At 55.3% G+C, this 57,671-nt stretch carries 51 protein-coding genes, 3 tRNA genes and 1 pseudogene (1 of these 55 cut by a window edge); 36 read left to right on the plus strand and 19 right to left on the minus strand.

Features of this window, described 5'->3' with window-relative positions:
• The 12 genes and pseudogenes from V5S80_RS04740 to dapC all read left to right on the plus strand — a co-directional run.
• Positions 1–13 carry the final stretch of a helix-turn-helix domain-containing protein gene (locus V5S80_RS04740; RefSeq protein WP_395169617.1) on the plus strand. It extends 302 nt beyond the left edge of the window, so the window shows 13 of its 315 coding nt (coding positions 303–315); its start codon lies beyond the left edge, outside the window; it ends in the stop codon at positions 11–13.
• A 27-nt stretch (positions 14–40) separates the two neighbouring features.
• Positions 41–772 carry a helix-turn-helix domain-containing protein gene (locus V5S80_RS04745; RefSeq protein ID WP_395169691.1) on the plus strand — a complete coding sequence of 244 codons (732 nt, stop codon included), beginning with the start codon at positions 41–43 and terminating at the stop codon, positions 770–772.
• 11 nt (positions 773–783) lie between these two features.
• Positions 784–1,113 carry a hypothetical protein gene (locus tag V5S80_RS04750; RefSeq protein ID WP_395169618.1) on the plus strand — a complete coding sequence of 110 codons (330 nt, stop codon included), beginning with the start codon at positions 784–786 and terminating at the stop codon, positions 1,111–1,113.
• Between the two features lie 113 nt (positions 1,114–1,226).
• A complete protein-coding gene (ssb, locus tag V5S80_RS04755; protein ID WP_395169619.1) occupies positions 1,227–1,658 on the plus strand; it encodes a single-stranded DNA-binding protein in 432 nt (143 codons plus the stop codon).
• A 43-nt stretch (positions 1,659–1,701) separates the two neighbouring features.
• Entirely contained in the window at positions 1,702–2,142 is a 441-nt protein-coding gene (locus V5S80_RS04760; protein ID WP_395169620.1) for a hypothetical protein, read from the plus strand.
• A 123-nt stretch (positions 2,143–2,265) separates the two neighbouring features.
• Positions 2,266–4,032 (plus strand): formate--tetrahydrofolate ligase, encoded by a 1,767-nt coding sequence (locus V5S80_RS04765; RefSeq protein ID WP_395169621.1) that lies wholly within the window; start codon positions 2,266–2,268, stop codon positions 4,030–4,032.
• A 245-nt stretch (positions 4,033–4,277) separates the two neighbouring features.
• The gene (gene typA / locus V5S80_RS04770; RefSeq protein ID WP_395169622.1) at positions 4,278–6,200 is read left to right on the plus strand and encodes a translational GTPase TypA; all 1,923 of its coding nucleotides are present in this window, start codon (positions 4,278–4,280) and stop codon (positions 6,198–6,200) included.
• Between the two features lie 56 nt (positions 6,201–6,256).
• On the plus strand, positions 6,257–8,263 hold the full coding sequence (locus tag V5S80_RS04775; protein WP_395169623.1) for an ABC transporter family substrate-binding protein: 2,007 nt from the start codon (positions 6,257–6,259) through the stop codon (positions 8,261–8,263).
• Positions 8,260–8,763, plus strand: a pseudogene (locus tag V5S80_RS04780) (PIG-L family deacetylase); the annotation flags it as partial. The gene V5S80_RS04775 and the pseudogene V5S80_RS04780, both read left to right, overlap by 4 nt.
• A 688-nt stretch (positions 8,764–9,451) precedes the next feature.
• On the plus strand, positions 9,452–9,949 hold the full coding sequence (locus V5S80_RS04785) for a hypothetical protein (protein WP_395169624.1): 498 nt from the start codon (positions 9,452–9,454) through the stop codon (positions 9,947–9,949).
• 213 nt (positions 9,950–10,162) lie between these two features.
• Positions 10,163–10,480: a ferredoxin gene (fdxA, locus tag V5S80_RS04790; RefSeq protein ID WP_395169625.1), complete on the plus strand. Its 318-nt coding sequence runs from the start codon at positions 10,163–10,165 to the stop codon at positions 10,478–10,480.
• A gap of 103 nt (positions 10,481–10,583) precedes the next feature.
• Positions 10,584–11,732, plus strand: coding sequence for a succinyldiaminopimelate transaminase (gene dapC / locus V5S80_RS04795; RefSeq protein ID WP_395169626.1), 1,149 nt, complete (start codon positions 10,584–10,586; stop codon positions 11,730–11,732).
• A gap of 40 nt (positions 11,733–11,772) precedes the next feature.
• On the opposite strand, the gene V5S80_RS04800 is transcribed toward dapC, so the two are convergent.
• From V5S80_RS04800 to V5S80_RS04810, 3 genes are all read right to left on the minus strand, one after another.
• Complete coding sequence (locus V5S80_RS04800) at positions 11,773–11,982, minus strand: hypothetical protein (protein WP_395169627.1); 210 nt, start codon at positions 11,980–11,982, stop codon at positions 11,773–11,775.
• A gap of 96 nt (positions 11,983–12,078) precedes the next feature.
• Positions 12,079–13,068, minus strand: coding sequence for a 2,3,4,5-tetrahydropyridine-2,6-dicarboxylate N-succinyltransferase (gene dapD, locus V5S80_RS04805; RefSeq protein WP_395169628.1), 990 nt, complete (start codon positions 13,066–13,068; stop codon positions 12,079–12,081).
• Between the two features lie 103 nt (positions 13,069–13,171).
• Complete coding sequence (locus V5S80_RS04810; protein WP_395169629.1) at positions 13,172–14,575, minus strand: amino acid permease; 1,404 nt, start codon at positions 14,573–14,575, stop codon at positions 13,172–13,174.
• Between the two features lie 177 nt (positions 14,576–14,752).
• Between V5S80_RS04810 and dapE the strand changes: the two genes are divergently transcribed.
• From dapE to V5S80_RS04835, 5 genes are all read left to right on the plus strand, one after another.
• The gene (gene dapE / locus V5S80_RS04815) at positions 14,753–15,886 is read left to right on the plus strand and encodes a succinyl-diaminopimelate desuccinylase (protein WP_395169630.1); all 1,134 of its coding nucleotides are present in this window, start codon (positions 14,753–14,755) and stop codon (positions 15,884–15,886) included.
• A gap of 55 nt (positions 15,887–15,941) precedes the next feature.
• Positions 15,942–16,325, plus strand: coding sequence for a DivIVA domain-containing protein (locus tag V5S80_RS04820; RefSeq protein WP_395169631.1), 384 nt, complete (start codon positions 15,942–15,944; stop codon positions 16,323–16,325).
• 99 nt (positions 16,326–16,424) lie between these two features.
• Positions 16,425–16,592: a DUF3117 domain-containing protein gene (locus V5S80_RS04825; RefSeq protein ID WP_395169632.1), complete on the plus strand. Its 168-nt coding sequence runs from the start codon at positions 16,425–16,427 to the stop codon at positions 16,590–16,592.
• 110 nt (positions 16,593–16,702) lie between these two features.
• Positions 16,703–17,575 (plus strand): methyltransferase domain-containing protein, encoded by an 873-nt coding sequence (locus tag V5S80_RS04830; RefSeq protein ID WP_395169633.1) that lies wholly within the window; start codon positions 16,703–16,705, stop codon positions 17,573–17,575.
• 364 nt (positions 17,576–17,939) lie between these two features.
• Entirely contained in the window at positions 17,940–18,668 is a 729-nt protein-coding gene (locus V5S80_RS04835; RefSeq protein ID WP_395169634.1) for a MarR family winged helix-turn-helix transcriptional regulator, read from the plus strand.
• A gap of 48 nt (positions 18,669–18,716) precedes the next feature.
• Here the strand turns inward: V5S80_RS04835 and V5S80_RS04840 are convergent, their stop codons facing one another.
• The gene (locus V5S80_RS04840; RefSeq protein WP_395169635.1) at positions 18,717–19,331 is read right to left on the minus strand and encodes an O-methyltransferase; all 615 of its coding nucleotides are present in this window, start codon (positions 19,329–19,331) and stop codon (positions 18,717–18,719) included.
• Positions 19,332–19,560: 229 nt separating this feature from the next.
• Here V5S80_RS04840 and sigE point away from each other — a divergent pair, with 229 nt between their 5' ends.
• The 3 genes from sigE (at position 19,561) to V5S80_RS04855 (ending at position 21,502) form a co-directional block, all read left to right on the plus strand.
• Positions 19,561–20,145 carry an RNA polymerase sigma factor SigE gene (gene sigE, locus V5S80_RS04845; protein ID WP_395169636.1) on the plus strand — a complete coding sequence of 195 codons (585 nt, stop codon included), beginning with the start codon at positions 19,561–19,563 and terminating at the stop codon, positions 20,143–20,145.
• A 143-nt stretch (positions 20,146–20,288) separates the two neighbouring features.
• Positions 20,289–20,843: an anti-sigma factor family protein gene (locus V5S80_RS04850; protein WP_395169637.1), complete on the plus strand. Its 555-nt coding sequence runs from the start codon at positions 20,289–20,291 to the stop codon at positions 20,841–20,843.
• An 86-nt stretch (positions 20,844–20,929) separates the two neighbouring features.
• Positions 20,930–21,502, plus strand: coding sequence for a twin-arginine translocase TatA/TatE family subunit (locus V5S80_RS04855; protein WP_395169638.1), 573 nt, complete (start codon positions 20,930–20,932; stop codon positions 21,500–21,502).
• Positions 21,503–21,557: 55 nt separating this feature from the next.
• Here the strand turns inward: V5S80_RS04855 and V5S80_RS04860 are convergent, their stop codons facing one another.
• From V5S80_RS04860 to V5S80_RS04870, 3 genes are read right to left on the minus strand one after another with little or no spacing between them, the layout of a single operon-like run.
• Complete coding sequence (locus V5S80_RS04860) at positions 21,558–22,694, minus strand: Mrp/NBP35 family ATP-binding protein (RefSeq protein WP_395169639.1); 1,137 nt, start codon at positions 22,692–22,694, stop codon at positions 21,558–21,560.
• Between the two features lie 12 nt (positions 22,695–22,706).
• Positions 22,707–23,294, minus strand: coding sequence for a DUF1003 domain-containing protein (locus tag V5S80_RS04865; RefSeq protein WP_395169640.1), 588 nt, complete (start codon positions 23,292–23,294; stop codon positions 22,707–22,709).
• A 21-nt stretch (positions 23,295–23,315) separates the two neighbouring features.
• Positions 23,316–24,743 (minus strand): magnesium transporter MgtE N-terminal domain-containing protein, encoded by a 1,428-nt coding sequence (locus V5S80_RS04870; protein WP_395169641.1) that lies wholly within the window; start codon positions 24,741–24,743, stop codon positions 23,316–23,318.
• 55 nt (positions 24,744–24,798) lie between these two features.
• Between V5S80_RS04870 and V5S80_RS04875 the strand changes: the two genes are divergently transcribed.
• Positions 24,799–25,320: a general stress protein gene (locus V5S80_RS04875; RefSeq protein ID WP_395169642.1), complete on the plus strand. Its 522-nt coding sequence runs from the start codon at positions 24,799–24,801 to the stop codon at positions 25,318–25,320.
• A 7-nt stretch (positions 25,321–25,327) separates the two neighbouring features.
• On the opposite strand, the gene V5S80_RS04880 is transcribed toward V5S80_RS04875, so the two are convergent.
• Positions 25,328–26,566 (minus strand): magnesium and cobalt transport protein CorA, encoded by a 1,239-nt coding sequence (locus V5S80_RS04880; protein ID WP_395169643.1) that lies wholly within the window; start codon positions 26,564–26,566, stop codon positions 25,328–25,330.
• 82 nt (positions 26,567–26,648) lie between these two features.
• Between V5S80_RS04880 and V5S80_RS04885 the strand changes: the two genes are divergently transcribed.
• Both V5S80_RS04885 and V5S80_RS04890 read left to right on the plus strand, forming a co-directional pair.
• Positions 26,649–26,978, plus strand: a complete 330-nt coding sequence (locus tag V5S80_RS04885; protein ID WP_395169644.1) for a hypothetical protein — start codon at positions 26,649–26,651, stop codon at positions 26,976–26,978.
• Between the two features lie 19 nt (positions 26,979–26,997).
• A complete protein-coding gene (locus V5S80_RS04890; RefSeq protein WP_395169645.1) occupies positions 26,998–27,777 on the plus strand; it encodes a hypothetical protein in 780 nt (259 codons plus the stop codon).
• 112 nt (positions 27,778–27,889) lie between these two features.
• Here the strand turns inward: V5S80_RS04890 and V5S80_RS04895 are convergent, their stop codons facing one another.
• The 3 genes from V5S80_RS04895 to V5S80_RS04905 form a co-directional block, all read right to left on the minus strand.
• The gene (locus tag V5S80_RS04895; protein ID WP_395169692.1) at positions 27,890–31,792 is read right to left on the minus strand and encodes a multifunctional oxoglutarate decarboxylase/oxoglutarate dehydrogenase thiamine pyrophosphate-binding subunit/dihydrolipoyllysine-residue succinyltransferase subunit; all 3,903 of its coding nucleotides are present in this window, start codon (positions 31,790–31,792) and stop codon (positions 27,890–27,892) included.
• A 148-nt stretch (positions 31,793–31,940) separates the two neighbouring features.
• Positions 31,941–35,759 carry an ABC transporter ATP-binding protein gene (locus tag V5S80_RS04900; RefSeq protein ID WP_395169693.1) on the minus strand — a complete coding sequence of 1,273 codons (3,819 nt, stop codon included), beginning with the start codon at positions 35,757–35,759 and terminating at the stop codon, positions 31,941–31,943.
• Positions 35,760–35,817: 58 nt separating this feature from the next.
• A complete protein-coding gene (locus tag V5S80_RS04905) occupies positions 35,818–36,711 on the minus strand; it encodes a hypothetical protein (RefSeq protein ID WP_395169646.1) in 894 nt (297 codons plus the stop codon).
• Between the two features lie 149 nt (positions 36,712–36,860).
• On the opposite strand from V5S80_RS04905, the gene V5S80_RS04910 reads away from it, so the two are divergent.
• The gene (locus tag V5S80_RS04910; protein ID WP_395169647.1) at positions 36,861–38,243 is read left to right on the plus strand and encodes a glycine--tRNA ligase; all 1,383 of its coding nucleotides are present in this window, start codon (positions 36,861–36,863) and stop codon (positions 38,241–38,243) included.
• The gene (locus V5S80_RS04915; protein ID WP_395169648.1) at positions 38,244–38,891 is read left to right on the plus strand and encodes a hypothetical protein; all 648 of its coding nucleotides are present in this window, start codon (positions 38,244–38,246) and stop codon (positions 38,889–38,891) included. It abuts the gene before it with no gap.
• A 53-nt stretch (positions 38,892–38,944) separates the two neighbouring features.
• Here the strand turns inward: V5S80_RS04915 and V5S80_RS04920 are convergent, their stop codons facing one another.
• Positions 38,945–41,164, minus strand: coding sequence for a TPM domain-containing protein (locus tag V5S80_RS04920; RefSeq protein WP_395169649.1), 2,220 nt, complete (start codon positions 41,162–41,164; stop codon positions 38,945–38,947).
• Positions 41,165–41,246: 82 nt separating this feature from the next.
• On the opposite strand from V5S80_RS04920, the gene V5S80_RS04925 reads away from it, so the two are divergent.
• Positions 41,247–41,912, plus strand: coding sequence for a YdcF family protein (locus tag V5S80_RS04925; protein ID WP_395169650.1), 666 nt, complete (start codon positions 41,247–41,249; stop codon positions 41,910–41,912).
• Positions 41,913–41,973: 61 nt separating this feature from the next.
• On the plus strand, positions 41,974–43,284 hold the full coding sequence (locus V5S80_RS04930) for a deoxyguanosinetriphosphate triphosphohydrolase (protein WP_395169694.1): 1,311 nt from the start codon (positions 41,974–41,976) through the stop codon (positions 43,282–43,284).
• A gap of 15 nt (positions 43,285–43,299) precedes the next feature.
• On the opposite strand, the gene V5S80_RS04935 is transcribed toward V5S80_RS04930, so the two are convergent.
• Complete coding sequence (locus tag V5S80_RS04935) at positions 43,300–43,794, minus strand: ribonuclease domain-containing protein (RefSeq protein WP_395169651.1); 495 nt, start codon at positions 43,792–43,794, stop codon at positions 43,300–43,302.
• Between the two features lie 19 nt (positions 43,795–43,813).
• Here V5S80_RS04935 and dnaG point away from each other — a divergent pair, with 19 nt between their 5' ends.
• Positions 43,814–45,745 (plus strand): DNA primase, encoded by a 1,932-nt coding sequence (gene dnaG / locus V5S80_RS04940; protein ID WP_395169652.1) that lies wholly within the window; start codon positions 43,814–43,816, stop codon positions 45,743–45,745.
• A 147-nt stretch (positions 45,746–45,892) separates the two neighbouring features.
• On the opposite strand, the gene V5S80_RS04945 is transcribed toward dnaG, so the two are convergent.
• Positions 45,893–46,150, minus strand: coding sequence for a hypothetical protein (locus V5S80_RS04945; RefSeq protein WP_395169695.1), 258 nt, complete (start codon positions 46,148–46,150; stop codon positions 45,893–45,895).
• 43 nt (positions 46,151–46,193) lie between these two features.
• Positions 46,194–47,054 carry an aldo/keto reductase gene (locus V5S80_RS04950; RefSeq protein WP_395169653.1) on the minus strand — a complete coding sequence of 287 codons (861 nt, stop codon included), beginning with the start codon at positions 47,052–47,054 and terminating at the stop codon, positions 46,194–46,196.
• A 260-nt stretch (positions 47,055–47,314) separates the two neighbouring features.
• Here V5S80_RS04950 and V5S80_RS04955 point away from each other — a divergent pair, with 260 nt between their 5' ends.
• From V5S80_RS04955 to V5S80_RS04980, 6 genes are all read left to right on the plus strand, one after another.
• Positions 47,315–49,612: an MFS transporter gene (locus tag V5S80_RS04955; RefSeq protein ID WP_395169654.1), complete on the plus strand. Its 2,298-nt coding sequence runs from the start codon at positions 47,315–47,317 to the stop codon at positions 49,610–49,612.
• A 146-nt stretch (positions 49,613–49,758) separates the two neighbouring features.
• Positions 49,759–49,831: transfer RNA gene (locus V5S80_RS04960), tRNA-Asn, on the plus strand.
• A gap of 142 nt (positions 49,832–49,973) precedes the next feature.
• A tRNA-Ile gene (locus V5S80_RS04965) sits at positions 49,974–50,047 on the plus strand.
• 69 nt (positions 50,048–50,116) lie between these two features.
• Positions 50,117–50,863 carry a trimeric intracellular cation channel family protein gene (locus tag V5S80_RS04970; protein ID WP_395169655.1) on the plus strand — a complete coding sequence of 249 codons (747 nt, stop codon included), beginning with the start codon at positions 50,117–50,119 and terminating at the stop codon, positions 50,861–50,863.
• Positions 50,799–51,608 carry a serine hydrolase domain-containing protein gene (locus tag V5S80_RS04975; protein ID WP_395169656.1) on the plus strand — a complete coding sequence of 270 codons (810 nt, stop codon included), beginning with the start codon at positions 50,799–50,801 and terminating at the stop codon, positions 51,606–51,608. Before V5S80_RS04970 ends, V5S80_RS04975 begins: the two co-directional genes overlap by 65 nt.
• Positions 51,609–51,784: 176 nt before the next feature.
• On the plus strand, positions 51,785–52,114 hold the full coding sequence (locus tag V5S80_RS04980; protein ID WP_395169657.1) for a DUF3145 family protein: 330 nt from the start codon (positions 51,785–51,787) through the stop codon (positions 52,112–52,114).
• Here the strand turns inward: V5S80_RS04980 and V5S80_RS04985 are convergent.
• Both V5S80_RS04985 and aceE read right to left on the minus strand, forming a co-directional pair.
• The gene (locus V5S80_RS04985) at positions 52,078–52,305 is read right to left on the minus strand and encodes an acyl carrier protein (RefSeq protein WP_395169658.1); all 228 of its coding nucleotides are present in this window, start codon (positions 52,303–52,305) and stop codon (positions 52,078–52,080) included. The two genes, V5S80_RS04980 and V5S80_RS04985, sit on opposite strands and share 37 nt — an antisense overlap.
• Positions 52,306–52,387: 82 nt before the next feature.
• Entirely contained in the window at positions 52,388–55,108 is a 2,721-nt protein-coding gene (gene aceE, locus V5S80_RS04990; RefSeq protein ID WP_395169659.1) for a pyruvate dehydrogenase (acetyl-transferring), homodimeric type, read from the minus strand.
• A gap of 273 nt (positions 55,109–55,381) precedes the next feature.
• Between aceE and V5S80_RS04995 the strand changes: the two genes are divergently transcribed.
• The gene (locus V5S80_RS04995; RefSeq protein WP_395169696.1) at positions 55,382–55,762 is read left to right on the plus strand and encodes a DUF3052 domain-containing protein; all 381 of its coding nucleotides are present in this window, start codon (positions 55,382–55,384) and stop codon (positions 55,760–55,762) included.
• Positions 55,763–55,874: 112 nt separating this feature from the next.
• Positions 55,875–55,947: transfer RNA gene (locus tag V5S80_RS05000), tRNA-Val, on the plus strand.
• A gap of 9 nt (positions 55,948–55,956) precedes the next feature.
• On the opposite strand, the gene V5S80_RS05005 is transcribed toward V5S80_RS05000, so the two are convergent.
• Together V5S80_RS05005 and V5S80_RS05010 are read right to left on the minus strand one after the other, a co-directional pair.
• Positions 55,957–57,003 carry an SURF1 family protein gene (locus V5S80_RS05005; protein WP_395169660.1) on the minus strand — a complete coding sequence of 349 codons (1,047 nt, stop codon included), beginning with the start codon at positions 57,001–57,003 and terminating at the stop codon, positions 55,957–55,959.
• Positions 57,004–57,005: 2 nt separating this feature from the next.
• On the minus strand, positions 57,006–57,503 hold the full coding sequence (locus V5S80_RS05010) for a low molecular weight protein-tyrosine-phosphatase (RefSeq protein WP_395169661.1): 498 nt from the start codon (positions 57,501–57,503) through the stop codon (positions 57,006–57,008).
• Positions 57,504–57,671 lie beyond the last annotated feature (168 nt).

Consider the following 57,671-nt stretch of genomic DNA (forward strand, 5'->3'; position numbering starts at 1 on the left):
TAATGGAGAATAGCAAGATTGAGGTGATATAGCTTTGGCAGTGATTAGGCAAGGCGCTATCCCGGAAAATCACTACTCTTTGATCCCCAATGATCTATCGAGAAGAAGTGATCTATCCCTGCAGGCTAAGGGCTTGTATGTCTACTTACGCTCTCACAGGGATGGCTGGGAAATGAGCACGCAGCGAATTGGTGACGCTTTGGGTATCGGTAGAAATACTGTCTCTAAGTACGTGAGAGAACTTGAGGATGTTGGGTACCTCATCAGAGAAAGTGACCATGATGAAGAAGGGAAGTTTAGTGGGGTTGTCTACATAGTCAATACTGACCCGTTGCACAAAAATATCAACAACGGTAAAAGCGAGTTGCACAAATCTAGTGCAGACCATTGCACTGATTCAGTGCATACCCCTGCACAAAAACACCGCTGCCCTAAAACAGTGCAACATAAGAAGACTAACTCTTTAAAGAAGACTAGTGAGAAGACTAATGAGAAGATGGGCGCGCGCAAGCGCGCTACGCCCGCTGAGATTGAAAGCGACTGGAGACCAACAGATTCGCAATGGCAACGACACGTAGAGAATCATCCCCTTATTGACCATGAAGCGGAGCTACGTAAGTTTCGGATCTGGAATGAGAACAACCGCAAGAAGCGCGTTGATTGGAACCGGGCTTTCGGGAATTGGTTGATTAGGGCAAAACCTGAACGCGAATCATGGTCACAACTGTTGGGTGTGGATTATTCAGAAACCGAGGAAGTGAAACCATTTTAAGCGATGAGGATGTGAAGCGGATCGTCACTGATCTGAAGCTGGGGTGCCCTAGGTTTTCTATCCCCAAAGAGACTGGGGAGTTGACTCGGTTCATTCAGTTGTGGAAGAGCGTGTTGAATACGGGCGCTTACCCGGATTTCGTTTTCAAGGAAGCTGTTCCTGTTCTGATCCGTGATTTGTCTGGTTCGGATAATCCTCCGACTGCTGGGGATCTGTATAGGGCTGCTAGGAAGCGGATGGATGAGATTGAGCGTGATCCTGAGCGTCGTAGGAGGCTTTTGGAGTATAGGGAACGTAAACGTGATGAGTTGATCGCGGCGGATCGTCGTAGGCGTGGCTAAAACACGTCAAAACAGGCCTTAGAGGGTTTAACTAGCGTCCCATAGGTATTTGCCTATCGGGGATTTTTTATGCCCGCAAATCGCGGGTTTCGTACATTTTTGGAGGAAATCATATGGCACTGGCACAAATCACTATCAACAACGGCACTATCGTCGCTGATCCTGAACTGCGATACACGGCTAACGGTAAGGCTGCTTTGACTCTTCGAGTGGCAACTAATAAGCGCCGGAAGAACGAAAACACGGGGGAGTGGGAGAACAGTAAGTCTCACTTCGCCACGTTCAAGGCCTTTGATGGTCTCGCTGAGAACATTGCTGCCACGTTCAACAAGGGGGACAAAGTAAACGTTGTTGGGGAGTTGGAGCAACGGCAGTTTGAGACGAAGGAAGGGCAAAAGCGGAGCGTTGATGAGGCTTTGGTGCTGCATATTTCACGCCCTGTTTCGCGTTTTGCTGAGTCGAATAATCAACAGCCTGTGGGGGATTCGTGGAGCAGCCAGCCTCAGGGTGGTTTCGCTGGCGGGGATGATGAACCACCTTTCTGATAGCAGTTTTCGATAAATCGCACCACATAAGGAGACGTTAACCATGACCACCAAAACTCCCATGTCGGACTACAAGAACGTAGCTCTCGAAGATCTACCAACCGCCAACCGACCGACTAGCTTCAATGACTTGAAATGGGGGCAGGGGGACGAAGAGGCAGTGTTCACGCTGCGTGACAAATTCTCTGATAACCCCGCAGTTCTCGACCTGTGGAAAGCAATCGTTGCAGCAGCAAGCGACATCCCGAACCTGCGCGTTAAGGGCACCCGAATCCTCGAAAAGAACACGGCCGCGGTTGTTGAAAAGAAGATTGAGCAAGCACAAAAGGACTACGACCTAAAGCGCCAGCAGTTCTACCGGCTAATGAACGGAAAAGAGACCGGAAACATGTACAGCTTCTTCTACAGCGACTACATGAATCGGGAAAACATCGAGTGGGACGAAGAACTAGCTAAACAGCTCACCAACAAGGAAGAGGACTAACCATGCACGACTATCAAAAGATCACACAGATTTACGAGGGGACGAACCAGTTTCGCCGTATGGTGTGCCCCCTCATGAGGAAAACACCGCCCGCACGCCTCGGTGATGGTTATTCTTGGCGCTATGTCTGAAACACAACGCACCACCTCGCCACAGACCACCGCACCTGATCAGGGGGCATCACCCACATCACCAGGCGAACCTCTGTCGGACGTTGCCATCGCACACGCTCACCAACTCGAACCCATCGCTGATATTGCCCGGCGCGCCGGAATCCCCGATGATGCTCTCGAGCCATTCGGTACGACGAAGGCTAAGGTCACCGTCGGCAAGCTCAAGCCGACAGGCGCACAAGGCAAGGTGGTCCTGGTGACGGGGATGTCTCCGACTCCTGCGGGGGAAGGAAAATCCACCTGTCTCATTGGTCTTGCCGATGGGTTGACTAGGGCGGGGGTGACAGCGATGGCTGCGCTGCGTGAACCATCATTGGGGCCCGTCCTGGGTATGAAGGGTGGGGCTGCCGGTGGTGGGTATTCGCAGGTGGTGCCCATGGAGGATATTAACCTCCACTTCACAGGGGATATGCACGCGGTGACAGCAGCCAACAATGCGTTGGCTGCGTTGATTGATAATCACCTACATCAGGGCAATGTGTTGGACCTTGATCCCCGAAAGATTGTGTGGCGCCGGTGTCTAGATGTGAATGATCGTGTCCTTCGGAATGTTGTGGTGGGCCTGGGGGGGACCGGTGGTGGTGTGCCGCGTGAATCCGGGTTCGACATCACCGCGGCGAGTGAGGTAATGGCCGTATTGTGCTTGGCGCGGGACCTGGCGGACCTGCGGGAGCGATTGGGGCGCATGCTTGTTGGTTACACTCGGGATAATAAGCCGGTGGTTGTCCATGATCTCGGTGTGGAGGGTGCGCTGGTCGCACTATTGCGGGAGGCGATGTCACCGAACCTCGTGCAAACCTTGGGTGGGACGCCCGCGTTCATTCACGGTGGCCCATTCGCGAACATTGCGCACGGGTGTAACAGTGTTATTGCGACCAACGCTGCCCGCGAGCTTGCTGACGTTGTGGTAACCGAGGCTGGGTTTGGTGCAGACCTGGGTGCGGAGAAATTCACCAACATTGCATCTGTTGCTGGGGGTTTTGACGCTGACGTTGCTGTCATTGTTGTGACGGCGCGGTCCCTCAAATTCAATGGTGGTGTGGCGCGCAGTGACCTCAACGCGGAGAACGTTGAGGCTGTTCGCGCTGGTTTGGTCAATGTGGCGCATCACTGTGCGTCGCTTCGACGGTTGGGTATGCAGCCGGTGGTATCGGTGAATAAGTTCACGACGGATACTGCCGATGAACTGGCAGCTATCACGCGGTGGGCGGGCGATAAGGGTATTCGTGTGGCCATTGCGAATGTGTGGAGTGAGGGTGGTGCCGGCGCCGCTGACTTGGCGGCGCAGGTTCTTGAGGCGCTGGAGGATGTGCCCGTTCGCTCTGGTGCTGTATCTGAGGATGCGCCCACTCGTATGTATGATCCATCTCTTGGTGTGGAGAAGAGTATTTCGACCATTGCCACTGACATTTATGGTGCTGCCCGTGTGGACTATTCTCCGCAGGCAATGAAAGATCTCTCCCAGTTGACGACACATGGGTGGGATACGCTACCGGTGTGTATGTCGAAAACCCCGTATTCGTTGTCTGATGATCCATCAGCTTTGGGGGCTCCGAAGGGTCATACTCTGCACGTTGAGCGCCTGATTCCTCGTTTGGGGCCAGGGTTTGTTGTGGCGCTGACGGGTACTGTTTTTACTATGCCGGGTTTGCCCAAGAAACCAGCTGCTATGGAGATTGACGTTGCTGACGAGGGATCCATTACTGGACTGTTTTAGGCCAGTATGATGCGTGGTGAATCTGTTCACGGCTACTCCTCAGGTGGGTCTTGTATCGGGACATTCACCAGTCAGATCACCGCCTAGCATAAGTAAAGATGAATAGGGATGGGGGGAGGTGGTAGCCTGAGCACGATTTGCACGTTCGAGTGCCCCGTATGCGTGACCGGTGGAGGTGCTGCGTCGCGCTGTCCCGCCTACCATGACCTACGGTGGGCTTTTTCTACCCCAGGAGATTTTGCTCAGTGAGCCATCCAGAGTTTCGCAATGTTGCCATTGTTGCCCACGTTGACCATGGCAAAACCACACTTGTTGATGCCATGCTTCAGCAGTCAGGCGTGTTCGGTGATCATGATGAGGTCGTTGATCGTGTCATGGATTCGGGGGATTTGGAAAAAGAAAAGGGGATTACCATCCTCGCCAAGAACACTGCGATTCATCGCAAGGGAATGGGAAAAGATGGCACTGATCTGATTATCAATGTCATTGACACACCTGGTCACGCAGACTTCGGTGGGGAAGTTGAGCGTGGTCTGTCCATGGTGGACGGTGTTGTCCTCCTTATTGATGCCTCGGAAGGCCCCCTTCCGCAGACTCGCTTCGTGCTGGGTAAGGCGCTTGAGGCGAAAATGCCCGTGATTATTGTGGTGAATAAGACGGACCGTCCCGATGCCCGCATTGACGACGTTGTTGAGGAGGCCCAAGATCTCCTGCTGGAGCTGGCCGCCTCACTTGATGACCCGGACGCGCAGGAAGCTGCGGAAAAGAACCTTGAACTGCCGGTTCTCTATGCGTCTGGTCGCGCTGGAAAGGCGTCCACCGAGAATCCCGGCAACGGGAACATCCCTGAGGCAGAGGATCTCCACGACCTTTTCACTGTGCTCTACGACGTTCTGCCGGAGCCGTCTGCCGAAATTGATGCGCCATTGCAGGCGCACGTCACTAACTTGGATTCGTCGTCATTCCTGGGGCGCATCGGGTTGGTGCGTGTGTTCCGTGGAATCCTGAAGAAAGGCCAGCAGGTTGCCTGGATTCACCATGACAGTGACGGAAACCCACATACCAAGACCGCGAAAATCTCTGAGCTGCTGCGCCAGGATGGTGTGAAGCGTGTGCCGACCGACGAAGTCATCGCCGGGGATATCGGGGCCGTTGCTGGCATTGAAGAAATCATGATTGGTGACACTCTTGCCGATCAGGAACGCCCGGAAGCTCTACCACCGATCACTGTTGACGAGCCTGCGATTTCCATGACGATCGGTGTGAACACGTCGCCACTCGCGGGTCGTGGTGGTGGCGACAAACTCACCGCCCGAGTTGTCAAGGCTCGCCTTGAACAAGAACTTATCGGTAACGTGTCTCTGAAAGTTCTTCCCACCGAGCGGCCTGATGCATGGGAGGTTCAAGGACGTGGCGAGATGGCACTCTCGGTGTTGGTGGAAACCATGCGCCGTGAGGGCTTCGAACTGACTGTCGGCAAACCGCAGGTCGTCACCCGGACCATCGACGGTGCTATCCATGAGCCGTTCGAACACGTTGTCATTGACGTCCCCTCCGAACACCAGGGTGCAGTCACACAGCTCATGGCCGTCCGTAAGGGAACCATGCTCTCTATGGATAACGGAGCTGGTGGATGGATTCGCATGGAATACTCCGTCCCCGCCCGTGGCCTTATTGGTTTCCGCACCACATTTATGACTGAGACCCGGGGAACAGGTATCGCCAACTCCTACGGTGATGGTTATAAACCATGGGCTGGTGAGATCAAAGACCGCGCCTCGGGGTCATTGGTTGCCGACCGTGCCGGACAGATCACTGCCTACGCCCTTCAACAATTGGCTGATCGAGGACAATTCTTTGTTGAACCCGGCGTCGAGGCATATGAAGGTATGGTCGTCGGTGCAAACAACCGTGAAGAAGATATGGATGTCAACATCACTAAAGAAAAGAAGTTGACGAACATGCGCTCGGCTACCGCAGAAACCACTGTCACTTTGGCGAAAGCACGGTCACTTTCCCTGGATGAGGCTATGGAGTTCTGTGGGACTGATGAATGTGTCGAAGTCACCCCGAAGACCATCCGGGTGCGTAAAGTTATCTTGAATGCGAAGGATCGTGGCCGGGCGGCAGCCCAAGCCAAGCAGAAGGCGAAGCAAGGGAAGAAGTAACGAGGATCACGGGCTCTCGTCGCGGCGGGAACCCCCGATGGCGGCGATGGACACCAATGAAGACAACGCAGATACCACATCGAGCCTCCACCAGGTGGCGGAGCGAAGCCCACGGTGGCGGAGCTCCAACAGCCACGATGAAAGCAGTACTCGCGGCTAGCGTGGCTATTGGCGTTGCCGTGACGTCCCTCATGGCAGGTTGTAGTGCCCGCCCAGGACGAGCCCCCATCGTGAACTCTGGTGACGGAGGTAAAAACGGGAGCAAGAAAGTTATCCCGCAGTCTAAGAAAGTCACCTTCGCTGTTGGTGATGTGAGGCCGGGGTTTAACCCACACCTGGTTTCTGACGACTCGCCACTGGTCAATCACATTGCATCATTGGTGCTGCCTAGTCCTTTCGTTGAACAAGATAACGGAGAATGGCAGCTGAATACAGACCTGCTTACCTCTGCCGAGCCCATCACACGTGGTGAATCGGGATCGTCGCCATCATCAGGGCCCGTCTCCCCGTCTGGTTCGGGAGCGCAACAACCCTTCACTATTCGCTACACTATTGCTTCCGATGCGCAGTGGTCGGATGGCACACCTATCACTGGATCTGATTTTGAATACCTCTGGAAACAGATGACAACGCAGCCAGGAGTAGAGGAACCTGCGGGATACGAGGCAATCAATACCATCACATCAACCGATAGTGGACATCAGGTTGATGTCGAGTTCAAGCATCCGTATGTGGAGTGGCAATCACTCTTTAGCAACCTGCTACCCAGCCATGTGTATCGGACATCCAGTAATTTCCAAACAATCTTGCAGGATTCAATCCCTGTGTCGGGTAACCGGTTTTCTGTCGAATCGATCGATAGTAGCCGGGGCATGGTCACGCTCATGCGTAATGACCGGTACTGGGGAAGTAAATTGGCTAAAACAGACAAAATTGTGCTTCAGACCCAGGATAACGCGGCGGACGCCGGCGAAATGTTACGCAGAGGGCAAATACAAGGGACTGCGCTTCGCCCTAAGGCAACAACCCAGTTGTCACTGGATTCCGTTCCGCAGTCAGTAGTTCAGGTCTCCCCGCAGAACCGGTACCTCATGCTGTCGCTCAATGTGGCGTCCCCCCATGTCGATCGTGTGGAGCAGCGAGCTCAGATCCTCAACAGTGTGGATCGCGATACTGTGGCCCGCATTACAGGAGAGCGAATGGACCTTAGTGCGCCGCATGATGACTCCATGATTGCAGGCACGCGTGTACCAGACTCGGATGGAGAATTACCTGCACTCACGAGGCCATTCCGTATTGCTGTTGATCAATCTGATGAAGCTGCGGTGACCGCGGCGCGTATCGTTGCAGACCAGCTCACACAGGCTGGACTTCCTGCACAAGCGCTCGTCCTTCCCGCGCAAAACATCGTTGAATCTGTCCTTCCTCAAGGTCTTGCCGATGCCACTGTTGCCTGGCAGTCGGGGGATACGACGGCATCTGCCTTGGCCAGCCACTATGGGTGTACCTCGAGTGCCCGTCCGTCAAAAGATATGGACTCAGAACGCAGCTCTGAACTCATGGAACCCGAGAAGTCATCTAGCCCGACGACGTCCCATGCCTCATCGTCGACATCCCAGAGCACCAATTCCGGCTCGTCTGACCACAACGGACGTGGTTCGAAGCGAGGAGGGCAATCGTATGCCCGTGCAGCTAATACGTCTGGCTTATGTGACGCTGACATTGATATGTGGGTGGGTGAGGCTGCGACTGGATCCGCAGATGTTAATGACACCAAGCAGAAGGTCATCGACAAAGTGAACTCGCAGGCTGTCACTCTTGCCTTATTACAAGACATGGAGGTGTATGCCACGACGCCAGCGTTGGAGGCGCCTCGTCTGGGCGGAGAGAAGTCGGGAGAATTGCCGACGACAGAGCGTGGAGGAATTTTCGCGACGGCACCGCAATGGACTCGAAATGAGGCCTATTCAACTCTTCAACGCCGTGGTAAAGATCAGAGCACCCAGAGTGACGACTCCAACAAAGGCGGCCGCACCACCGCCACAGGGGATGCTGGCGCATGACTAATCTGCATGGTCTCCGCGTGATGGCCGTTCACGCTCACCCAGATGACGAAGCACTATGGACGGGCGGCATGTTAGCGCACCTGTCCCGTCGTGGAGCCGATGTTCATGTGGTGACGTGCACACTGGGTGAGCATGGCGAAGTCATCGGCGATCCCTTGCAGGGATTCGTTGCTGAGGCTGCTGATATGCTCGGCGGGTTTCGTTATCGGGAACTTGAGGATTCGCTCCGACTGTTAGGTGTAAATGGCCCACATCATCGCCCCTGCCTTTTGGGTGGTGCGGGACGCTGGCGAGACTCCGGCATGGTTGGGACGCCGGCAGCGGATCATCCTCGAGCGTTCATTCGATCAGGGGCGGCGGCGGTCGATGCTTTGGCATCGTTGATGACTCATTATCGTCCTGACATTGTGGTGACGTATGGGCCTGACGGTGGATACGGTCATCCGGACCATATCCGCGCGCATGAGGTTACTCACGCCGCAATTGAACACCTGTCGCCGATGCCATTCTCCGGTGTGTTGAATGGTGGGTCTGACTTATTCGCTGCTGTGTTAGCACGTCGACAGCAGGAAGGTCGGCTGATCGGGGAACATGGTTACCATATGCCTGTTGTGCTGTGGTCGGTTCGTGGGGAAACCGCTCTAAAGCAGGGGATTGACGCACTCTCTCATATTCCTGATGGATGGGTGGCGCCGCAACGGATGGAGTGGACTTTTCTTCATGAGACTACTGCTGATCCCACGTGTGGGACCAGCAGTGGGGAGATGGAACCGGATTTGGCTTTTGTTCCTGATGATGTCGTGAATCTCGTTGTCCGGTTAACTGATGCGGATATTAAGGCGCAGGTTGACGCCATGGCAGCTCATGCTACGCAGCTGTGGATTGCCGATGGTCGGCAGAGTTGGACGAATCCACAATCTGCCTGGGCAACTAGTGATCCCACGATGGCCCCGAAGGTATTTGCGTTGTCTAATCGTATTGCTCAACCGCTTCTCCGGGAGGAACACTACGTGGTGGCGTACGGTGGACATGGTTCATGCTGCACGGTATCGGCGGCCCGCGAATCCTATGACTCGACGGTCATTCGGGCCCGCGGTCGACATCACTTTGGTCGTGACCGGTTATCTGAGAAGCCTGGTCACGTCGCTGGGCTCCGGTCTAGGCGTTGGAACACGGAGGAGAGTCATGGAAAAGCATTGGGGTGATCCTCATCATTCTCAGCCGCGCGAAGACATTAGTAATGGGGAGCGTATTGCCGGACTAGTCTGGTTGACCGTTGGCGCAGCCCTATCTTTTTTGTTGGAAATGGTGTATCTGGGAAGCCGCATTACGATCGCAGGGCACACCTACATTTTTCCTATCACGATTTTCATTGCCGCCGGTTTCAACTATGTTTTGGTTACCACCGCGTTGTTGTGGACAAAGACAATGATATGGGCGTCCATGCCGGCAGTGGTGTGGACTGTGCTCTACTTTGTGGCTGTCGTATGGCCATCATTGCCGGGAACGCACGGAACAACCTGGATTGTCCCCAATCTCCCTGGGGTGTTGTTCCTGATTGCGGGTGTAGCAGGTGCGGGGTGGCCGTTGATGGGGTCTGTGGTGTCATCCATGGATGATGCCAATGCGGCTATTCGCGGAAGTGTGGCGAGTGACCAGGACTCCACCAAGAAGGCTAAATAGGTTGTTTACCAGTGTGAATGAGGTCGTTGGAGAGATGAAGTAGACAGATAGGTTCATTTTTTGTGATGGGCGTGGCATCATGGAGCTGCGCGAGCTCATTGGACACTGTGAGGCCAGTGCGGATGATGAGATGAGAAAAATCCACGGTCGCGTTGACGATGACCACGTCACCGGGTCGGGGCAATGGGAAAAACGGCGAAAGAAGAGGAGACTATGGCTTACACCATCGCTCAACCATGTGTTGATGTGAAGGATAAAGCATGCGTTGAGGAATGCCCTGTGGATTGTATCTACGAGGGGGTGCGCAGTTTGTATATTCATCCGGATGAATGTGTTGACTGTGGCGCTTGTGAACCTGTGTGCCCCGTCGAAGCGATTTTTTATGAAGATGACGTTCCCGATGAGTGGATCGACTACAACGATGCCAATGCGGCTTTTTTTGATGATCTTGGATCGCCGGGTGGGGCAGCGCGTTTAGGGGCACAGGATTTTGATGCTCCCATGATCGCAGGGCTTCCTCCGCAAGCCTAGGGTAGGGTCTCCGCCTCATTCACGCTATTGTTGGGTTAGTGCTGGCGGGTCCAGCTTGCTGTTTTTCTTGTCCACCCGCATTCGTTTTGCTGTGAGGCTTTGTATGGTGCATCCGCCGCGTGTTCTCCGATCGTCTGTGCTTCCGGATTTTCCGTGGGATTCTCTCGCGGACGTTCGAGCGAAAGCTGAATCTCATCCGGACGGGTTCATTAACTTGTCTGTGGGAACACCGGTGGATCCTGTGTCTCCGGCGGCGCAGTTAGGGTTGGCACAGAATTCGGGGTCGCCGGGTTACCCACAGACCGTGGGGACACAGGAGTTGAGAGAATCCATTGTCGGCGCAATGTCTCGTCGTTACGGAATTATTCCTCTCGACCCCGACCGCCAAGTATTGCCGGTGATAGGGACGAAAGAAGCGATCGCCTGGCTGCCATCGTTGTTGGGTGTGGGGACTGGGCACACGGTCGTCATCCCGGAGCTCGCGTACCCGACGTATGAGGTGGGTGCTGTGTTGGCGGGAGCGTCGGTTGTTCGTGCTGATTCGATTGCTCAGGCAGAGCCGCATACGCCGACATTGATGTATATCAATTCGCCGGCGAACCCGACGGGTGCGGTCCTTGGGGTCGACGACTTGCGGACTGTTGTGGAGTGGGCGCGTGATCGTGATGTTATCGTCGTGTCTGATGAGTGTTACCTCGGGCTAGGGTGGGACACGAATGTTAATGCCAACTCCAGTGGAACCCCGACAGCACCGGTGTCGCTTCTCCATCCGGATGTGTGCGATGGGGATACGACCAATGTGATTGTGGTTCATTCGTTGTCGAAAACCTCCAATATGGCGTCGTATCGCTCTGGGTGGTTAGCGGGAGATCAATCCCTGATTGGGGAATTGTTGGCGGTACGGAAGCATGCTGGTTTTATGGTTCCTCTTCCCGTCCAAGCGGCGACGGTGGCGGCGTTGAATGATGATGGGTTTGAGCAGTTGCAGCGCGAAATCTACCGGTATCGCCGTGAGGTCCTTGCTTCTGCTCTTCACAGTGCTGGCTTCACTATTGACGGTTCAGAAGCTGGTTTGTATTTATGGATAACGCGTGGTGAACCCTGTCGGGCAACCGTGGATTGGTTTGCGGAGCGTGGCATCTTGGTCGCTCCTGGTGAGTTCTATGGCCCGAAGGGGGGCAATCATGTCCGCGTTGGGTTGACGGGGACGGACGAACAGATTGTTGCGGCCGCCGAGCGAATGACACGTTAAGTGGTGTGTCCACACCAGGTAGCGCTATCGATCTTTCCTCTCAGCGCCCTGTGCGGTCCCTCCACACCCGGTGGGTCAGCCCTGCAATAAGGCTGACCAGCACAATGAGGGCGATAATTTTGACGGCGAGGTGTGGGATAAACGTTGCCGCTACGCATCCGACGAGGACGATGAGCAGGCTGGCGGTTTGTGTCCGATCTAGCTCAGTGGGTCGTGGTGGTTTCCGGTGCTCTGAGTCTCTTGGCGCCATGTGTTGTCGTATCCTGGGGTCAGAAGAGTAGGTGTACACGTCGAACAGTGCGTGGTGAACGGGGTGTACGCAGGTGGACGCCCGTGGGGGGCGTGGTTAGTTCGCGTGAAGATCCTCGTTCAGTGTGACTGTGGATGACTGCCATACGACGGCCTCCACCGCGCCGGACAGGGAGTTGCGGCGGAATAAGATATTGTCTGCGCCGGACAGCTGAACAGCTTTCACTGGTGTGTTGTCATCTACGCCGAGGGCGTCGGCGACGGTACCGCGGGTGATGACCTTGGTGCCGTAGGTGATGTATAAACCGGCTTCAACGACGCAATCGTTGCCCAGCGAAATTCCGACGCCCGAGTTGGCGCCGAGGAGGCAGCGTTGGCCAATGGAGATGACTTCTTTTCCACCACCTGACAGAGTGCCCATGATTGATGCTCCGCCGCCGATGTCAGAGCCGTCATCGACGACGACACCTCCGGAAATGCGACCTTCTACCATGGAGTTGCCCAGTGTGCCGGCATTGAAGTTGACGAATCCCTCGTGCATGACGGTGGTGCCGGGGGCTAGGTATGCGCCGAGGCGGACGCGGTCGGCGTCGCCGATACGGACGCCGGTGGGCACGACGTAGTCCACCATGCGGGGAAATTTGTCGATGGAGAACACCGTGACGGGGCCTCGGGCTGAGAGTCGGCCGCGTGTTGCCTCGAAGTTGTCGGTGGAGCAGGGGCCGTGGTTGGTCCACACAACGTTGGTGAGGATGCCGAAGATGCCGTTGAGGTTGACAGTGTGGGGGCGTGCGAGGCGGTGGGAAAGGAGGTGGAGGCGTAGGTAGGCGTCATATGCGTCTGTCGGGGGTGTGGAGAGGTCTTTAATCTGGGTTCGGATGGCGACGCGGTGCACGGCACGGTCGTCGTCGTGGCCTTCCGCTGCGGCGAGGTCGGTGGGGGCATCATTGCCGAGTGTCGTGGTGGTGGAGTCGTGAACCTCGTCGGTGAGGGTGGGGGATGGGAACCATGCGTCTAACACGGTTCCGTCGTGGGTGATGGTGGCGAGTCCCGTAGCAATGGCGCCGGTGGTCAGTAATGAAGTCATGGACGCCACAATACTAAAGCTGACATTGTCGGCTGCTGGGCGCTGGTAGTCCCGATTGCTTCGGGTGCGGTGTCCTCGACAGGTTGTGCCCCCGTGCTGGTGGCTAGGTGGTGGTCGTCACTGATGAACGCTGACGCTTGAGGATGAAGGATAATGCGATCAAGGAGACGAAGAACACTCCCACTGTGATGACTTGTGGGCGAGATGAGTCGTCGACAAGCATGAGGAGGGTAAGCCCGAGGAGTCCTGCGAGGGTGATGTAACTCATGTAGGGGAATCCCCACATTGTGACATGGAGACTCCCTTCTGCTTCTAGTTGCGGGCGCAATTTGATTTCAGAGGCTGTGACCATAAGCCACAGCACCAAGAGTGAGCCGCCGACGACATTGAAGAACAGCTCGATGAGGTTGGCTGGGCCCCATATTTGAAACGCAACGGATAGGTAAGCCAGCGCCATGGACAGGCAGACAGCACGCGTTGGTACGCCTTCTTTGTTGGTGGCGGTGAAGAATCGTAGACCGTCGCCTTCTGTAGACATGGAGTAGATCACACGGGAGGTAGCGTAGATCTGTGCATTGAATGCTGAGAGCAGCGCTAATGTGATGACGACTTCCATGAAACCGACGACGCCGGGAACGTGTGCTTGGTCCAGGACGCGGGTGAAGGGAGAATCTGCTGCCGCTTTGGCGTTGCCTAATGTTTTGTAGGGGAGGAGAAAAATAATGACGAGTACGGCGCCCAGGTAGAACACCGAAATGCGGAGAATGACGGAGCGCACAGCAGTGGCGATCGCGTGGCTGGGGTTGTCTGATTCTGCTGCTGCGATGGTGACGATTTCTATTCCACCGAACGCAAATGCGACCGCGAGTAGTCCAGCTGCGACACCACCGATTCCGTTGGGGGCGAATCCTGATTGGCGGACATGGTCGAGCCCAACCATCGAGTGTCCTGGGAGAAGTCCGAAAATGAGGAGAACACCAACGATGAGGAAGAAGATGATAACAGCGACTTTGATGAAGGAGAACCAGTATTCGAATTCACCGAAACCGCGGACGTCGGCCATATTGACAAAGGTAAAGATGATGACACAAACGAGGGCGGGGATCCACCCGTCGATACCGAACCAACGGCCGATGAACTCGCCGGCGGCAGTGATTTCCGCACCCATGACCATGACGAGCATGAACCAATAGAGCCACCCAGTCGAAAAACCAGCCCACTGTCCAAAAGCTTGGCGGGAATACGCTGAAAAAGTGCCGGAGTTGGGGCGTGCTGCGCCGAGTTCGCCGAGCATACGCATAACTAGGACAACGAGGAGTCCGGCGATAATGTAGGAGATCAGCACTGCGGGGCCAGCAGCTTTAATGCCAACGCCGGTGCCTAAGAACAGTCCTGCGCCGATGGAAGAACCGAGACCCATCATTGTGAGGTGCCGAACTTTCAACCCCTGTCCCAGTTGCGAGGTGGAATCGGATGATTCGTCACCTTGTGAAGCATTGTTCGTCATGAAGTGCCCTTTTGGTACGGAGGGAGCAATGAGCGCCGTGCTCATGCTTGTGTCAATCGATTCGATCAGGTGTCGTGTCGATTTGTCCAGAATACCGGGTGCGGTCCATCTGGACTGTCGGGGGCACGTGTGCACGATCTCTATGCAGGGGTGTGCGGCTGTGGTTAGTCTGGTGGCGTGATTGACCTGACCCAACACCCTATTGATGTGACCAGAGCGCTCGTCGATATTGAGAGTGTCTCGAAAAATGAAAAGAATATTGCCGATGTGATCGAGGCTGCGTTGCGGAATGTGGCGACGTTATCTTCTGGTGCGTGCCCCATCACAGTGGAGCGATTCCACAATACGGTGATGGCGAAAACTGACCGTGGATTGCCATCCCGTGTGGTGTTGGCGGGGCACGTGGATACTGTGCCGATTGCTGATAACCTCCCGTGCACCCGGGGTACGGATCTTGAGGGGAGGGATACGCTCTTTGGGTGTGGAACAGTGGATATGAAGTCTGGTGATGCGGTTTTCCTTCATGCATTTGCGTGTCTTGCGGCATCGCCGGATTTGGCTCGCGATATGACGTTAATCATGTATGAGGCCGAAGAGATTGCTGCCTCGGAGAACGGTTTGCGTAAACTCGCCGAGCATTCTCCGGAATGGCTGCAGGGTGATGTTGCCATCCTTGGTGAGCCATCAGGTGCTGTGATTGAGGCCGGTTGTCAAGGCAGTGTGCGAGTGAAGGTGACGGCGGTGGGGGAACGTGCCCATTCGGCGCGGTCGTGGTTGGGAGATAATGCGATGCATAAGTTAGCACCGGTGATGACCCGCGTTGCGGATTACGATGGAGATAAGGTCGTCGAGGTTGACGGCTTGGAATACCGCGAAGGCTTCAACATCGTGATGTGCGAATCTGGCGTTGCTACCAACACCATTCCTGATGAGGCCTGGATGTTTGTCAATTATCGTTTCGCGCCGGGGAAGTCCACGACGGAGGCTGTCGAGGAGACTTTCGCGATTTTGGGTGTCGGGACTCCTGATCATCCTGTCCCAGGTTTCCGCATTGAGATTGACGATGAATCACCGGCGGCGTTGCCGGGTTTGCATCAGGCTGCGGCCGCTGAGCTTGTGGATGTTATGGGTGGGCATGTTCGGCCGAAGTATGGCTGGACGGATGTTGCTCGGTTTGCTGCGATGGGGATTCCGGCGGTGAATTTTGGGCCGGGGGATCCGTCTTTTGCGCATAAGAAGGATGAACAGTGTCCGGTGGATATGATTTCCGAGGTCTCTGAGCGCATCCTGGCCTATCTTAGGAATGAGTGATGCGGCGACGGTGAGGATCGGGGCGGTACCTGCTGGTGGGAAGTAGACTGTGCTCGTGGTGTATTGGATTGTGACCATCGTTGTCCTCGTTGTTGTTTCTACTGGATTGTGGTGGGTGTTTGCTTTGTTGTTTGGGAGGGGCGAGGGGTTGGGGCCCGCGGACTGTGTGGATCGGCGGGAGGATCTGCAGCCGGGCGCTGACATGGGCCCTGACCAGTTGTTGACGATGCGGTTTTCTCTGTCGTTTCGTGGGTATTCGCCGCGTGAGGTCGATATGGCGTTGGAGAGGGCGAGGGAATACATGATGGTGGTGCAGGAGGATCGAGACCGTCAGAGGCGTCGTGCGGATAGGGCAGAAGAGCGGTTGGCCTCGGGGATCGGTGGGGTGGGGGATGTTGATAGGTGTGGGGGAAACACCTCAGCTGGTGATGGAGGTTGAGTTGGCACGGATGGGGTGGATTGGTAGGTATCTCAACGTTGTGGGGGAAACAGGGCTAATCTGGAGGTGTCAAGCGTATATAGTGAAGGGATTTCGTCCATGGCAGCAATGAAGCCCCGGACCGGTGATGGCCCAATGGAAGCAGTTGATGAGGGGCGCAAAATTGTGATGCGTATCCCGACTGATGGTGGTGGCCGTTTGGTGGTTGAACTCGGTCATGAGGAAGCTCGTGAGCTTGCCGCAGTGCTGGCTGACGCTGTGGAGTAGTTTTCTGGGCGTATGTCCATTTTTGGGTAATTCCCCTGATAATCGCCCCGCTGAGATGAGCGCTGGCTAGAGTAGAGTCCACATGTTATCGATTGAAGATGAGGTAGATTGTGCTCTCCGACGTTCTTGATGTGTTAGCAGATCCCGTCGATGGTTCGTCGCTCCACGATGGTGGTGGTTATTCCACGCTCGTGTCGGATACGGGCCATAGTTATGATGTTGCCCGTCAAGGGTATGTGTCGTTGGTTGGTGGACGGGGTTTGCGGTATACCGGTGATGATGCGTCGATGATTCAGGCCCGAGAGAGGTTTCTTGCTAGTGGCCATTTTGCCCCGTTTGTGGAGGCCGTGACGGGAAATGTTCAGGATGTCCTCGATGACGCTGGGGTCGGTGACGATGAGCATCCGGTAGTGGTGGAAGTGGGGGCAGGAACCGGCTACTACTTGGCTCATACTCTTGATGGTGTTCCGGGTTCACGGGGTATTGGTATTGATGTCTCTGTTCCTGCTGCGAAGCGTATCGCCGGGTGTCATCCTCGTGTTGGTTCTATCATCGCTGATGCGTGGTCGCGGTTGCCTATCAAAGATAAGTCTATCGACGCGATTACTGTTGTTTTTGCGCCGCGGAATGCGGAAGAGTTTGCGAGAGTGCTCACTGATGAGGGGCAGGTTGTTGTCCTGACAGCATCGTCTGGCCACTTGGCTGAGCTACGGGAGCCGTTGGGGATTATCGACGTTGAGAAGAACAAGGTTCATCGGATGATTGAGCAGGCGTCGGGTCATCTGACGCCTGTGGGGGCCCCTGAAGAAGTTGAGTTTGTGATGCAACTGGATCGTGTTTCTGTCGAGGAACAAGTGGGGATGAGCCCGTCTGCGCGGCATATTCGGCCAGAAGATTTAAAGAAGAGAATCGAGTTGTTACCTGAGGTGATGTCAGTGACGGCGCGGGCTTCGGTGACAAGGTTAAAAAAGAATCATAGATAGCTCCCCTTAGTGGTGAATAGTGTGCTATGGTTTGTTTTATTCAGGGGGAAACTCCAAAAGTAGTGCCGGCGACTGACACGTACTCGTGGAGTTCTTGGCTTTACAACAGGGCTCGCGCCAGCGCTTTGTGAGATTGTGTCGGGGGGAGTCCAATCTTGGCCACAAAAATTGGTAGCTAGGTGTTTACAAAATAGCTTTGAAAGCGAAATAATAAGTGATGTTCCTCTAACTAAGGAACATGTACTGTCGCACCTTCGCTGATTCGAGTGGTTGTCACGGGCGTATGCATAATCGCGTCACCGTGACTGGCTGGGAGTCTCACTGAACCCACTGACCATCTCGAAGCATGGAGGAAAATACTGGTATGAACTCTGCCACCGTTACCGCGCCACAACGCAGCACTCACGCTCCTCAGATCACCGACAATCAATCAGCTGATGCTACTGATGCTGGTTTTTCGCTGATGGATTCCCGTGGCGTGGATGACGGGAAGTCCCTGAGTAACGGTGTGATCAGTACCGCGTTAAGCAATAGCGTTATGAACACAACCGTGGAGAGTGCAACCCTAACGATGAATCCAGACCACCACAATCCTCCAACCACATGTGCCGTCGACAATGATGGGCGGTCGAACTCCCACACCAGTGCTGTAGCCCCTTCAGGTTCCTTGGGAACCCCAGCGTTTGCCGCTGAAGTCGCCATGATGTGCTCCCGTGTGATCCGCACTGCGCTCTACCGTGCTGGCATGGCACCGTCATCTGCCACCTGGCGCGTCGTTCGTTTCATTCAAAGTAGCGGTCCGGTTCGCATTTCCGATGTTGCTCGGCGTGAACGGTCGACGATGGCGACTGTGTCTACTCTTGTCAATCGCCTGGTCAAACAAGGGTTGGTAGACAAGGAGAAGGACCCATCTGACGCCCGGCAGTCCCTTCTGACGGTGACAGAAAAAGGACGCCACCTGTGCAACGAATGGCAAGACCGCTTGGGCGAGGCTGTGGCGGATGATTTCACCGCACTCTCACTCGAAGAGCTCACCATTTTGGCTGATGCGCTTCCTGTCATGCGCAAGTTGGTCAGTGAAGGTGATCACTAGTCAGGTCTCTGTATCCCCTCGTGTCGTGCACACCACCGTCGGCGAGGGCTAGCACCTGGAGATAATGACCATTCCGGCACCTAGTGGGAGCCGGGACAGGCGGAGATCATCGCGGTTGCGCAGTGATTCATCAAGTTGCCGTGCTGAGGCGGTGTCACGGTCTTTTCGTGCCGGGTTAGCGATGGTGCCGTCGAGAAGCATGTCCGCGAGGACGATGAGCCCACCGGGTTCCAGTAAATCTAGAGCTTGGTCAACCAGAGTTGAGGCGTCGACGGGGGGCACTTCAGCATAAATAAGGCTGTAGGAGTGGGCTGCTAGCCTGGTCATCACTTCGAGAGGCCGCGACGGGAGGAATCGATACTGGTTAGACGGTATATTTGCGGTATTGAATGCTTGGCGAGCGACACGTTGATGAACGGCTTCTGTATCGATACAAGTGACGTGTCCCTGCGGTCCCATACCAGCAAGAATGGCTAAACCTGATACGCATGCAGCGGGGGAGATCACCACTGCTGACTTATCCTGACAACAGGTCGCACTCAATGTCGTGAGGAATGAGGACGTTAACTGGTCTGGGGTTGGCAAACCGAGTTCGTCGGCAGCATCGCGAGCGAAGTCCATCGCATCAGTTTCCAGCGTTGTGGCATTAATAAAATCAGTCATCAGGTCTAGGGCAGAATCGATCACGACTGCTTATGCTAGTGGTCTTAACGCCGTAACGGGTACGGCATGCCCATAATTGGTGTAGTCATTGGAATACGTGGCCACTGTTAACCAGGGAAACCACCGGATAATGTGATCTGCTACCTGGGGCTCGTTGAGCGTATACCCTCACAGGAAGCTTTCAGGTGATGTTCACGCTTCGGGCACGAATGTATGTGACAGTAAGGTCATGACACTGGCGTCGGAAGGAACCAACCAACTTGTCGGGACTGCAGCATTTGATGCTGGATCTGGCGCCATGCCCAGTTGGAGCGCGCTCGTTTCCGAACATGCTGACGGGGTGTATCGTTTAGCCCTTCGCCTTAGCGGCAACGTCCATGATGCTGAAGATCTCACACAAGAGACATTCATGAGAGTCTTCCGGTCGTTAAAGCGGTATAAACCTGGAACATTTGAGGGTTGGCTTCACCGCATCACGACGAACCTGTTTTTAGACATGGTTCGCCGGCGCCGCACCATTCGGATGGAAGCATTGCCCGAGAACTACGACGCTGTGCCTGGAACCCGAAATGATCCTGAACAATCATACCTTGACGCCAATATTGACCCGGAATTGCACAAAGCTCTCGACTCATTGCCAACGGACTACCGTGTCGCGGTGGTGTTGTGTGATGTTGTCGGAATGAGCTACGACGACATCGCCACCACGCTGGGTGTGAAGATGGGGACCGTGCGCAGCCGAATTCACCGTGGACGGGCCCAGTTAAAAAAGAGCCTGCGCACATCGAAGGGTGTCGTGCACTACATTGGGTAGTGTAGTGCACGACACTACACATACCGCTCGGGCCGAGACCTACACACGCGTCACCGAGAGTCGCGAATGCGCGTAGATTGGTTCCTGACCAAATGTAGAGCCGTATGAGCGCGAGTTGAAGTGGGCACAAGGAGTGATTTCGAATGGGGCGTTCGTCGAAGTCGCGAGAATTCTCATCGATTGAGCACCTCTCCGAAGAGGCCGTAGCCGCATTTGTTGACGGAGAGATGCCCCCACGAGCACAGCGGCGAGTCCTCCGTCACCTTGTACACTGTGACGAATGTCGATGCGATGTCCAAGCACAGCGCGATGCAGCTCAGCGAATGCAGGCGTCAGCTCAGGAACCCATTCAGATGCCACCTGACCTCCTTCACAAGTTAGCGACAATCCCGACGAATTGTGCAGAAGCATCCCCTGAGACAGCAAAAAAAGCTGAACCGACACGACAGAACGGAACTCCTCAAGACTCCTGGTCGCCCTGCGACGTGGGCAGTATCGGCGCCCATCACCGTCCTCCCGCTCGTGGGGAACGGGGACACGATGGACATTTGACAGCACTGGCTGCGGCAAAAAGCGCAGCTTTCAGTGTCGTGCGAACAGTTGAGAATGGGACAATGAGTGCAATTGACACAGTGGGTGAATACGCCGATCATCTACGGTGTGCGTGGAAAGATCGCAGCAACACCGGGCAACGATGAATGCTCACTAACAGCCGGCCACTTTGGTGGGTAAATACTGATGGATCCCAGTGGCCGTATGTGCCGCGCTCTGTACAATAACTGACGTGTTCTCAAGTATCGGTTGGATGGAAGTCATCATCATTGCGGTGGTGGGCTTCCTTGTCATCGGGCCCGACCGCTTGCCAGGGGTCATGAAGGAGATCCGTGCAATCCGATTGGCCATCAAAAACGCCCTCGCCGATGCACGGAAACAACTTGATGGCGAATTTGGCGATGACCTCCGTGAATTCAGCGAACCGATCAAAGAATTTAGCCAGCCCCTCCGTCAGTTCAATTCATACCGAACTCTGGGTGCAAAGGGATTCATAGCGAAGACCCTATTCGATGATGACACCCATGATCGTGACGAGACACAAGACACCATCGACAAGCCTGTAGAAACCACGAGGACGACGACACCGCGGCAGACAATCCACGACTATTTCGCCGCTCCCAACGACGCCACCCCGGCCACACCGACTCCTCAGAAAGACCTGACGCCATCCGGAACAGACCGGCCTGTGCCTAAAAATAAGCTGAACCACGCAGCGACCGAGCCTCACCGCGACGGGCACACGCCCAGAGAGCCCCAAGCTCATGGTCACAGGTCATGGAGCGGATTCGAGGACGTTCTCTAAAAACCACGTTATGTCGGGTACACCGCCATCCCATGAACATGCTGACCGTAGCAGCTTATGGAGCGACACCAAGACCCAGCGATTTCCCTGCCAACGAGTCTCGGCGATGCATGAGTTGATCAGCGATAGCGTTGAGAACAGCACCCGTCTGAGACGTTGGCGAGGACATCGCGAGAGGCTTGCCGTCGTCGCCTCCTTCTCGTAACGCAGGATCAAGGGGAACCTGGCCCATCAACGGCACGTGACAACCGGTGATGCGGGATAGCCGCTGGGCGACGATCTCACCACCACCCTCACCAAAGATCTGCTGACGTGAACCGTCAGGCATGACCAAGTAACTCATATTCTCGATGACACCAGCGACGCGCTGGTGGGTCTGTTGTGAGATGGATCCAGCGCGCTCCGCAACGTCAGCGGCAGCCATCTGTGGTGTCGTCACGATGAGAAGCTCGGCATTCGGTATCAACTGTGCGACCGCGATAGCGATATCACCCGTACCAGGAGGGAGATCTAACAACAGGACATCGAGATCACCCCAGAAGACGTCGGCCAGGAATTGCTGAACCGCGCGATGCAACATCGGGCCACGCCACACGACGGGAGAGTTACCGTCAATGAAATGACCAATAGAAATCATTTTGATGCCATGCGCTTGCGGCGGCATGATCATGTCATCGACCTGGTACGGGCGGTCATCGGACCCCAACATTCCAGGGATCGAGTGGCCGTAAATGTCCGCATCGAGAACCCCAACGTTCAGACCCTTCACAGCAAGTGCTGTCGCAATATTCACCGTCATGGATGACTTACCCACACCACCTTTCCCCGATGCCACTGCATACACACGGGTGGTGCAACCAGGCTTGCTGAAAGGGATCTCTGGCTCGTCTGCTCCACCGCGCGCCCTCTTCCGTAACTCACGGCGTTGCTCATCATTCATCACATCCGTGGTGACCGTGACGCGACCTACCCCCTCGATGGCTTCGATCGCTGTCCGAGAATCCTCGACCAGTTTGTTTTTCATGGGGCAACCGGCGATGGTCAGGTAAATCTCTGCCGAAACATCAGACCCGTCGATCGATACCGACTTCACCATCCCCAAATCCGTCAACGGCTTACCGATATCAGGATCCTTCACCTGCGACAATGCTTCGACAACGGTGGCTTTTGTGAAAGTAGATTCAGATGACATAACGGCACCATCCTACGACGACTCAGATAAATCGTGGTGGCCGGTACTGGGACGGGTATGGCGGCTGTCCTCACCCATGTATTCCAAATCCACCGGGGAATCCGCAGCGGCATCATCAAGTCGACCTTCAATACGGTGAAGAATGGTCGCCAGGTCCTCGAGCTCATGCCGAAGATAATCACGAGTCACAGTTTCACCCAATGCGATACGAACTCCTGCGAGTTCACGAGCCAAAAACTCGGTATCGGCTTTTGTCTGGGCCGCACGGCGTCGATCCTCATTCAGTGCGACACGGTCACGGTCATCTTGTCGATTTTGAGCCAACAAGATCAATGGGGCAGCATACGCAGCCTGTGTGGAAAACGCCAGGTTAAGAAGAATAAATGGGTAAGGATCCCAATTCCACCACATCCCACCGATATTGAGGATAATCCACACTGCCACGATGATCGTTTGCCAGCCCAAATACTTACCGGTGCCCAGAAAACGCGCAACTTTTTCTGCAGCAACCCCAACAGCGTCACCATCCATTGACACCCATGAGCGACGCTTAGCTCGGACTGGTGTGTCCAGGTCGGTTCGGGTGAACGAATCAGCCATGTGATAAGCCCCTCTCGTGGGTTAGTCCGGGTGAGAAGAATCCGCCGACGGTAATGATTCTGTCGTGGACTGGCGATCCCGTCGCCGCTCGCCGGTTTTCTGTGCGATGACGGACCCCGCCTTAGGACTTCGTGTGTTGTGAGAACGAGTCTGTTTGTCTTGGTCAACCCCGCCTGGTTCGGGACGGATTTCCTGCTCACGCCACCCCTCAGGCAGAAGATGATCCAACAAGTCGTCCACCGCGACGGCGCCCAATAGATGGTTATCTTCATCAAGGACTGGGCCACACACCAGGTTATATGTTGCGAAATAACGCGCCGCAGTTTCATGAGTATCGTCCGCAAAAAGCGGAGGAAGATCCGGATCAAGGATGCTGGAGACAAGTGTCGATGGTGCTTCACGCAGGAGCTTCTGAATATGCACAGTCCCGAGATACTTACCTGTGGGAGTTGCCTTCGGAGGCCGCACAACGTACACCATTGAACTCAGCGACGTTGACAAGTCGGGATTACGCGCATGAGCCAGTGCTTCTGCCACTGTGGCCTGTGGCGTCAGAATGATCGGTTCAGAGGTCATCAAGCCGCCCACGGTCTCCGGAGAGAAACTCATCAGACGACGGACCGGCTCCGACTCCTCTGGATCCATGAGCTCAAGGAGAACATCGGCCTTATTATCAGGCATTTCTCCCAACAAATCGGCGGCATCATCCGGATCCATTTCCTCCAAAACATCCGCAGCACGCTCAATATCGAAAGTCTCAAGAACCCCCATCTGTTCATCCTCAGGAAGCTCCTGAAGAATATCGGCTAGACGCGCATCATCAAGCTCCGATGCGACATCATGACGAGTCGAACTGGGGAGATCATGCAACATCTGTGCAATATCCGCCGGACGCATGTCATCGAACTCCGCGAGAATCTCCGCGGTCGCGTCGGCTGGCCCTGCCCCGGAGACCGAGAGACCATGAACATGATTCCACTCGACGACCGACAACGGCGGGCGGCGCCCAAAACGGTTACGCTCCTTGGAGACCGCAATACGGCTAATAATCCAATCACGAGTACGGGACTTTTCGATCTCCACGTCGGCAATGTCGACGGGTCGGCCATGTAAATCCTCATGTTCGGGATCATCAACGTGAATCTTGGACCCCACCAGCTCAGACATTACACGCAACTCACCTGCGCGTGACTGATACGGGCGAAGATTAACAGAACCAGACACGAGAGTGATCTCCCGCGGATCAATCGAGGCCACGCGAAGCATGGGAACAAAAATCTGCCTGTTTTGCGCGGCGACCTGCAGGACAAGGCCAATTGTTCGAGATGCCATCCCACGAGGTCGGATGGTGACGACGATATCGCGAACACGACCGATCGATTCGCCATCAGGGCCCAGGACAACCATTCCTGCGAGGCGACCAGCAAAAACTCGATTCACGGCACTCACGTCCGACAGTGTACTGGGTGTTTGCCCGATACCCGTAGTTCAGTAGTCTGGCAGTATGACTAAACCCACCGCTTCAGGCCTCGGAGCCGCCCTAGGAGCACGAGGCTCCCAAGGACTTCCCCAACGCCCGGAAGGATGGCCCATTGGTAGTTTCGACGATTACGAATCTGCTCAGCGTGCCGTCGATTCCCTTTCCGATGACGATGATTTTCCCGTCGATGACATAACAATTGTTGGCGTCAATTTAATGCAGGTGGAACGGGTAACATCGCGCCTGTCATGGGGCAAAGTCCTCTCCGGCGGCGCGATCTCTGGAGCATGGATGGGAGTGTTCTTCGGGATTCTTGTCGGCCTGTTTACCAACGAATTCCTAGGACCTCTCGCCCTTGGTGTCGCAATGGGAGCCCTCTTCGGTGTCATCTCCGTCGCCATCCCATATGGTGCTATGAAAGGGCGGCGCGATTTCGCCTCCACCACCCACATCGTCGCCGGCAGATACGATGTCCTCAGTAAACCGCGTTCAGCGCAGCGTGGCCGCGAAATCCTGTCCCGCAAACACTGGACGACCAGGAAATAAACAACGTTCACAACCACTTATTGCGTCGGAAGATCAACCACAATCCGACGCAGGCCGACAACATAACAACCAACACGATGAAGTACCCGTACTTCCAATGTGTTTCCGGCATATTATCGAAGTTCATGCCATAAATACCGGCAATGAGTGTGGGGACGGCCGCCATCGCAGCCCACGCAGAGATCTTCCTCATATCCGTATTTTGCTGAAGCGACACCTTCGCTACTGCAGAATCGAGAAGCGTAGACAAGCGCTCGTCATAGCTAATGATCCGATCGGCAGCAACGGTATGGTGATCAAGGATGTCGACATACAACGATCTAATGCTTTTACCAGTCTTTTCCTTCCCTACCGGAAGGGCCTTGAGCACTGCCGTCATAGGGTCGAGAGCATGCCGCATTTCAAGATTTTCGCGTTTGAGCATATAGATCGGCTCGATACGAACCGGAGAACCGGGCAGAAAAACGCGGTTCTCCATAGCATCTACTTTTTCCTCTAGCTTTTCTGCGATATGCAGATAGTCATCAACAATCCAATCCAGGTGGGCATATGCCACCGACGTCGGACCCACCGCAGCCAACTGCGGTGATCGTTCGAGGCGTTGCCGAACACCGTCGGGTATAGGAACATCCCCGTGCCGAATCGTGATAACAAAATCACGACCCCTGATGATATGCAGTTCATTCGTCTCTATGAACTCATTCGTACTATCGACAGGAGATGGGTCATAATGCACAGTGCGTGCCACGATAAAAACGTAATCATCCAAAACCTCGATTTTGGGACGCTGTTGACCGTGGACGATATCTTCAACCGTCAGTGAATACAGATGGAAGAGACGCGCAATCGGCTCCATGTGTTCGATACTCGGGGAGATCAATGACACCCAGACAAATGCTCGCGGATGTGAACGGCCAGTGCGACGACCTGCACTCGCCCCCGACGACCCTCGGCCATTTTCCTCATGAACACGGTCAATAGCTGAGGCAATAGTGAACGGGCCATCAAGTTTTCGACCGTCGACAAAAACAGCACATCTGGCTACCGGATGATGCGCTGGCTCCGATGAATGCGTGGCATCAGGAGTATTAATAATCCAATCAGGGGCATTAATCACAGCGTCATGCTCCACGGCGCGAACGAGAGCACGAGTATCGGGATCAGCAGCCACGTCCGATGGAATCGGATGATTATGGTCCGCCGCGGAAGAAGGATGCCTCCCTGAAGACTGATCATGGCGATGCATACTTGCACATGCTACCGAGAATGGTCGGGCACAAGGCTAGCCATCAGTTGGTGTGACGGATACTTTAGCTAAACTCGAGACGATGCACGGACAACATGACGTAGGAAAAACGGGGAGCTGGTACCGGAAAACGCAGGTTAACCCCATAGTATCTGTGCTGCGTGGAATCGCAGCGGGGTTAGCCTCAGGAATGGTCCTTGCTACCATCGTTCTCATCGCGGTACAGCTGATCCCACAGACTGAATGGACGACCCATGGCGGGCAAATGGTGGCAGCCCACGCCGTGAGTGCCGTGGTCAGCATCGTTATGGTTCACCGGGCAGATCATTCACTGGGATTCGGTGCGGCATTATGGTCGGTGGGAGCGTTGATCGTTATCGGAATTGTGTTGTGGTGGATGTGGTGGCTCTAACATGAAAAAAATTACGAGGATGAAGCGTAGCTCAGCGATAGTCGTCGCTCTTCTCGCCGGATGCGTGCTCGCCTCATGTCACGTCAATGCCGATGATGGCCCAGCCACCACACCATCACAACGACACTCACACACGGCGTCGGGCATTCGCCCACTTCCCTATACCGCCAATGATCCCGTACTCATCTCAACAGCTGTCGGAAAATACGACGATATTACTGCAGCCCTCTACGACCGGGTCTTTGATACAACGAACGCCGGCCGGCCCACGCCAAGACAAGCCGTGACACAGCCCTCGCACCGTAGCGTCCAAGAAGCGATCGAATCACTGCGTGCGAGTAGAAACACTCTCGTTCTCGTGTGCGCAGGAGATTTACTGACGTACCTTGACGCCTCCGCCGCCGACAAGATTCGTACAACCATGCAAGACAACGTGCGGCATGGCAAGGCCCCAGGCAACACGATCGGAAAAGTATGGGAGAAAATTGGCCACTCACTGCCGTCCGATATCAGCCTGACCGAGGCATCCAACGCACAGTGCTCTTCAGAGACAGAAACACGGAATGCCAGCTCTACGACCCCAGTAGAGGATGTCACCCTTCCACAAAACATCGTTCCGATTTACCTCAAGCCCACAATGAGTACCCAGGATCGACGCTCGCTCACGTGGATTTCCGGCAATCTCGGTTCCACGCGAGATCTGGAAAAGTTGTATAAAAAGACGACGTCCGCGCCAGCGTCGCGGGTCGCTAAAGATTACCTTCAGTCAGAAGGACTGGCTTTCGCCACCGACCATTAATAATGCACAAACCGGCCCCGGGAATAACTAGAATGGCTATTCCCGGGGCCGGCCCTCACAGTGCCAAACGATCATGCCCCGCTGGCCCTGCCCCTCGACGGGACGTGTGCTTCTAATCCGCAAACGCCTCGTCGATCAGCTGTTTCTGCTCAAGTTGGTGAACTTTCGACACGCCTGTCGCTGTCGAAGACTGAGCACGACGGGATACCCGCGTCATCGGAGGCATATCCGGGATAAGCTCCGGGAGTTGCAACGCAAGGAATGGCCACGGGCCCTGGTTGGCTGGCTCATCCTGGCAAAAACGAATCTCCTGGACATTCGGGTACATGTCAAATGCCTTCTTCAACCGGCGGAATGGCACAGGGTGCAGCATTTCCAGACGGATAATGGCGAGATCCTCACGGCCATCTTTCTGACGGCGCTTCTCCAGATCCCAATACAGCTTTCCTGAAACTAGGAGAATCTTCGTCACCTTCGACGTATCACCAGTGACGGCCCCGTCGACATCGATAAAGTTCGGGTCGTTGATGACAGATTGGAAACGCTTCACCTGGGTGAAGTCCTCAACTGACGATGTCGCCATCTTGTTGCGCAACATCGATTTCGGTGTCGCCACAATCAAGGGGCGGCGAAGGTCACCCAGCGCATGGCGGCGCAGCAGGTGGAAGTAGTTCGCCGGGGTAGACGGCTGAGCCACCGTCATGGACCCCTCCGCACACAACTGGAGGTAGCGCTCGATACGCATGGAGGAATGATCGGGGCCCATTCCCTCGTAGCCGTGGGGGAGAAGAAGGATGAGCCCAGACTGCTGGCCCCACTTGGCCTCACCAGATGAGACATACTCATCAATGATGGTTTGTGCACCGTTAGCGAAATCACCGAACTGTGCTTCCCACGCGACCACCGCATCCGGATTTCCAACAGTGTACCCGTATTCAAATCCCATTCCTGCATACTCCGTGAGCGCGGAGTTGTAGACCAGGAAGCGGCCACCGTTGTTACCGGCGGAAGCCACCTCCTGCAGTGGGTTGTATTCGTCAGAATTCTCTGCGTCAATGTAGATCGCGTGACGTTGGGTGAACGTACCACGGCGAGAATCCTCACCAGCGAGACGAACGAGCTTGCCCTCACGAGCCAACGATCCAAACGCCAAGAGCTCACCAAAGCCCCAGTCGATCTTTCCATCACGGGACATGTCGCCACGCTTCTTTGCTAACGGAGCGACACGCGGGTGGAGGTGGAATCCCTCGGGCGGCTGCGTAAAAGCATCGCCAATGGCGGCGAGATCCTCTGCGGTAATCGACGTGTCCAAACCACGGGGGAGGGTCTGTGCTGATGTGATGCCAGACTGTTCTGCGGGTTTTCCACCCTTTTCCGCCTCGCGGACGTCGTTAAACACGGTTTCAAGCTGTTCGCGGAAGTCCCGCTTCACAATCTCAATCTCATCTTCAGTCAGGTCACCACGACCCACCAAGCTACGAGTGTAGAGGTCACGAACAGTAGGCTTACTGTCAATGATCTGGTACATCTCCGGCTGTGTCATGGACGGATCATCAGCCTCGTTGTGTCCACGACGCCGGTAGCAAATGAGGTCAATGAAGACGTCTTTGCCGAATTGACGGCGATACTCAACAGCTAGCTTGGCGACCCACACAACAGCCTCGGGATCGTTTCCGTTGACGTGGAAGACTGGGCAACCGAATGCTTTCGCCAAATCTGTCGCGTAGTGGCTTGACCGGCCGGAATCGGGCGTTGTGGTGAATCCGATCTGGTTATTCACGGCAATGTGAACAGTTCCGCCAACAGTGTATCCACGCAACTGAGACAGGTTGACGGTTTCTTGCATAATGCCCAGACCAGACATGGCAGCATCGCCATGAACCAAGATTGGCATGACGGTGAAACCTTCATCGCCCCGGTCCAGGAGGTCCTGTTTGGCGCGGGCGATGCCCTCGGCGACAGGGTTAACGGCCTCCAGATGTGAGGGATTCGCCGTCAGGGTGACGTCCACTTCACCATCGTTGAACATGGAGATAAAGTGGCCGGTTTCGCCCAAGTGATATTTGACATCGCCTGAGCCACCAGGAGCCGCAGGATCGATATTGCCCTCAAACTCGGTGAAAATCTGGGAGAACGGCTTTCCGACGATGTTCGCTAGGACATTCAAGCGGCCACGGTGAGCCATACCAATGACAACTTCGTCGAGTCCCTCAGCTGCAGCGGTATCAATGGCAGCGTCCATCAGTGGGATGAGGGACTCAGCGCCTTCCAGAGAGAAACGCTTCTGGCCCACGTACTTAGTTTGCAGAAAGTTTTCAAAAGCTTCGGCGGCGTTCAGCTTCTGCAGAATATATTTCTGCTCAGCGCACGACGGTTTGGGCTGCCCCGCTTCAATGCGGTCTTGCAGCCAGAGGCGTTCGTCACGATCCAAGATGTGGTTATATTCGTAACCCACCTTAAGGGTGTACGCCGACCGCAAAGTACTGAGTACCTCGCGGAGGGTCATAACTTCTTGACCGGCGAAGCCCCCTACATGAAAGCGGCGGTCTAGATCCCAGAGAGTCAAACCATGCGTGGCGAAATCCAAGTCGCGGTGATCGGGGATGGGCATGCCGGGCTGGTGCCACTGGAGAGGATCTGTATCTGCGATGAGGTGACCACGTGAACGATACGCTTCGATCAGCTGCATGACGCGAGTGTTTTTATCGACGCCGATATTTGGCAGATCTTGTTCCCAACGGAAGGGAACGTAGGGGATCTTCAGGGAGGTGAAGATATCATCCCAGAAATCATCATTGATGAGGAGACGGCCAAGTTCGCGAAGGAACTCACCGGACTCTGCCCCCTGGATGATGCGGTGATCATAGGTAGACGTGATCGTGACTAATTTACCGACGCCCAGCTCGGCCAATCGATCCTCGGACGCACCTTGAAATTCCGCAGGATAATCCATGGACCCCACGCCAATGATGGTGCCCTGGCCCTTCGTCAGGCGAGGGATCGAGTGGCGTGTACCGATACCACCAGGGTTTGTCAGGGAAATCGTGACGCCCTGGAAATCTTTCATCGTCAACTTGCCAGTGCGGGCACGCACGACGATATCTTGATAGGCATCGATGAACTCAGAAAACGATAACGTTTCCGCTGCAGGAATGGACGCTACAACGAGGTTGCGACTGCCATCCTTGTTGGTCATGTCGATTGCCAGGCCCAAGTTAATATGCTCAGGGGTGACTACCGTTGGTTTGCCGTCCACAACCTCGTAGCGGTTATTCATCGACGGATGGACCATGACGGCCTTGACCACTGCGTATCCGATGATATGGGTGAAGGAAATCTTCCCCCCGCGCGTACGCTTGAGTTGCTCATTAATCATGGCGCGGTTTTCAAACATCAGCCGCGCTGGCATATCACGAACCGACGTTGCTGTCGGGATTTCCAACGAGATATCCATGTTCTTCGCAATAGCCTTCTGGGGTCCACGGATCGTCTGCGATCCAGCCTCAGGGAGGGATGCCGGAATCTCGACACGATCTCGCTTCTTCGATGAAGCCTCTTTCTTGGCTCTCAGTTCACGCTGAACCTGAGTGTGCTTATCGACCTTCGGTGCATCGTGACGGGCGGGTTTGGCCGCAGCCGGCGCCGCGACATGACCCATGGCGTGTGCGTCCACACTCGCACCCTCACGATGCGAGGTAGTGCGATCTGCGGTCTTGTCCGCCACAGTTTGCTGTGACGGTGCTTTTTCCGCGGCTTTGTGCTCGGCACGCTTGCCCTGAATAGTTGTTGCTTCCATAGAAGGGGAAGAGGATTTTTTGGTCATCTTTGCAGCAGTGTTAGTGGTAGTTGCTTCGTGAGATCCGGAGGGTTTGGTGCCAGCTGACGAAGCGGTGGCGCCATTTTTCTGAAAGAACTCGCGCCATTCTTGATCAACTGACTCCGGGTCCTTCGTGAACTGCTGGTACATGTCGTCGACCAGCCATTGGTTCTGGCCGAAGGAATTATCGCTGTTCACAGCGGGTGCTCGCCTCATTTCGTCGATTGTGACTCACTTCTCTACAGAGTAACCGCTTATTCCATTTGTCGTCCAAAATGGGGTGCCCTTGTGAGGCTCTTCCTTCACAAGAGGGGGCACCCGTTGACAGATCACTGGCGACACAGTCTCACGAGATGGAGTGTTTCCACAGGTCAGCATAGATTCCTCCATGAGCGATCAGTTCGTTGTGATGCCCCGTTTCCACGATACGACCCTGATCCATGACCAGAATACGATCGGCGTGTGCCGCCGTCGCTAACCGGTGAGCCACGATAACACTCGTTCGTTGCGACATCACACGTTTACTCACAGAAAGAATCGTCTTTTCTGTCGCCGGGTCCAGCGTCGAGGTTGCTTCGTCAAGAAGCATGATCTCGGGTTCCACAAGCTCGGCGCGAGCCAGCGCAATGAGTTGCCTCTGTCCAGAGGATAAACCCCGACCATCCTCACCGACAGGCGCAAGGAAACCACCAGGGATCGCAGCAATGGCATGCAGTGCCCCGATGCGTCGTGCCGCGTCGATGACATCATTCGGTGTTGCCCGTGGAGCCCCATAGGCAATATTCGACGCGACCGTGCCCGCAAAAAGATGCGACTCCTGTGGCACGAAACCCAAACACCGACGCCATGTCGTCATCGTCAGATCACGAATATCTGTCCCCGCAGCTCGAATAGCACCACCAGTCGGGTCATAAAAACGGGCCAGAAGCTTCACAACTGTCGATTTCCCTGCTCCCGTCGCCCCCACAACCGCGACAGTCGACCCCTCGTCGATGCTCGCCGAAATGTGATGAAGAACGTCCGTTCCATTTGCATACGCAAACGTGAGATCCTCAAAAGAGACAGAGCCACCCGACACCGATGTTCCATGGCCACAATCAGGAACCGACGTTGACTGCGCCAATAACCCGCTAATGCGACGAAGACCAACCTCAGCCTGCTGGTACATGTCGAAAACCTGAGACAACTGCTGAACCGGCGCGAAGAGAAGATTCATATAGATCATGAACGCAACCAACACCCCCGGGGTCACCGTGCCATGCAACACCATGAGAGCACCAACGCCCACCACAGCCGCAGACGCTAACTCCGCGAGCGCATTGATGCCAGGAAAATAGACCGACACCGCGGTCTGAGCCTGCATACGCAACCGGCGATAGCCCAGCGCACTGGCCGTAAAACGCTCGATCTCATACTCCTGCCGGTTATAGACCTGAGAAGTGCGAATACCGTTAACCAGCTCCTGAAAATCCGCGTTCACCGTTGAAATGTGGCCACGCGCCTCCGAATACAACCTCGATGACACCCGACGGAAGACAATAGTGGCCACAACGACAACAGGGAGCGACATTAACGCCACGAACGCTAGCTGAGGAGCAGTGACGAGCAACATCACGCTAACCCCAACCAATGTTGCAGCAGAGACGAACGCTTGCGCCACACCCGCCTGCACAAACTTCGACAACGAATCAATATCAGTTGTCATTCGCGTCATAATCCGCCCGGATCGCGTCGTTTCGAAATAGTCCAGCCCTAGCCGGTGAACGTGCGCAAAAGACCGTAACCGAAGCCCATAGAGCAATCGTTCCCCTGCACGCGAAGTCACAATAATATTGACGGCGCGTGCCGCCCACGCCCCCACCACCATGACGACCCCCACCAGGGTTGCCGTGACCAGCGCACCAGTGTCCTTCTTGCCGACCCCACTATCGATGGCATGACGAACCAACGAGGGAAAAACAACATCGGCAGCGACCGAGACAAACAACGTGCCAATCATCGCGACGAGCAACCACCTCACAGTGCCCAATAACTCACGCACGGTAAAAGGACTGGAATCGTCTCGATATGAGCGGGCATCGACATTCGGCTGCTCGGTGGCTGGCGGAAGCTTCTCTACCATCGCCACAACCTCAGGCGTTGCAGGCATACCAGCAGCAGCATTCCCATGTCCCAGACCCGCACCTAAACTACCACCAGCCAAGGCAGACCCTGAGGTGGACAACTCCTCACCGGTAGCTATCGCAGCGCCGGGCTCATCCATATTCTGGTCGGCCGGCCACAGCGTTGCCAAGGAGGGTTCATGATCATCATCACACGGAACACGGGCGTCACTGTTCTTTCGAGGCAGCGCCATGAGACGTGAGAACTCTGGGCATGATTCTTGAAGGTCATCCAACGTCCCACAGGCTGTAACCCTTCCCGCCTCAACGAGTGCGATACGATCGGCCAACGCTAGTGTGGAATGCCGATGCGCGACGACCAACAAAGTCACGGACCCCTTGCGGGCTTTTAGTGCGGACACGATGGCAGCCTCGGTTGTCGCGTCGATCGCTGAGGTCGCATCGTCCAAAATAAGAACCCGGGCACCAGAGACCAGAGCACGCGCTAGCGCAATCCGCTGCCTCTGGCCACCCGACAACGTCAGTCCGCGTTCGCCAGCGATGGTGTCGTAGCCCTCGTCGAGCCCCATAATGAAATCGTGAGCGCTAGCATCCTTTGCGGCCTCAATAATCTCCTCATCGGTGGCCGTGGGGTTGGCCAGCGCAATGTTCTCGCGTACCGACCGCGAATACAGAAACGGTTCATCAAAGACGGCAGACACTGCGTTGCGTAGGTCGCATGTGCGTAGATCAGTGATATCGACAGAATCGACACCATTGCGCACGCGTGTCGGTGTGGACCCGCCCGTGTTGATGTCCTGATAACGCCCATGCCCGGCGAGTTCCGTCGTCAAGCGAATCGATCCTTGTGATGCCGGATAGAATCCTGTGGCCAACTGGACGAGCATACTCTTTCCCGCGCCCGGAGGGCCGACCAGCACCGTTGTTTCTCCAGGTGCGATGTCGAGGGAGAAGTGATCGAGAATGCGACCATCGGAACGTGACGAGGCCGTCGTTGCGGTGGTGTCGGAAAGAGAAAAGGAGACATCATCAAAAGTGATCCCCAGTGGCCCGTCCGGGATGCGTGCTGGAGACGCAGGATCGGGATCGGCCTCCAGATTGACCACATCGAACACGCGGGCCACAGACGAGAGCCCCATCTGCATAGAGACGGCCATGGTTGACACTGTGCGGCAAATTCCTGTGAGCGTCGTCAAATAGGACGAAAAAGCGAGGAAAATACCAATGGTGATGTGGCCATTCAAAGCTAACCAACCACCGATAGCGACATTGGCGACCAACGCAAGGTTTGGCAATTCTGTAAGGGTCGGTAGGAAGCGTGCTTGCTGGCGCGCTGCCCGCATCTGAAGTGAGTAGAGAGTCCTCCCCAACCTATCCAGCGTGGTGATTTCACGTTCTTCCTGGGCAAACCCCTTGACGACACGAACTCCGGTAACCGTTTGTTCAACATGTGTCGCTATGTTCGCCGCTTGCTGTTGGGCAGACCACGTTGAGGCGAAGATGGAGCGCTTACTCCGTAAACCAACGACAACGAGGACTGGAGTGACCACAACAGCCGCCAGGGACATCTGCCATGACAGCGTAAACATCACAATGAGAATGATGACAAATTTGACGACGCTGCCTGCAGCAAGGGGGAACATTGCAAGGAGCCCCTGAACCATGTTGAGGTCAGAAATCGACCGTGACACGACGTGCCCGGTGCGGATCTCATCTTGTCCTTTCCCACTGAGCCGGACGATGCTCCCGAGAACTCGAATTCGAAGCTCGTGTTGAGCCCATTGACTCATCTGTCCTGCTAGATACCGTCGCGAGAATTGGAACACGTATCGAAAGAGTGCGATAACGACTAAGACGATGATTACGACGGTCAACGGGGGCCAGGCAGTCACGGAGGTTAACCAGGACCATAGTGGTGCTGGCTGTGCCTGGTTGGTCGCGGTGTCGACAGCCCGTGCCGTCGCGAGTGGAATCATGATCTCAGCGATAGTCACGGCCAGGGTGGCCGCCAGTGCTCCCCATGTGTAATACGGGTGAATCATGCAGATCTGAAGCAGTTGGCGCAGATCGTCGTTAAGTGGCGTTGTTCGTGTGTTTTCGTCAGTTCTTCTTGTTTTCACTGTGAGTGTCGCTGTTGTCGTGGCGTGCTAATTTTTCCCACGCGGATTCTAACGCCGTGGCGGCGTCCGATGTTCCCTGATGACCTGGCTGCAATGCACGCGTCTTGTCGGCCCACACAAGCGGCGGCTCACCCAGTGTTTCGCTGACATGATTAATGGCTTGTCCAGCGATCTTTCTGTTGAGGGTCCCACCCATGAGAGCGCCGATACCGAGTGGAAGTGCCTTGGCAACCATGCTCGTTGCTGCCCGATTGCGGATCTTTTTCAATGCCATTTTCGCGAGCTGATTATTGACCTGTCCGACGGTGGGACGGCTTAAGGACTTCAAACGGAACACACTTCCGCTTCCGAGCACTGTCGCAATGGCTTCATTGGCCGATGAACCATTGATTGCGAGTAACACGAGGGCAGTACGGTCATCATGACGGGAAATGTCTATTCCACGAAGGTAGGCCGATGACAGCGTGTACCAGGTGGTGAGTTCGAGAAATAGAAATGCGTCGCCCGTGGAGACCCCGAGTGACGCGATGGTTCCTACGCCGGGGACGGCAGCAGACGCACCGGCACCGATGCCAGTTGTCGTGGCCAAGCGTCGGAAATGTTTATCAATAACTTTTTGGACCTGGGCGGGATTTTCTCCACGATGTTTGGATTTCACGAGTTCTACATAACGCGCGATGGGTTTCACTTGTATTTTTGCGGAACGCTCAACCGTGGCAAGGATACGTGAGGGGTTGTCTGTCGTGTTTGCGCTGGTGTTCGATCCTGATGTGTGGTTCGCTGGATCGTTGCCGTTGGCGTGTGTTGTGGAACTCTTTGTGAAGGGTAGGCGGTCTTTGAGTGTGGTGGGAATCTTTCTCAGTAGTGAAGCCATAAAACCAATTCTATTAGGTATGTGAACTCTTGTGTCCGCCTATGGACCTATCAGTTGTCTGAGCTAGGCTGGGAGCGACAAAAAGTACCGGACGTAAAAGTACAGCATCATTCGGCGTACCGGGACGTGTGAAGTACAAGGAGATATGCGTGACTGCATCGGTAATTGACACTGTGGTGAACCTGTGTAAACGCAGGGGCTTGGTGTATCCGAGTGGTGAGATTTATGGTGGCACCCGTTCTGCGTGGGATTATGGTCCACTGGGAGTTGAGCTCAAGGAGAACATCAAGAAACAGTGGTGGCGGACATTTGTTCAGTCGCGTGGGGACATGGTGGGCCTTGATTCATCAATCATCCTTCCTCGTGATACATGGGTGTCATCCGGCCATGTGAAAACCTTCACGGACCCGCTGGTAGAGTCACTGCACACGCATAAACGGTATCGTGCTGATCATCTGATTGAGGCATACGAAGCTAAACACGGGCATCCACCTGCGAATGGGCTTGCTGATGTTCCTGATCCGGAAACTGGTCAACCGGGCGCGTGGACTGAGCCACAGATGTTTTCCGGCCTGATGAAGACGTTCCTTGGGCCTGTCGATAATGATGAGGGCCTGCACTACCTCCGCCCGGAGACCGCACAGGGCATCTTCGTCAACTTCAAGAACGTGCAGACGACGTCGCGCAAGAAACCTCCATTCGGTATTGGCCAGATGGGCAAAGCTTTCCGCAACGAGATCACGCCCGGTAATTTTATTTTTCGGACGCGTGAGTTTGAGCAAATGGAGATCGAATATTTTGTTCCTCCTGCTGAAGCCCCAGAGCACTTTGATCGTTGGGTTGAGGATTGTTGGAATTGGTTCGTTGACCTCGGTATCAACCCTGACCACCTGCGGAAGTTTGATGTTCCGGAAGATGATCGTGCGCACTATTCTGACCGCACAATTGACGTGGAGTACCAGTTTGGGTTCGCAGGATCAGGGTGGGGTGAGCTCATGGGCATTGCGAACCGCACTGATTTTGATTTACAGAGCCATATCGACGGCTCGGGCGAAGATCTCAGCTTCTTCGATCAGCCGACGGGGGAGCGCTACGTTCCGTATGTCATTGAACCGTCCTTTGGCCTGACCCGTTCGTTGATGGCCTTCCTTATCGACGCCTACCACGAAGATGAAGCCCCGAATGCTAAGGGGGGTGTGGATAAGCGCACAGTTCTGCGCCTCGACCGTCGTCTCGCGCCGGTGAAGGTGGCAGTCCTACCGCTATCAAAAAAGGATACGTTGACACCTACTGCCGAAAAGGTCGCGCAGGATCTTCGTGGCTTCTGGAATGTTGACTATGACGTGTCCGGCGCGATTGGCCGCCGGTATCGCCGCCAGGATGAGATTGGTACACCCTTCTGTGTCACCGTGGACTTTGACACCCTTGACGATCACGCCGTGACTGTCCGTGAGCGTGACACGATGGAGCAGGAGCGTGTCGGTCTTGACCGCTTGCAAAGTTATCTGTCGGAACGGTTGGCAGGGTGCTAAATGAAGCTCTCGTGGGGTCCTCGTCAAGAAGACGGTGGCGTTGTCCACCTCGACCTTTTCCGTGACGACGAACGTATCGCACGGTTTTCGCAGTCGCGGGAGTTAACGTCAGCGCGTGTGAAACCATCAGGCAGCGTAGATTCTCATACTGGTGGCTCTGACCCAGCTGGTGTTGATCCGTCGTCATGGCCCGAGTGGACATTTGTTCCTCATACGAAGGGGAGGCTCTCCGCTTCGGGGCCTGACGGCAGGAATTTTCACGCTGACCCGGAATCCCAGCGTCAAGGACACGAGGGGCAGATCGGCCGCGCGAAGCGTGTCAGCCTTGATCTGGAAGGGAGGGAAGGCTCTTCTCCGGCCGAGGGTATTCAGGCGGTGACTATCGTCAACTGCGGCAAACTCGACTTCGTTGTTGAAACCCCTGATGAGATGAAAATAGGGCAATTTACCGGGGGAAACCGCGGTGTTCGGCATGTGGTGGTCGAATGTGAACCTGGTCATGAAGACGCCTTGACGACCCAGCAGCAAGTTTTTCTGGCGTGGATTGCGCGGATGCAACTGGAATCAAGACTGGTGACGAGCACGTGGATGTGGACCGTGCTGTTGATCGTCCTTTTGCCTTTTATGCTGCTGGTTTTCTTACTGTAGGCATGGTTGCCTAGGGCAGTGGTCTCCCTGCCCTAGACGCCGGCGATCCTTCCTCAGAAGGATCCGTCGAACCCGCTACCGTCGTCGCTAAAACCACCGCCATCAAATCCACCGAATCCGCCGCCGAAGCTATTTCCGTCGCCGTCGCCGTACCCGTAGTGTCCATATCCGCCATAGTGGTTACCACTGTTGAAGAGGGATGAGACGAGCATGCCGGCAATGAAGGCGCCTCCACTGCCTCCCCCGAAGGAACCTTGATTGCGGCGGGTGAAGTCATCAATATCGTTACGTGCGGCGCGTTCGGCCCGTCTCGCCAGTTCGCCTGCGCTCCGCGCTTCAGTGATGGCGCGACGCGTATCGGTGATGCGGAGCGAGTGCGCATCACGTAATTGTCGTTGCGAATCAGAGAGCATTGTTCTTGCCTGCGAACCGACAGCGTGACCGCGTGTCGAAATTAAACTGTCTGCTGCGTTGATCTGGGCTGCCGCATCATCGTGGGTACGGTCAAAGACACGTAACGCTCGGTCACGGTCGCGATCCGAATCACGTGCTTGTTCAAGGAGCGCATCGAGCTTGCCGTCGGCCTCTAAAAGACGTTTGTAGATGGCCAACGGGTCGCCACCGGTAGTCACTGGTGTTCCTTCGGTGCTCGTGGTCGGCTCGGTGGCTGATGCCTCGAAAGCACGTGCTTGTTCCACAGCTGCCCACGCTTCGGTGGCGATGTCGTCCATTTTTGCGACATCGGCATCGGCGTTGTGCTCGGTGGCACGGGCGCGGAGTTGTCCAGCTTCGGTGAGTTCTTCGGTGATCTCGTCAATAAGTGCGGTGATATTTGTGCGTGCTTCCGCGATGCGTTCATCGGCGTGTTCGATGTCAGTGAGTAGGGTGTCTGCTTGTCCCGTGGTCATTTCTGCGGTACGGATGTATTCCACGAGGCCACCTTGTTCACCAGCGGCTTTGCGGGCTAGTTCCCGTCCCTTGTCGATAGCACGCTCAGCGTTATCGAGGTGTTGAGTGGCGATCTCGACGTTATCGGTAATAGAGGCGAGGGTGCTAGAGGCGTACTTGTCGCGGAGTTCATTGAGGGTGGCTGTCGCGTGGGGGAGCCGTGCTCGGAGGGACACAATGCGTTGCGTGAGGGTGTCGAGCCGCCCGTCCGAGTTGATGAGGAGGCCTCGGAGCTGAGAAAACTCATCGGATTGTTTATCCAGTTCGCGGTCAGCTTGTCCACATGAGCTGACAATGTCGACGAGCATGGCTTTGCGTTCGTCTTCCGAGCGCACTGTTCCAGAATCTACTTGGCTGCGGAGGTGGAATGCGCGTTCGAGGGTTCGCTTGGAGTGTTCCATGGCACGAATGAAGGGACGTGCACGGTCCTCACCGAATTCGTCGATAGCTAGCCGGAGTTCGTCGTCGGCTGCACGGATCAATGCATCGGTACTCGTGAGTTCTTCGTGTGCGCGTTGGTCCACGACGGCATAGGGGAGGTCAGTGAGAGATGCGGTGTCCTCCGGGTTGATGGTTTGGGCATCTTTGACCATTGTTTCTTGTTGTTTTCGGGTACGACGTCGGTTCATGTACCACACCCCGCCGCCTGCGGCGACGGCAGCGATTGCTCCTCCACCAAGCCAGACGAGTGCCCCAGAATTGTCGTTTGCGTCGTGTGCTGCGTCGATCTTGTGGCTAATGACGGTATTCCAGTTGGGGTTGTCGTCAGAGAGAGGTTTCTTGGCGGCCTCGTATGTTTTTTTTGTGACGGATTTTCCGACGTTGCGTCCGCCGTAGATTCCTTGCGTGCGCGCGGTGAGATCGAATGCCACGATAAGGACGTTGGACTGCGGGTTTTCCCTAAACCGCGACAAGGCCCATTGTTTGCCAGACATGGTGCCGAAGCTGTTGACAATGTAAATCCTCATGGCGATGTCATCATCGACCTGAAGTTTTTTCAGCTTGTCGGTGAGGTTGTTCTTTTCGCTGTCGGTGAGCACGCCGACGCTGTCATTGATGCGTTCGCGTGTGGCGACGCGTGAAGTACCGATCCTGCCGGTGCGGTATCCGGATGTCGGTTCACTCTGGGCAACGGTGGTGGTCTGTGTCGTGTGAGCGGTGTGTGCTGAGGCGACAGGGACTGCGGTACTGGCAAGAAGTACCCCGCCGGTGAGAGCAAGTGCACCTGCGGCGGCGACTCGTGTGCTGTGCGCAGTGGTATTCAGCCTTCGAAAGGTGGCTGGCGCGTGGAGCTCAGTAGTGTGGTGGTTCCGGATTACTGCCATGATCTAAAAGATAGAGAAAAAGTGGAGCTTTTGCCTACACGTGTGTGAGTAGGTGTAGGTTGGCTGGCTGTACTTAACGACCATGGATGGAGGCAGTGTGGGGCGTTGGTTTGGCCGGACTCTCTGGCGTGTGGTGGTGGGGGCCGTGTTGATGACTCTGGTGTTGGTGTGTGGCACGGCGTTGAGGATTTGGCAGTATTCTCGCCACGATGATGGCACCCCTTCTGACGTCATCATGGTGATGGGGGCCGCGCAGTATGACGGGAGGCCAAGTGAATGGTTTGCTGCACGGCTGGATAAAGCTGCGATGATGTATCACGCGGGCAGAGCCTCCATGATTGTGACGGTGGGGGGTAAACAGGAGGGTGATCGGTATACGGAGGCTGAGGCGGGGCAAATGTATTTAGAGAAATTGGGGGTCCCGTCCTCGGGCATTGTTCCTATCAATAGTGGGTCGGATACGCTGACGTCGGCGCGTGCTTTTGCTCAGTATGTTCATGATGGACATCGTCCGTGGTCGTCTGTTGTGGTCGTGACGGATCCGTGGCATGCGTTGCGGGCTCGGACGATGGTTCGGGATCAAGGTTTTGAGACGCATTCGGTGTCGACGCGGCATGGGCCGTCGGTGTGGTCGCGGGATGCACAGTTTTCGGGGATTCTTCATGAAACCGGAGGTTTGATTTTTTACCAGACGACGCATCGTTCCACGGTGATGCCAGAGCAAGCAGTGGAGGATCTTTTTAAGTAAGGCACGTATCTCCTCGTTTGTGGTGTGTGGTGCAACAATGGTGGGTATGAGGTTGCGGACTGTGTATCCCTATTCAGAGTGCGATTGTGAGCGTCGTGTCAATGAGGGGCCGAAAGGTGCCCAGTTGCTGGGGTCGGTACCGGAGTTGCGTGATGATTTTGATAGGGATCGTGCACGTGTGCTGCATTCAGCGGCACTACGGCGGTTAGCGGATAAGACGCAGGTAGTTAGTCCCCGGACTGGGGATACTCCACGGACCCGTTTGACGCATAGCCTTGAGGTTGCGCAGATCAGTCGAGGTATCGCGGCCGGTGTGGGTGTGGATACCGATTTAGCTGAGTTGGCAGGGTTGAGCCATGATATTGGACATCCGCCGTATGGGCATAACGGGGAGCGTGCGTTGGATGATCTTGCGCAGGATTGTGGTGGTTTTGAGGGGAATGCGCAGACATTGCGTATTTTAAGCCGGTTGGAGTCCAAGGTGTGTGAGGACCGCAATGGCCGGCCGGTGAGTGTGGGGCTGAATCTTACGCGTGCGTCGTTGGATGCGACGTGCAAGTATCCGTGGACGGCGTCGAGCCCGCAGGGCGTCGCGAGGAAAAAGTACTCGGCGTATGACGAGGATGCGCCGTTATTGGAGTGGATTAGGCGTGGTGCTCCTGACGGGAAGAAGTGTGTGGAAGCGCAGATCATGGATGTGAGTGACGACATTGGGTATTCGGTGCATGACGTTGAGGATGCGATTTTGTCTGGTCGTGTCAGTCTGGGTGTGTTGTGGGACTTGGTGGAGATTGCGGATTTAGCGAATAAAGGGGCTCGTGTATTTGGTGGGACGCCCGATGCGCTTGTGGACGCTGCTGATCGGTTGAGGCAGATACCGGTGATTGCTGAGGTTGCTGATTATGACGGGACGTTGGGGGCTTCGGTGTCGTTAAAGGCAATGACCTCTCAGTTGGTCGGTAGATATATTTCGGCAACAGTGGCGGCAACTCGTTGTGCTGTGACTGGTGGGGATGAGTCTGCGTGGGGTGGTGATATGTCGATGGGGCGGTTTTCTGCTGATCTGGTGGTGCCGTCCGACATTGTGGCGGAAATAACGTTGTTGAAGTCTGTGGCGGTGTTATATGTGATGGATCATTCACTGCACCAGAAGGAACAGGAGCGACAGCGTGATCGGCTGTGTCGTGTTAAGGATTATGTGTGTGCGGGGGCGCCGACCAGTTTGGATCCGATTTATCAGGGGTGGTGGGAGGATGCGTCGACGGATGCCGAGCGTTTACGTGTGGTGATTGATCAGTTGGCATCGATGACAGAGTCTCGGCTGGAGCGGATGGATCGATCTGCGCGTGAGTGGTCGGCGGGGTGGAGTTAGGGTGGCACCGATGGGTTAATGCTCGGTCATGCTGCAAAACGAGGAGTAATGGTCACTCGTGAAATACCACACGTCGGGCTTGGTGGGGGTTCCGCCACCGGTGACGATTCGTGCGGGGCCGCGGTTGTGGTCGTTTTTGTCTTCGTCGACGGTGTATTCGCGGTAATAGTTGCTGGTGTGGCGGGGGAGGACATGGTCGTAGTTTCCGAAGTGGGATCCGTCTTTGCCTGGGTAGTCGAAGGGTCCACCGGATTTGATGTCACGGATGACGATGTTTGCTTGTGCGGGCAGTGTTGTGGTGTCGCAGGTTGGGATGGGGCGTGTTTTTCGGGTGTGGGAGGGTGTCCCGCGGTCGTGGTCGGGCGTGGTCGCGTGGTCTGTGGAGTGGTTGGTAGTGGCATCCCAACCCCATAGTCCTGCTGCGCCGGCGGCGACGATGGCGAGGATTGACATTAATGTAGAGGTGGATACTAGGCGGCGTTGTTGATCGCTGCTTCTGGGGTTTGACATGACAACGTAGCATAGTGGCATGGCACGAGGACGAATCCCGGAGAGTGACATTGATGTGATCCGTGAACGCACACCGATTGAGGATGTGGTGGGTGAATATGTGCAGTTGAAGCCTGCTGGATCGGATTCGTTGAAGGGGTTGTCGCCATTTAAAGATGAGAAAACACCGAGCTTCCATGTTCGTCCGAATAAGGGGTATTACCACTGCTTTTCGACGGGTAAGGGTGGTGATGTTTTCAGTTTTCTCATGGAGATGGAGCAGGTGTCGTTTCCTGAGGCTGTTGAGCAGTGTGCGGAGCGTATTGGTTACCAGATTACTTATGAGGGTGGAGGCCCGGGGCGGCGGGAGGAGCCGGGGACTCGGCAGCGTTTGATTGCGATTAATAGAGCGACGCAGGAGTTTTATCAGACTCAGTTGGCGACTGATGATGCCGCGGCAGCACGACAATTTTTGTTAGATCGTGGGTTTTCCAAGGAGCACGCGGATCAGTTTGGGTGTGGGTATGCCCCTGGTGGGTGGGATACGGTAACGAAGCATCTTCTTCGGAAAGGGTTTGACGTTAAGGAGCTGGAGGCTGCTGGTGTGACGTCACGGGGTCGGCGTGGCCCCATTGATCGTTTTCATCGGCGTTTGACGTGGCCTATTCGTAACACGGCGAATGATGTGATTGGTTTTGGGGCTCGCAAGCTTTTTGACGATGACAAGTTGGGGAAGTACATGAATACCCCGGAGACGTTGTTGTATAAGAAGTCGAAGGTTCTGTTTGGGATTGATCTGGCGAAGAAGAATATTGCGGAGCGTCATCAGGCTGTGATTGTGGAGGGGTACACGGATGTGATGGCGATGCACGCGGCGGGAGTGACGACGGCTGTGGCTGCGTGTGGGACCGCGTTTGGGGCGGATCATTTGCAGATGGTGCGTCGTTTGATGCTGGATGATTCCCATTTTCGTGGAGAGATGATCTATACGTTTGATGGTGATGAAGCTGGTCAGAAGGCTGCGATGCGTGCTTTCGAGGGGAATCAAGAGTTTTTGGGAAAGAGTTTCGTGTCTGTCGCTCCGGAGGGGAAGGATCCGTGTGATCTGCGTGTATCGGATGGAGATGCTGCTGTTCGGGATTTGGTGATGTCTCGAATTCCGATGCTTGAATTTGTTGTTCGTACGACGTTGGCAAGTTTTGATCTTCACACGACGGAGGGTCGGTTGCAGGCGATGGAAGCTGTGGCGCCTGCCGTTGCCAGCGTCAAGGATGTGACGCTGAGGAAGGCGTATGCCAGGAAATTATCGGGTTGGCTCGGCTGGGATGATGTGAGTGATGTGGAGGCTGCTGTTCACCGTGCTGCTCGCAGGCCTAAGAAGTCTGCTGTGAAGCGGGGGCGTGTTCGTGAGCAGCAGGCCCGAGGGGTAGGGGTGGTTTCTGGGGTGGGGCAACAGTCTAATCAGCCGCGGTTTACCAGGCCGAATCCTCGTAACGGTGAATTAGCTGGTGAGCGGGAAGCATTGAAGATTGCGTTGCAAGAGCCTGCTGCGGCAGCTGAGATGTTTGATGTTCTTCCTGCTGAATGCTTCCGTCATCCGACGTATCGGGAGGTATCTGAGGGTATTCGTCGTGCTGGGGGGTGTGCTGCGGCTGTGGGGGCGAAATCAGCGGTTACGTTGTGGGTGTCCACGGTGATTGAGAATCTTCCGCAGCCGATGGGGGAGTCGATGGTGACGGAACTTATGGTGGAACCAATTCATTATGAGGGTGAGGGGATGGAATGGTTTGTGCACAGCACGTTGATGCGTCTTCAGGCTGTGTGGGTGGGTAGTCAGATTGCGGAGTTGAAGTCGACGCTGGAGCGGCTGCGTCCTAGTGATGAGGAATACAACACGTTGTTTGGTGATCTGGTGGCTCTAGAGCAGTACCGAACAGGGCTGGTCAAGCAGGCGACACAACGTCCCCTGTAACTGCCCCGTGTTGTGTAGCTAGCTTATGGACAAATAGGGCCTCGTATCATCTGTCGATTCTGAGCTTCTTACGCGCCGGAGAGTGCATAGGCATGTGAGGAGCTGGTCGATGTCGTGTGCGCTTGACGTAGGAGACGGTATTCTCACCTAGTCGTCATCAGGGACGTAGATCGCGGGATCGTTGTCATTGCGTCGGGTTCTGATGTTTCGGGTCCGCAGTTCGCGCATCCGTGGTTCTGGGTCGAGGGCGTTGGCGAGAGCTTTGCGGCCTGCACGGAGGGCTGTTTTGGCAACGGGAGAGTTGATGGCAGTTTCGTAGCCTCGCCGGATTTGATGGTAGCGTTTTCGTCCCGCCTTGGATCCCATGACATAGCCTGCAGTAGCGCCGGCGATGAATGTTGTCAGACGCATGTGGTGTATTCCTTCGTGTGGTGCTGTCAGCGGGACATTAGAATTCTTCGTACTCGGTAGGGTCCTGGTCAAACTGGCGACCGTCGGGTTTTGTGAGGCCATTGATGGCCTCGACTTCATCGTGTGTCAGCGTCACATTTAAAGAGTCAAGATTTTCTTGTTGCCGGGGGTGTGATGCAGATTTTGGGATGGCAAGAGCGCCGAGTGCTCGGTGCCACGCCAAGACTACTTGGCCGACGGTGGCCTCGTGCTTCTGAGCAATGGAAACGATGGTGTCCTCGTTGAACACAGTTCCGCGAGCGATTGGGCTCCACGATTCAGTGATAATACCGTGTTCTTGGTGGTAAGCACGTGCTTCCGCCTGGTTGAAGTACGGGTGAAGCTCAATCTGGTTAATGACGGGAAGTTCCCCCGTTTCCCGGTCAAGAGTCTCGAGGTGCTCGGGGGTGAAGTTACACACACCAATGTGTCGGACGAGTCCACGGTCGCGGGCTTCCATGAGTGCCTTCCATGCCTCGACGTATTTGCCTTGCTTCGGGTTGGGCCAGTGGATGAGATAGAGGTCGATGTAGTCCAACCCGGTGCGGTAGACGGATTCTTCGATCGCGTTGATCGCTTTATCATGGTCGTGGTAACGCCCCGGCAATTTGCTGGTCACGATGACGTCGTCACGTGTGACGATTCCCTTATCAATGGCGTCGCGGATCCCTGCTCCGATGGTGCCTTCATTCTCGTAGTTGTAAGCGGAGTCAATGAGCCTATAGCCCATGGTGAGAGCTGACACGGTGGACTGTGCGCCCTCCGTGCCCCACAGTCGATACGTGCCGAAACCCAGTGCAGGAAGAGAGTACCGGTCGGTGGACAGGGTGGGGATAGCGGTCGCGGAGGAATCAGTCATAGGGCTAGTGTAACCGCGCTGGGCGGCCCTGGCCATGAGTTCTCTTGTCTCCTCTGGTTTCCCCGCGGTGGGTGAAGAACCGCTAGTGTTGGTAACGAACTTTCATGCGTTTCTGTTCTACATCTCGTTGTATCGACGGGTATACCCACGCTTCCGTTGTGACGTCGCCTGGTGGACATCTAGTCGCCTTGGGTCCAGGCGCCTGGGTAGCGGTGTGGTCCGCGTAGGGCTGGAACGGCTATACCCGCTGGGAGGACTTCGTGGACTCTAAGGAGCCATCGTCAGCACCGGAGGATCGGACGTATCCGGTACATCCGTTTCTCACTTTTGATCCGAGTTCGAGAGAACGGACGTCATCGGGCGGTCGTCACCGGCGCCGTGAAACGGATGCCGCTCAGCCTGATGATCAGGTTGAGTTTATGGGACATCCATTGACTGCTGGTCGGCGAGATCAGGAGCCATCATCGGCGAAACCTACTGACAAGGCAGAAGACGCTGAAACAGGCTACCCAGGTTTCCCGCCTGTCGACGTGCTCGGCGAATCAGCTACGCCTGAGACCTCTGATCTAGTTCACGATGCTCATTCTGGCGATGCAGATCACCAGAATGACGAGTTCCAGGTGGGGGCCCAGAATGGTGAGGGAGTGCACGACTCTCCGGAACGCCGGGAAGAACCTGAGGGTCACGCGAACGCTGAACCAGCAGTGATATCGACGGAGTCAGGTGCGGGGTCGGAGTCGACGGTGACGCGCGTGGGGCGTCGCTATCCCCATGCGAAGTTCTGGTCTACTGTGGCCGCATCGGTGGCGTCTTTAATGATGACGTTGGACATGACAATTGTTTTGGTTGCGCTGCCCACTATCGGTAAGAGTCTCAACTTGTCCCTCTCAGGTGCGCAGTGGGTTGTTAATGCCTACACATTGGCTTTTGCAGCGCTCTTGCTTGGGGTTGGCAGTTTGTCGGATCTTGTTGGGCGTCGGGGAATCTTCATCGCGGGGCAAGTGGTGTTTGTTGCCGCCTCGGTGGGCTGTTTATCGGCGGACACCGAGGGATGGATGATTGCGGCGCGAGTAGTCCAGGGTGCTGGTGGCGCTATGGTGTTTGGGTCAAGTTTGCCTCTGCTATCGGATGTTTTTGGTCCTGGCGATCAGAAGCAGCGAACGAGTGCGGTGGCTATCTTTATGTCTGCCGGCGCTGCGGCTGTGGCATTGGGCCCCCTTGTTGGTGGCGCCATCGTTGAATATGTCGATTGGCGGTGGATTTTTGCGATCAATATTCCGATTGGTGTTCTCATTATTGTTGGAACACTCATTGGCGTGCCGAAGAATGGGCAGCAATGGCGCGACCACATGTGGGAAGAACGCAAACAACGTTTGCTGTATGAAGGTCGAGCCGATGAGGTAGAGAAGCTGTCCAACGCTCAGGATACTGATGTTGTTCCACCAATTTCGTGGTTGACTCTGATTATTGCGTCAGTCTTCCTGTTTGCTCTGAACTATGCTTTGTTGACCGGCCCTGATGATGGATGGACTGATGGCAAAGTCTTGATCGCATGTGGTGTCAGCCTCGCCGGGGTAGTGATGTTGGTGTGGATGCAACTGGCTAAGGGTGACAAGGCCATGATTGACATCCGTATGTTTGCGATCCCCTCGTTTTCGGCAGTGACTATTGTTGCTTTCGCTGGTCGCTTGTTCAGCTTCGGAATGATGCCGTATATCGTCCTCTGGTTGTCCGGGGCGGTCGGTTTGAGTTCGTTGGAAGTTGGGTATGTCACCACGGCGCTCGCGATTCCCATCATTGTGTTCTCTGCGGTCGCGATTCCGTTAGGTAAGAAGATTCGGGTATCGGCAATCCAAGCATTGGGCATGATCGTTATTGCCGCGGGTTTGCTTTTAGGTCTGAAAATGCAGGCGCATTCGGGTTGGCAGGATATCGTCCCGATGTACGTGGTGGTGGGCATCGGTACGGGTTTGATGCTTCCGCATTTGATGGATGTCGCTGTTTCTGTTGTGGCTCCGCGTAAGACTGGTACGGCGACGGGTATCGCTAATACTGCGTTCCCTTTGGGGACAAGTTTTGGTGTGGCGATTTATGGTGCGATTATCACCCACGCGACGTCATTAGGGTTGAAGGGGGTCTCCTTCCCGACGGCGTCGATAGCAGCTGCTCATCCCGCTGTTCCTGTGCCGCCGGGGGCCCCAGCCCCACCTAGTCCTCTCCCGGGTGCCGCTGTGCCGCCGGGGGTGGCGTCGCTGCCACCTGGTGTTCATCCGAATACCCCGTTGCCTCCGGGAGCAGTACTGTCGCCGGATAAAAAGACAATCACGATGGATGCGCCGCAGAAGATTGTCGATCTCGCGTCGAGTGGACAATTTGAGATTATTCGCAAACATGCACCAATGTTTGTGGATAAAGCATTGGAGTCCTATATCAACGGTTTGCATAATTTGTTGGTGTTGGCCGCGATTCTCGCTGCAGCTGGTGCACTTGTTGCGTTGGTTTTTATTCGTGACAAAGATCGTTACGAAGTTCGTCATCAGAAGAAACACGTGGGGTAAAGAGGGGGCGTCGGTGGCGGCTGCTGGTTCATGAGTGAGGGGGCTAATGTCATGGTGGGTTGAGGTTGGTGTGGTTCATCTGGTGATTTGCCTCTAGCTGTGTCTCTCTGTACAGTTTTATCTCGTTGCGGAGATGGTCCGCAGATTCCCCCATAGCTCAATTGGCAGAGCATTCGACTGTTAATCGAAGGGTTACTGGTTCGAGTCCAGTTGGGGGAGCTTTTTCATATCCGCTGGTTGTTGAGAGTTAACGGCCAGCGGATATGTTGTTTATCTGTCTACGCAACCCCGCCGCGTGGTGGGGGGAGTGGTACTGCCAAGCGATAAGGGTACTTGCTTGATCGTTTGCTATTATCCTCTCGGGGCTATAGCTCAGTCGGTTAGAGCCGCGGACTCATAATCCGCTGGTCGCGGGTTCGAGCCCCGCTGGCCCCACATCATCCCTTGTCTATTCTGTAGACAAGGGATTTTTTCTTCTTCGCATGGTTTGGATTGGTGAAAGCCATGGACATTGTTTCTGTCTATCGCATTATTGACCTCACAGGTGTGTTTCTCAATGGCATCTTGGGTGGTGCTATTGCTCGTCGTCGACAATTTGATGCGATTGGTTTTGGCCTTCTTGCCATCCTGTCGGGTTTGGGTGGTGGTCTTCTTCGTGACACTCTGCTTCAGAAAGGGCTTCCTGCGGCGCTGAAGGAACCGATGTATCTTGGCGTGGCGCTTGCCGGTGGGCTAGTTGCGATGACGGTGTCTTTGGAGCGTGAGCAGTGGAATAAGATTCTCAAAATTGGTGATGGCATCGTCTTGGGTGTGTGGTCTGTGACGGGGACGATAAAAGCGCTCGATGCGGGTCTGATGTGGCCGTCCGCGATTCTTCTAGGCATGATCACGGCGGTGGGTGGTGGAATGATTCGTGATGTGACGATCGGGGTTGTGCCTGCAATTTTTGGGGGTAACACGCTGTATGCGACGTCGGCGTTGTTGGGAAGTGGTGTGATGGTTCTCTTCAACGGTCTTGGTCTTCAGACGGTTGGTATGGTGGTATCGGCCTCATGTGCGTCGATGTTGTCTATTGTTGCCTATTTCAGGGGGTGGGGTCTGCCGAATAATCCTGACTGGGCGCCGGTGACGATGACGGCGGGTCAACTCCGACGTTTGATGTTGACGCGCGCTATGGTTGAACCTCATGAAAGACTGGCCCGTAAACAACGCCGTAAGCTCCGTCGATGGAAAGATGACGGGGGACCCTGACCGCGTATTCGAACTCGCTAGTGTCACGAAATTGTTGACCGCGCGTGCGGTGTTGGTTGCGGTGGAGGAAGGCGTCTGCGACTTATCTACTCCGGTTGGATCAGCAACGGTGGCGCATTTTCTGGCACACGCTGCGGGGGTAGGGTTCGCGACTCGTGAATATGAGAGGGCTCCGGAGACTCGGCGTATATATTCGTCGTCAGGCTATGAAGTTCTTGCGGATTTTGTTGAAAAGGAAACGGAGATACCGTTCTCAGATTATCTGCATGAGGCGGTGTGTCAGCCTCTGGGGATGACGAATACGGAACTGTATGGGTCAGCTGGGCACGGGGCGCGATCGACGCTGCGAGATATGGATGTGTTTGCGCAAGAGATGATGGATCCGAGATTGGTGGCGGATCCGCATTATGAGGTGTGGTATCCCGAGCTCAATGGGATCGTGTTGGGGTATGGGATGTTTAAACCCTGTCCGTGGGCGTTGGGGCCTGAGGTGAAGGGGTGTAAGGGGCTTTCCGCGAGTTCCGGTGGTCAGGGACGTGAGCATTGGATGGGGTCAGTGCTTCCTCCGGAGACGGTCGGACATTTTGGGCAGAGTGGGACGTTCCTGTGGGCGGTTCCCGGTGAGCATTATGCCGTGGTGTTGACGGATCGTAGTTTTGGTGATTGGGCGAAACCATTGTGGAGTGAATGGAATGATGCTCAGGCTCGGAGCATGGGTTATAACCACATGAGCAACAATGGTTAACAATAAAAACTTGCGTTATGACGTCGGTTATTAAAATAAACCCACACGGGGGTTAAAGCGCAACTTGAGGTTGCGGCTCGTGGAATGTGTCTCGGAGTATGGGGGAAACAAGCCGTCGGAGCTGGAGGGGAAGCCAGCTCACCGCGCTTCTTAGTAACACTCTGAGGAGAACGGTGATGATCTACGTCAACAACGGTGGGGCTGACCTTGCGGGTCAATTACTGCGCACTGGCGAGCCCTTTTGCGTTATTGAATACGGGAAAAATATGTGGAGGTATACGCCACGCCTCGGACTTCATGTTGCAGACATCGATGAACTCGGGAACGTGGTTCTCACGGAGCACCGACTCCGGCATATCCTTGCTGAAACAACGACACGTGATGAACTCGATGCTGCTATCCGTAGCGCTCTGGGTGAGCCGTGGGATTCTGCCCCAGAGTTGGTGCCCCGTGACGGTGAGGATACAGTTTATGATTCTGTACTCATGAAGGTCACCATGTCTTGAATCGATGTGAACGATTCAATATCCTTCGGGTTCACCTGCCGCCCGCAGTGTTCTTCGATGCCCACTCCAATGTCGATGAGGGACAGTGAATCAATGCCAAGGCTGTCGACGGTGGAATCAGGTGTGATGTCGTCCGGATCAATGTGCCCATATTTTGCCACAATGTCTTTGACCTCATGAAAAACGTCCACAGGGTAAAGGCTACCAGGCTGTGATGCCCGCACCTCACGCTATATCGGGGATTTGTGATCTAGCGTGGGGTGCGGCCTGGTGTTACGCCTTGGTAGGATCGTCGATGTGGAAGTCCTTCGCGGCGTGATCCGCGATAGACATATCGATCTTCCCCTCGCGGGCAAGGCCAGCCAAGACGGCAACAACGATGGATTCTGCGTCAGTGTTGAAGTACCGACGGGCAGCAGCGCGAGTATCTGAAAAACCGAAGCCATCGCAGCCGAGCACAGTGTAGTCGCCCGGTACCCATTTGCGGATGGATTCGCCAATGGTGGTATCGAAGTCTGACGAAGCCACGAACGGTGCGTGGGCATCGCTTAGCTGTTTTTCCAGGAAAGCGGGCGCTACATCCTTCGCCGGGTGGCGAAGCTGTTCTCGGTCGCGGCGTGCACCGTCGCGAGCCAATTCCGTCCATGATGTTACCGAGTAGATTGCAGCATCGATGTCGAACTGATCCGCAAGAATGTCCCGCGCTTTTAGGGCCGCTTGCATACCAATTCCGGATGCCATAATGGTGGCGTCGTTACCATCCTGATAACGATAGATACCTTTGTGGACACCCTCGACGTCAAGGTTTTCGGGTTCGGCCGGTTGGTGGATGGGTTCGTTGTAGCAGGTGAGGTAGTAGATGACGTTGTCGCCGGGGCATGTGCCGTACATGCGGTCGATTCCGCGGGGGATGATGTGTGCAAGCTCGTAGGAGAAAGCACAGTCATAGGAGACGACAGCCGGGTTGGTGCTTGCCAGTGTGAGGCTATGCCCATCCATGTGTTGGAGGCCTTCCCCGGTGAGGGTGGTGCGTCCGGCGGTGGCACCGATGAGGAATCCGCGTGTCATTTGGTCAGCAGCGGCCCAGATGGAGTCTGCGGTGCGCTGGAAACCAAACATTGAGTAGAAGATGTACAAGGGGATCATTGGCTCGCCATGAGTGGCATAGGCTGTACCCGCTGCCTGGAACTCGGCAACAGATCCGGCTTCGTTGATACCCTCATGCATGATCTGACCATCGGTCGCTTCGGTGTAGGACAACATGAGGTCATGGTCAACCGGGGTGTACCGCTGCCCGTGGGGGTTATAGATCTTGTTGGTGGGGAACCATGAATCCAAGCCGAAGGTGCGAGCCTCGTCAGGAATGATTGGTACGACACGACGCTTGATTTCCTTATCGCGCATCAACGCCTTCATGATGCGCACAATAGCCATGGTTGTGGCGATGTCTTGCTTGCCGGAGTCTTTACGCATCTGCGTGAGTTTGTCTACTCCAGGAACTGTGAGAGGAGTGAATGTTCCTCGTCGTTCAGGTAGGAACCCGCCGAGTTCTTTCCGGCGCTCCAGCATGTACTTGATTTCTGGGGAATCAGGACCGGGGTTGTAGTACGGGGGAAGTTTCGGATTCTTCTCCAGTTCTTCGTCTGAAATGGGGATTCCCTGTTTCGTGCGGAAGAGTTTGAGGTCATCCAATGTCAACTTCTTCATCTGGTGGGTTGCATTGCGTCCCTCGAAGTTGTGGCCCAGGCCGTAGCCCTTGATGGTGTGGGCAAGAATGACGGTTGGGCGGTCTTTCGTTGCCAATGCTCTCTGGTAGGCGGCGTAAATCTTGCGGTAGTCGTGGCCGCCACGGCGAAGATGCCAGATGTCGTCGTCTGTCATGTTTTCGACGAGCTTCGCGGTGCGGGGATCGCGGCCGAAGAAGTGCTCACGGATATATGCGCCGTTATTAGCCTTGAATGTCTGGTAGTCGCCGTCGTGAGTGTTGTTCATGAGGTCGACAAGGGCGCCCTCTTTGTCTGCGGCGAAGAGGTGGTCCCATTCACGTCCCCAGACAACTTTGATGACAGACCATCCAGCGCCGCGGAAGAAGGCTTCTAATTCCTGGACGATCTGTGTGTTGCCGCGGACGGGGCCATCAAGGCGCTGTAGGTTACAGTTCACCACAAAGGTGAGATTGTCCAGATTGTTGAGTGCTGCGACTTGGAGAAGGCCGCGTGATTCGGGTTCATCCATTTCACCGTCGCCGAGGAATGCCCATACATGCTGTTGAGAGGTGTCCTTGATACCACGGTTATGAAGGTAACGGTTGAAGCGTGCTTGGTAGATTGCTTCCATGGGGCCAAGGCCCATCGACACCGTGGGGAACTCCCAGAAGTCGGGCATTCCGTGTGGGTGTGGGTAGGACGGGAGGCCACCGTTATTGCGGGAGACTTCCTGGCGGAAGCCGTCCATGTCGTCCTCGGTTAAACGCCCTTCAAGAAACGCGCGAGCATACATCCCGGGGGAGGCGTGTCCTTGGAAAAAGATGTGGTCACCACCACCGGGATGATCTTTACCCTTGAAGAAATGATTGAATCCCACTTCATACAGGGGGGCGGCGCCGGCGTAGGTTGAGATGTGTCCGCCCACTCCAATTTCTGGACGCTGGGCACGGTGAACCATGATCGCGGCATTCCAACGGATCCATCGACGGTACCGTTTCTCGATTTCTTCGTCGCCGGGAAAATCTGGCTCCATCGTCGTCGGAATGGTGTTCACATAGTCCGTCGATGTCAGCGAAGGAAGGGGAACACGCTTCGCGGTGGCTCGCTCAATCATGCGCAACATGATGTAACGGGCACGTTCACTATCGGCGTTATCTAGCATTCCGTCAAGTGAGTCAAGCCACTCGTTGGTCTCTTCGGGATCGCTGTCATTGAGGTAGGAGGCGACACCATCGCGGATGAGGGGGAAATTGCTGTCCCGCGATGAGTCGGGTGATACATCAGTCATCGACGTTTACTCCTGTGCTCTTGGAAGGGGGGTCAATCGTTAATCGGAGTCGATTCTACGCAGGGACCTTCTCTCCAGGAGAAATCCGTCAATTTGGGTGGGGTGGTCAACATTGTCGGCGGCAGGGGTGTGAGTCTGGGGCCTTTTCTGGGGGAGTCAATGAGATTATTTCTCGTAAAGACGGTAACCTCGCTAGTAATCCGATCCATATCTTCAAGGAGGCACCAAACCGTGTGCGATGCGGCCACGCGCGACAAAGATTTTGCTGATCGCATGGGCGTGACAAAAGGAAATATCATCCTGGAACTCGGGTGGGACGATGACTGCGACTCCGCAGTGAGTGAATCGCTCGAAGATGTCATTGGTGAACCTCTCTTGGATGATCCTGACACTGATGAAATAGTCGATGTTGTGTTGTTGTGGTGGAGGGACGACGATGGCGATCTTGTTGATGGCCTCGTGGATGCCACTCGTGCGCTGGCGGAGGATGGCCATATTTGGCTCGTTACCCCGGGTGCTGGCCAGGTAGGAACTGTTCCTCCGGGGGATATCGCCGAAAATGCGCAACTGGCTGGTCTGGTTCAAACCTCTGCCATTCGGTTGGGGGATTGGCAAGGCTCCTGTTTGGTTCAACGCGGAGCTCGTCGAAGCTAGCTATTTCTTGTCTGCATTCGCGAGAATGTTGAGGGGATTTTTCTGCGGTTTTCCCGATTAGGTATACCGTGTGCTAGCTTTGTCTACGGCCTTACCACATGAAGGTCACCTTGCGCCTTTAGCTCAGCTGGAAGAGCAGCTGGTTTACACCCAGCAGGTCGGCGGTTCGAACCCGTCAGGGCGCACAATTTTTCTCAGAAGCGCTCTTCATCTTTGGTGAAAAGTTGTGCAAATGCGTTTCTACGTTTCGTCCCACCGTATCGGTCTTCATAGAGATCATGGTGTTGCGTGGGATTCGTCTGTGATCCCGGCTGGGGCTCGTCGTTGCGGCTAGATACTTCACTGCCTACGCGCAGCTCGTCAATGTTCTTGACTGGCTGGTTGTCTTCTTCACGATCAAGTCTCCTACTGGCGCCAGCCTCATTACCATGTGTGATGTCCTCGTCGCTTAGACCGCCGTCGTGATGGTTTTCTTCACGCCACTTTCTGCGTTCCCGAATCTCAGCCCAGGCAAAATAGCCAAGCCCGATCGGCGCCAAGATCCCGAACGTAATCCACTGGATCCCATAAGACAGGTAGGGGCCAGAATCAAGCTGTGGCAGCGGAATGGCATTGAGGGCCCCGGGTTGTTCATCCTCGAGTTGAATGTACCCCTGAACAAAATTCTCGCCAGGGATCTCCTGCTCGTACCACGACGATGAGAGATTGGTGATTTCCGTGTGCCCGTCGTCATGAACGGTTTTGGGCTGTTCGGGGGAGGGTTCATCCAAACGGGCATATCCTTGGACAGTCACCGTGTCGGCGGGAGGTGGCGACACCGATGGGATTCGGGTCCCTGATTCGGGCCGGAGATAACCTCGGTTCACCATGATCACAGCGCCGTCGGTAGTGCGGAACGGGGTGAGAATTTGGTACGAAGGGCTGGAATTAACGGGACGATTTCTTAATATGAGTTGCTCGTCGGTAAGGAATGTTCCTTGTAGACGAACCCGTTTCCACTCGTCGGGGTCCTCGATGATGCCATGGGGTGCCGACGAGGTCGTGGTGACAACGTTAGACAAGGGAACCGGTGTGGCGTGGAAGGCTTCCTTCAAGCGGTGATTCGTCGCCTGAGTGCGAGAATTTTTCCCCAATTGCCATGGCGCCAGAATAGTGAAAGCAACATAGGCGAATGCGATGACGAGGGTTGCAGTCACCACCCAGCCCGGTTTGAGGAATGTTCGCCAACCCCGTTGAGCCATTGCTATCGGTCCGATCGATCTTCTAATTCACCTCGTACCCACGACACTAGTCCTGGGAGAGCAGCGTCGATCTCGTGATAGACGTCGGTGAAGTCCTCTTTGGTTCCATAATAAGGATCCTTCAACGGCTCATGCTGCCCACCAGCGGGGTCGAAGGAGCGCAGGAACCGAACCTTATGTGAGGGGATGCCACTATTTCGGAGAGCTCGTCGATGCCCGTCATCCATGACGACGAACAAATGCGCGTCGGTAAACTCGGGCCCGTATTGCGTGACTTCGTGGTTCGTTCCATCTAACCCGTGTTCACGGAGCGTATCGATTGTTCGGTGGTCAGCGCCCTGTCCAACATGCCAGCCACCAAGGCCGCATGATGTGACGCACACATGGCTCAGGAGACCCTCCCGCTCGAGGGCGTCACGCGCCATGACGTCAGCCATTGCCGAGCGACAAATGTTACCCGTGCATACGAACACAATCTTTAAGGTTTCGGTACCTGACACAGGTGATCCTTCCGCGGTGATATCGGCTTCAATAGGGATGACGCACGGTGTCGGTGAGCCCGTGACGAATGCGCGTATCTATCGTAATGGTGCCATGCTCCTGTCGTGAGCGCAGTGCCGTAATTGCTGCCGGATCATGCGCGTGTTCCGATACACCTCTGGTCCGGC

The sequence above is a fragment of the Corynebacterium sp. PCR 32 genome (assembly GCF_037464985.1).
Lineage (GTDB): Bacteria > Actinomycetota > Actinomycetes > Mycobacteriales > Mycobacteriaceae > Corynebacterium > Corynebacterium kroppenstedtii_D.

What these genes read in the sequence shown, in the direction of transcription:
- ssb (WP_395169619.1), top strand. Translation starts at nt 1,227, where the DNA reads ATGGCACTGGCACAAATCACTATCAACAACGGCACTATCGTCGCTGAT.
- V5S80_RS04760 (WP_395169620.1), top strand. Translation starts at nt 1,702, where the DNA reads ATGACCACCAAAACTCCCATGTCGGACTACAAGAACGTAGCTCTCGAA.
- V5S80_RS04765 (WP_395169621.1), top strand. Translation starts at nt 2,266, where the DNA reads ATGTCTGAAACACAACGCACCACCTCGCCACAGACCACCGCACCTGAT.
- V5S80_RS04775 (WP_395169623.1), top strand. Translation starts at nt 6,257, where the DNA reads ATGAAGACAACGCAGATACCACATCGAGCCTCCACCAGGTGGCGGAGC.
- V5S80_RS04785 (WP_395169624.1), top strand. Translation starts at nt 9,452, where the DNA reads ATGGAAAAGCATTGGGGTGATCCTCATCATTCTCAGCCGCGCGAAGAC.
- fdxA (WP_395169625.1), top strand. Translation starts at nt 10,163, where the DNA reads ATGGCTTACACCATCGCTCAACCATGTGTTGATGTGAAGGATAAAGCA.
- dapC (WP_395169626.1), top strand. Translation starts at nt 10,584, where the DNA reads ATGGTGCATCCGCCGCGTGTTCTCCGATCGTCTGTGCTTCCGGATTTT.
- V5S80_RS04800 (WP_395169627.1), bottom strand. Translation starts at nt 11,982, where the DNA reads ATGGCGCCAAGAGACTCAGAGCACCGGAAACCACCACGACCCACTGAG.
- dapD (WP_395169628.1), bottom strand. Translation starts at nt 13,068, where the DNA reads ATGACTTCATTACTGACCACCGGCGCCATTGCTACGGGACTCGCCACC.
- V5S80_RS04810 (WP_395169629.1), bottom strand. Translation starts at nt 14,575, where the DNA reads ATGACGAACAATGCTTCACAAGGTGACGAATCATCCGATTCCACCTCG.
- V5S80_RS04825 (WP_395169632.1), top strand. Translation starts at nt 16,425, where the DNA reads ATGGCAGCAATGAAGCCCCGGACCGGTGATGGCCCAATGGAAGCAGTT.
- V5S80_RS04835 (WP_395169634.1), top strand. Translation starts at nt 17,940, where the DNA reads ATGAACTCTGCCACCGTTACCGCGCCACAACGCAGCACTCACGCTCCT.
- V5S80_RS04840 (WP_395169635.1), bottom strand. Translation starts at nt 19,331, where the DNA reads ATGACTGATTTTATTAATGCCACAACGCTGGAAACTGATGCGATGGAC.
- sigE (WP_395169636.1), top strand. Translation starts at nt 19,561, where the DNA reads ATGACACTGGCGTCGGAAGGAACCAACCAACTTGTCGGGACTGCAGCA.
- V5S80_RS04850 (WP_395169637.1), top strand. Translation starts at nt 20,289, where the DNA reads ATGGGGCGTTCGTCGAAGTCGCGAGAATTCTCATCGATTGAGCACCTC.
- V5S80_RS04860 (WP_395169639.1), bottom strand. Translation starts at nt 22,694, where the DNA reads ATGTCATCTGAATCTACTTTCACAAAAGCCACCGTTGTCGAAGCATTG.
- V5S80_RS04865 (WP_395169640.1), bottom strand. Translation starts at nt 23,294, where the DNA reads ATGGCTGATTCGTTCACCCGAACCGACCTGGACACACCAGTCCGAGCT.
- V5S80_RS04875 (WP_395169642.1), top strand. Translation starts at nt 24,799, where the DNA reads ATGACTAAACCCACCGCTTCAGGCCTCGGAGCCGCCCTAGGAGCACGA.
- V5S80_RS04880 (WP_395169643.1), bottom strand. Translation starts at nt 26,566, where the DNA reads ATGCATCGCCATGATCAGTCTTCAGGGAGGCATCCTTCTTCCGCGGCG.
- V5S80_RS04885 (WP_395169644.1), top strand. Translation starts at nt 26,649, where the DNA reads ATGCACGGACAACATGACGTAGGAAAAACGGGGAGCTGGTACCGGAAA.
- V5S80_RS04890 (WP_395169645.1), top strand. Translation starts at nt 26,998, where the DNA reads ATGAAGCGTAGCTCAGCGATAGTCGTCGCTCTTCTCGCCGGATGCGTG.
- V5S80_RS04900 (WP_395169693.1), bottom strand. Translation starts at nt 35,759, where the DNA reads ATGATTCACCCGTATTACACATGGGGAGCACTGGCGGCCACCCTGGCC.
- V5S80_RS04905 (WP_395169646.1), bottom strand. Translation starts at nt 36,711, where the DNA reads ATGGCTTCACTACTGAGAAAGATTCCCACCACACTCAAAGACCGCCTA.
- V5S80_RS04915 (WP_395169648.1), top strand. Translation starts at nt 38,244, where the DNA reads ATGAAGCTCTCGTGGGGTCCTCGTCAAGAAGACGGTGGCGTTGTCCAC.
- V5S80_RS04920 (WP_395169649.1), bottom strand. Translation starts at nt 41,164, where the DNA reads ATGGCAGTAATCCGGAACCACCACACTACTGAGCTCCACGCGCCAGCC.
- V5S80_RS04925 (WP_395169650.1), top strand. Translation starts at nt 41,247, where the DNA reads ATGGATGGAGGCAGTGTGGGGCGTTGGTTTGGCCGGACTCTCTGGCGT.
- V5S80_RS04935 (WP_395169651.1), bottom strand. Translation starts at nt 43,794, where the DNA reads ATGTCAAACCCCAGAAGCAGCGATCAACAACGCCGCCTAGTATCCACC.
- dnaG (WP_395169652.1), top strand. Translation starts at nt 43,814, where the DNA reads ATGGCACGAGGACGAATCCCGGAGAGTGACATTGATGTGATCCGTGAA.
- V5S80_RS04950 (WP_395169653.1), bottom strand. Translation starts at nt 47,054, where the DNA reads ATGACTGATTCCTCCGCGACCGCTATCCCCACCCTGTCCACCGACCGG.
- V5S80_RS04970 (WP_395169655.1), top strand. Translation starts at nt 50,117, where the DNA reads ATGGACATTGTTTCTGTCTATCGCATTATTGACCTCACAGGTGTGTTT.
- V5S80_RS04975 (WP_395169656.1), top strand. Translation starts at nt 50,799, where the DNA reads ATGAAAGACTGGCCCGTAAACAACGCCGTAAGCTCCGTCGATGGAAAG.
- V5S80_RS04980 (WP_395169657.1), top strand. Translation starts at nt 51,785, where the DNA reads ATGATCTACGTCAACAACGGTGGGGCTGACCTTGCGGGTCAATTACTG.
- aceE (WP_395169659.1), bottom strand. Translation starts at nt 55,108, where the DNA reads ATGACTGATGTATCACCCGACTCATCGCGGGACAGCAATTTCCCCCTC.
- V5S80_RS04995 (WP_395169696.1), top strand. Translation starts at nt 55,382, where the DNA reads ATGGGCGTGACAAAAGGAAATATCATCCTGGAACTCGGGTGGGACGAT.
- V5S80_RS05005 (WP_395169660.1), bottom strand. Translation starts at nt 57,003, where the DNA reads ATGGCTCAACGGGGTTGGCGAACATTCCTCAAACCGGGCTGGGTGGTG.